Annotated in this window: 64 protein-coding genes and 2 pseudogenes (1 of these 66 running past the window's edge); 13 read left to right on the top strand and 53 right to left on the bottom strand. The window is 36.4% G+C overall.

The genetic code is table 11. The features are described 5' to 3' along the window. The 7 genes from JKP73_RS16050 to csaA form a co-directional block, all read right to left on the bottom strand. Positions 1–428 carry the beginning of a NupC/NupG family nucleoside CNT transporter gene (locus JKP73_RS16050; protein WP_021292033.1) on the bottom strand. It extends 784 nt beyond the left edge of the window, so 428 of the gene's 1,212 nt are visible here — the first part of the coding sequence; the start codon lies at positions 426–428; its stop codon lies off the left edge, out of view. Between the two features lie 29 nt (positions 429–457). After that, on the bottom strand, positions 458–1,405 hold the full coding sequence (locus JKP73_RS16045) for a nucleoside hydrolase (protein ID WP_200411547.1): 948 nt from the start codon (positions 1,403–1,405) through the stop codon (positions 458–460). 5 nt (positions 1,406–1,410) lie between these two features. Next, positions 1,411–2,358: a nucleoside hydrolase gene (locus JKP73_RS16040; protein ID WP_021292031.1), complete on the bottom strand. Its 948-nt coding sequence runs from the start codon at positions 2,356–2,358 to the stop codon at positions 1,411–1,413. 230 nt (positions 2,359–2,588) lie between these two features. Next, entirely contained in the window at positions 2,589–2,858 is a 270-nt protein-coding gene (locus tag JKP73_RS16035) for a hypothetical protein (protein WP_038245713.1), read from the bottom strand. A 226-nt stretch (positions 2,859–3,084) separates the two neighbouring features. After that, positions 3,085–4,464, bottom strand: a complete 1,380-nt coding sequence (locus tag JKP73_RS16030; protein ID WP_370457724.1) for an FAD-binding oxidoreductase — start codon at positions 4,462–4,464, stop codon at positions 3,085–3,087. 179 nt (positions 4,465–4,643) lie between these two features. Next, complete coding sequence (locus tag JKP73_RS16025) at positions 4,644–5,075, bottom strand: RDD family protein (RefSeq protein ID WP_021292028.1); 432 nt, start codon at positions 5,073–5,075, stop codon at positions 4,644–4,646. A 377-nt stretch (positions 5,076–5,452) separates the two neighbouring features. Then, a complete protein-coding gene (csaA, locus tag JKP73_RS16020) occupies positions 5,453–5,782 on the bottom strand; it encodes a chaperone CsaA (protein WP_021292027.1) in 330 nt (109 codons plus the stop codon). A gap of 216 nt (positions 5,783–5,998) precedes the next feature. On the opposite strand from csaA, the gene JKP73_RS16015 reads away from it, so the two are divergent. From JKP73_RS16015 to JKP73_RS16000, 4 genes and pseudogenes are all read left to right on the top strand, one after another. Then, on the top strand, positions 5,999–6,358 hold the full coding sequence (locus JKP73_RS16015; protein WP_021292026.1) for a CidA/LrgA family protein: 360 nt from the start codon (positions 5,999–6,001) through the stop codon (positions 6,356–6,358). Further along, a pseudogene (locus tag JKP73_RS16010) lies at positions 6,355–6,915 on the top strand (LrgB family protein). Before JKP73_RS16015 ends, JKP73_RS16010 begins: the two are co-directional and overlap by 4 nt. Positions 6,916–7,084: 169 nt before the next feature. Continuing rightward, on the top strand, positions 7,085–7,237 hold the full coding sequence (locus JKP73_RS16005; RefSeq protein WP_021292023.1) for a hypothetical protein: 153 nt from the start codon (positions 7,085–7,087) through the stop codon (positions 7,235–7,237). 138 nt (positions 7,238–7,375) lie between these two features. Beyond that, the gene (locus JKP73_RS16000; protein ID WP_021292022.1) at positions 7,376–7,681 is read left to right on the top strand and encodes a MerR family transcriptional regulator; all 306 of its coding nucleotides are present in this window, start codon (positions 7,376–7,378) and stop codon (positions 7,679–7,681) included. A 60-nt stretch (positions 7,682–7,741) separates the two neighbouring features. On the opposite strand, the gene JKP73_RS15995 is transcribed toward JKP73_RS16000, so the two are convergent. From JKP73_RS15995 to JKP73_RS15980, 5 genes are all read right to left on the bottom strand, one after another. Further along, positions 7,742–8,989, bottom strand: coding sequence for a glutamate-5-semialdehyde dehydrogenase (locus JKP73_RS15995; RefSeq protein ID WP_038245719.1), 1,248 nt, complete (start codon positions 8,987–8,989; stop codon positions 7,742–7,744). A 29-nt stretch (positions 8,990–9,018) separates the two neighbouring features. Then, a complete protein-coding gene (gene proB / locus JKP73_RS15990) occupies positions 9,019–10,110 on the bottom strand; it encodes a glutamate 5-kinase (protein ID WP_021292020.1) in 1,092 nt (363 codons plus the stop codon). A gap of 161 nt (positions 10,111–10,271) precedes the next feature. Further along, positions 10,272–10,394 carry a hypothetical protein gene (locus JKP73_RS23425; protein WP_267903272.1) on the bottom strand — a complete coding sequence of 41 codons (123 nt, stop codon included), beginning with the start codon at positions 10,392–10,394 and terminating at the stop codon, positions 10,272–10,274. 106 nt (positions 10,395–10,500) lie between these two features. Next, positions 10,501–11,922 (bottom strand): MDR family MFS transporter, encoded by a 1,422-nt coding sequence (locus JKP73_RS15985; RefSeq protein ID WP_021292018.1) that lies wholly within the window; start codon positions 11,920–11,922, stop codon positions 10,501–10,503. A 244-nt stretch (positions 11,923–12,166) separates the two neighbouring features. Further along, positions 12,167–12,898: a hypothetical protein gene (locus JKP73_RS15980; RefSeq protein WP_021292017.1), complete on the bottom strand. Its 732-nt coding sequence runs from the start codon at positions 12,896–12,898 to the stop codon at positions 12,167–12,169. A gap of 141 nt (positions 12,899–13,039) precedes the next feature. Here JKP73_RS15980 and JKP73_RS15975 point away from each other — a divergent pair, with 141 nt between their 5' ends. Continuing rightward, entirely contained in the window at positions 13,040–13,453 is a 414-nt protein-coding gene (locus tag JKP73_RS15975) for a DUF6376 family protein (protein WP_021292016.1), read from the top strand. Positions 13,454–13,587: 134 nt separating this feature from the next. Here JKP73_RS15975 and fosM read toward each other — a convergent pair whose 3' ends face one another. The 3 genes from fosM to yxzF form a co-directional block, all read right to left on the bottom strand. Beyond that, a complete protein-coding gene (gene fosM, locus JKP73_RS15970) occupies positions 13,588–14,010 on the bottom strand; it encodes a FosM family fosfomycin resistance protein (RefSeq protein ID WP_038245721.1) in 423 nt (140 codons plus the stop codon). 92 nt (positions 14,011–14,102) lie between these two features. Next, a complete protein-coding gene (locus JKP73_RS15965) occupies positions 14,103–14,651 on the bottom strand; it encodes an NADPH-dependent FMN reductase (protein ID WP_021292014.1) in 549 nt (182 codons plus the stop codon). A 238-nt stretch (positions 14,652–14,889) separates the two neighbouring features. Further along, a complete protein-coding gene (gene yxzF, locus JKP73_RS23770; protein ID WP_021292013.1) occupies positions 14,890–14,994 on the bottom strand; it encodes a small protein YxzF in 105 nt (34 codons plus the stop codon). A 338-nt stretch (positions 14,995–15,332) separates the two neighbouring features. Here yxzF and JKP73_RS15960 point away from each other — a divergent pair, with 338 nt between their 5' ends. Next, positions 15,333–16,850 carry a DHA2 family efflux MFS transporter permease subunit gene (locus JKP73_RS15960; RefSeq protein WP_051739273.1) on the top strand — a complete coding sequence of 506 codons (1,518 nt, stop codon included), beginning with the start codon at positions 15,333–15,335 and terminating at the stop codon, positions 16,848–16,850. Between the two features lie 55 nt (positions 16,851–16,905). On the opposite strand, the gene JKP73_RS15955 is transcribed toward JKP73_RS15960, so the two are convergent. From JKP73_RS15955 to JKP73_RS15885, 15 genes and pseudogenes are all read right to left on the bottom strand, one after another. Further along, positions 16,906–17,838: a phosphotransferase gene (locus JKP73_RS15955; RefSeq protein WP_200411546.1), complete on the bottom strand. Its 933-nt coding sequence runs from the start codon at positions 17,836–17,838 to the stop codon at positions 16,906–16,908. 108 nt (positions 17,839–17,946) lie between these two features. Then, positions 17,947–18,328: pseudogene (locus JKP73_RS15950) on the bottom strand (VOC family protein). Then, the gene (locus tag JKP73_RS15945) at positions 18,321–19,028 is read right to left on the bottom strand and encodes an aspartate/glutamate racemase family protein (RefSeq protein WP_200411545.1); all 708 of its coding nucleotides are present in this window, start codon (positions 19,026–19,028) and stop codon (positions 18,321–18,323) included. Before JKP73_RS15945 ends, JKP73_RS15950 begins: the two are co-directional and overlap by 8 nt. 39 nt (positions 19,029–19,067) lie before the next feature. Continuing rightward, entirely contained in the window at positions 19,068–19,706 is a 639-nt protein-coding gene (locus tag JKP73_RS15940; RefSeq protein WP_021292008.1) for a VC0807 family protein, read from the bottom strand. 25 nt (positions 19,707–19,731) lie between these two features. Then, positions 19,732–20,109, bottom strand: a complete 378-nt coding sequence (locus JKP73_RS15935; protein ID WP_200411544.1) for a cupin — start codon at positions 20,107–20,109, stop codon at positions 19,732–19,734. Positions 20,110–20,158: 49 nt separating this feature from the next. After that, positions 20,159–20,641 carry a GNAT family N-acetyltransferase gene (locus JKP73_RS15930; RefSeq protein ID WP_021292006.1) on the bottom strand — a complete coding sequence of 161 codons (483 nt, stop codon included), beginning with the start codon at positions 20,639–20,641 and terminating at the stop codon, positions 20,159–20,161. 123 nt (positions 20,642–20,764) lie between these two features. Further along, the gene (locus JKP73_RS15925; protein WP_234447128.1) at positions 20,765–21,145 is read right to left on the bottom strand and encodes a DnaJ family domain-containing protein; all 381 of its coding nucleotides are present in this window, start codon (positions 21,143–21,145) and stop codon (positions 20,765–20,767) included. A gap of 98 nt (positions 21,146–21,243) precedes the next feature. Continuing rightward, entirely contained in the window at positions 21,244–21,915 is a 672-nt protein-coding gene (locus JKP73_RS15920) for an SIMPL domain-containing protein (RefSeq protein ID WP_051739224.1), read from the bottom strand. A 192-nt stretch (positions 21,916–22,107) separates the two neighbouring features. After that, positions 22,108–22,662 (bottom strand): SLOG family protein, encoded by a 555-nt coding sequence (locus JKP73_RS15915; protein ID WP_021292002.1) that lies wholly within the window; start codon positions 22,660–22,662, stop codon positions 22,108–22,110. A 59-nt stretch (positions 22,663–22,721) separates the two neighbouring features. Beyond that, the gene (locus tag JKP73_RS15910; protein ID WP_021292001.1) at positions 22,722–23,108 is read right to left on the bottom strand and encodes a CotD family spore coat protein; all 387 of its coding nucleotides are present in this window, start codon (positions 23,106–23,108) and stop codon (positions 22,722–22,724) included. Between the two features lie 149 nt (positions 23,109–23,257). Then, entirely contained in the window at positions 23,258–23,608 is a 351-nt protein-coding gene (locus JKP73_RS15905; RefSeq protein ID WP_021292000.1) for a DUF4260 domain-containing protein, read from the bottom strand. A gap of 437 nt (positions 23,609–24,045) precedes the next feature. Then, positions 24,046–24,429 (bottom strand): large conductance mechanosensitive channel protein MscL, encoded by a 384-nt coding sequence (gene mscL / locus JKP73_RS15900; protein WP_021291999.1) that lies wholly within the window; start codon positions 24,427–24,429, stop codon positions 24,046–24,048. 107 nt (positions 24,430–24,536) lie between these two features. Then, the gene (locus JKP73_RS15895; RefSeq protein ID WP_021291998.1) at positions 24,537–24,689 is read right to left on the bottom strand and encodes a small acid-soluble spore protein P; all 153 of its coding nucleotides are present in this window, start codon (positions 24,687–24,689) and stop codon (positions 24,537–24,539) included. Between the two features lie 251 nt (positions 24,690–24,940). After that, positions 24,941–25,873 (bottom strand): manganese-dependent inorganic pyrophosphatase, encoded by a 933-nt coding sequence (locus JKP73_RS15890; protein WP_160807384.1) that lies wholly within the window; start codon positions 25,871–25,873, stop codon positions 24,941–24,943. A gap of 73 nt (positions 25,874–25,946) precedes the next feature. Then, positions 25,947–26,528, bottom strand: coding sequence for a hypothetical protein (locus tag JKP73_RS15885; RefSeq protein ID WP_160807385.1), 582 nt, complete (start codon positions 26,526–26,528; stop codon positions 25,947–25,949). Positions 26,529–27,014: 486 nt separating this feature from the next. Between JKP73_RS15885 and JKP73_RS15880 the strand changes: the two genes are divergently transcribed. After that, positions 27,015–27,467, top strand: a complete 453-nt coding sequence (locus JKP73_RS15880; RefSeq protein WP_160807386.1) for a DinB family protein — start codon at positions 27,015–27,017, stop codon at positions 27,465–27,467. Further along, positions 27,468–28,586: an NAD(P)/FAD-dependent oxidoreductase gene (locus tag JKP73_RS15875; RefSeq protein ID WP_200411543.1), complete on the top strand. Its 1,119-nt coding sequence runs from the start codon at positions 27,468–27,470 to the stop codon at positions 28,584–28,586. It abuts the gene before it with no gap. A gap of 59 nt (positions 28,587–28,645) precedes the next feature. Here the strand turns inward: JKP73_RS15875 and JKP73_RS15870 are convergent, their stop codons facing one another. Then, on the bottom strand, positions 28,646–29,071 hold the full coding sequence (locus JKP73_RS15870; RefSeq protein WP_306465041.1) for a universal stress protein: 426 nt from the start codon (positions 29,069–29,071) through the stop codon (positions 28,646–28,648). A 47-nt stretch (positions 29,072–29,118) separates the two neighbouring features. Then, complete coding sequence (locus JKP73_RS15865; protein WP_038245731.1) at positions 29,119–30,579, bottom strand: SulP family inorganic anion transporter; 1,461 nt, start codon at positions 30,577–30,579, stop codon at positions 29,119–29,121. A gap of 279 nt (positions 30,580–30,858) precedes the next feature. Here JKP73_RS15865 and JKP73_RS15860 point away from each other — a divergent pair, with 279 nt between their 5' ends. Then, positions 30,859–31,017 carry a hypothetical protein gene (locus JKP73_RS15860; RefSeq protein WP_021291990.1) on the top strand — a complete coding sequence of 53 codons (159 nt, stop codon included), beginning with the start codon at positions 30,859–30,861 and terminating at the stop codon, positions 31,015–31,017. Positions 31,018–31,115: 98 nt separating this feature from the next. Here JKP73_RS15860 and JKP73_RS15855 read toward each other — a convergent pair whose 3' ends face one another. The 12 genes from JKP73_RS15855 to JKP73_RS15800 form a co-directional block, all read right to left on the bottom strand. After that, positions 31,116–31,760 carry a hypothetical protein gene (locus JKP73_RS15855; protein ID WP_160807387.1) on the bottom strand — a complete coding sequence of 215 codons (645 nt, stop codon included), beginning with the start codon at positions 31,758–31,760 and terminating at the stop codon, positions 31,116–31,118. Positions 31,761–32,105: 345 nt separating this feature from the next. Beyond that, positions 32,106–32,753 carry a YczE/YyaS/YitT family protein gene (locus JKP73_RS15850; protein ID WP_474112414.1) on the bottom strand — a complete coding sequence of 216 codons (648 nt, stop codon included), beginning with the start codon at positions 32,751–32,753 and terminating at the stop codon, positions 32,106–32,108. Between the two features lie 19 nt (positions 32,754–32,772). Further along, positions 32,773–33,855 (bottom strand): ethanolamine utilization protein EutH, encoded by a 1,083-nt coding sequence (gene eutH, locus JKP73_RS15845; protein ID WP_160807389.1) that lies wholly within the window; start codon positions 33,853–33,855, stop codon positions 32,773–32,775. Positions 33,856–33,928: 73 nt separating this feature from the next. Further along, a complete protein-coding gene (locus JKP73_RS15840; RefSeq protein ID WP_160807390.1) occupies positions 33,929–34,447 on the bottom strand; it encodes a GrpB family protein in 519 nt (172 codons plus the stop codon). Between the two features lie 117 nt (positions 34,448–34,564). Beyond that, a complete protein-coding gene (locus tag JKP73_RS15835; protein ID WP_160807391.1) occupies positions 34,565–36,619 on the bottom strand; it encodes a peptidoglycan D,D-transpeptidase FtsI family protein in 2,055 nt (684 codons plus the stop codon). A gap of 306 nt (positions 36,620–36,925) precedes the next feature. After that, positions 36,926–38,299, bottom strand: a complete 1,374-nt coding sequence (locus JKP73_RS15830; protein ID WP_160807392.1) for an SLC13 family permease — start codon at positions 38,297–38,299, stop codon at positions 36,926–36,928. 90 nt (positions 38,300–38,389) lie between these two features. Further along, positions 38,390–39,886 (bottom strand): FAD-dependent tricarballylate dehydrogenase TcuA, encoded by a 1,497-nt coding sequence (gene tcuA / locus JKP73_RS15825; protein ID WP_160807393.1) that lies wholly within the window; start codon positions 39,884–39,886, stop codon positions 38,390–38,392. 3 nt (positions 39,887–39,889) lie between these two features. After that, positions 39,890–41,398, bottom strand: a complete 1,509-nt coding sequence (locus JKP73_RS15820) for a tripartite tricarboxylate transporter permease (RefSeq protein WP_038246067.1) — start codon at positions 41,396–41,398, stop codon at positions 39,890–39,892. Between the two features lie 19 nt (positions 41,399–41,417). Further along, positions 41,418–41,867: a tripartite tricarboxylate transporter TctB family protein gene (locus JKP73_RS15815; protein WP_021291981.1), complete on the bottom strand. Its 450-nt coding sequence runs from the start codon at positions 41,865–41,867 to the stop codon at positions 41,418–41,420. A 32-nt stretch (positions 41,868–41,899) separates the two neighbouring features. After that, positions 41,900–42,868: a tripartite tricarboxylate transporter substrate binding protein gene (locus tag JKP73_RS15810; RefSeq protein WP_021291980.1), complete on the bottom strand. Its 969-nt coding sequence runs from the start codon at positions 42,866–42,868 to the stop codon at positions 41,900–41,902. A 491-nt stretch (positions 42,869–43,359) separates the two neighbouring features. Beyond that, entirely contained in the window at positions 43,360–44,040 is a 681-nt protein-coding gene (locus JKP73_RS15805) for a response regulator (protein WP_021291979.1), read from the bottom strand. Between the two features lie 16 nt (positions 44,041–44,056). Then, entirely contained in the window at positions 44,057–45,682 is a 1,626-nt protein-coding gene (locus tag JKP73_RS15800; protein WP_188943888.1) for a sensor histidine kinase, read from the bottom strand. A gap of 459 nt (positions 45,683–46,141) precedes the next feature. Here JKP73_RS15800 and JKP73_RS15795 point away from each other — a divergent pair, with 459 nt between their 5' ends. Continuing rightward, complete coding sequence (locus tag JKP73_RS15795) at positions 46,142–46,567, top strand: hypothetical protein (protein ID WP_021291977.1); 426 nt, start codon at positions 46,142–46,144, stop codon at positions 46,565–46,567. 204 nt (positions 46,568–46,771) lie between these two features. On the opposite strand, the gene JKP73_RS15790 is transcribed toward JKP73_RS15795, so the two are convergent. From JKP73_RS15790 to JKP73_RS15765, 6 genes are all read right to left on the bottom strand, one after another. After that, positions 46,772–46,951: a hypothetical protein gene (locus JKP73_RS15790; RefSeq protein ID WP_038245740.1), complete on the bottom strand. Its 180-nt coding sequence runs from the start codon at positions 46,949–46,951 to the stop codon at positions 46,772–46,774. Positions 46,952–46,986: 35 nt separating this feature from the next. Beyond that, positions 46,987–47,697 carry a nucleotidyltransferase domain-containing protein gene (locus JKP73_RS15785; protein ID WP_232620920.1) on the bottom strand — a complete coding sequence of 237 codons (711 nt, stop codon included), beginning with the start codon at positions 47,695–47,697 and terminating at the stop codon, positions 46,987–46,989. A 398-nt stretch (positions 47,698–48,095) separates the two neighbouring features. Further along, the gene (locus JKP73_RS15780; protein WP_021291973.1) at positions 48,096–48,689 is read right to left on the bottom strand and encodes a YdeI/OmpD-associated family protein; all 594 of its coding nucleotides are present in this window, start codon (positions 48,687–48,689) and stop codon (positions 48,096–48,098) included. Between the two features lie 303 nt (positions 48,690–48,992). Next, a complete protein-coding gene (locus JKP73_RS15775) occupies positions 48,993–49,304 on the bottom strand; it encodes a hypothetical protein (protein ID WP_021291972.1) in 312 nt (103 codons plus the stop codon). Between the two features lie 292 nt (positions 49,305–49,596). Then, positions 49,597–49,881, bottom strand: coding sequence for a hypothetical protein (locus JKP73_RS15770; protein WP_021291971.1), 285 nt, complete (start codon positions 49,879–49,881; stop codon positions 49,597–49,599). Positions 49,882–50,152: 271 nt separating this feature from the next. Then, positions 50,153–51,583, bottom strand: coding sequence for an alanine/glycine:cation symporter family protein (locus JKP73_RS15765; RefSeq protein WP_188943896.1), 1,431 nt, complete (start codon positions 51,581–51,583; stop codon positions 50,153–50,155). A gap of 471 nt (positions 51,584–52,054) precedes the next feature. On the opposite strand from JKP73_RS15765, the gene JKP73_RS15760 reads away from it, so the two are divergent. Continuing rightward, positions 52,055–52,219, top strand: a complete 165-nt coding sequence (locus JKP73_RS15760; protein WP_200411542.1) for a hypothetical protein — start codon at positions 52,055–52,057, stop codon at positions 52,217–52,219. 179 nt (positions 52,220–52,398) lie between these two features. Here the strand turns inward: JKP73_RS15760 and JKP73_RS15755 are convergent, their stop codons facing one another. Further along, positions 52,399–53,619, bottom strand: a complete 1,221-nt coding sequence (locus tag JKP73_RS15755) for an amidohydrolase (protein ID WP_021291968.1) — start codon at positions 53,617–53,619, stop codon at positions 52,399–52,401. Between the two features lie 23 nt (positions 53,620–53,642). Further along, the gene (locus JKP73_RS15750; protein WP_021291967.1) at positions 53,643–54,866 is read right to left on the bottom strand and encodes an amidohydrolase; all 1,224 of its coding nucleotides are present in this window, start codon (positions 54,864–54,866) and stop codon (positions 53,643–53,645) included. 125 nt (positions 54,867–54,991) lie between these two features. On the opposite strand from JKP73_RS15750, the gene JKP73_RS15745 reads away from it, so the two are divergent. Both JKP73_RS15745 and JKP73_RS15740 read left to right on the top strand, forming a co-directional pair. Next, positions 54,992–55,876, top strand: coding sequence for a LysR family transcriptional regulator (locus tag JKP73_RS15745; RefSeq protein ID WP_200411541.1), 885 nt, complete (start codon positions 54,992–54,994; stop codon positions 55,874–55,876). Between the two features lie 139 nt (positions 55,877–56,015). Beyond that, positions 56,016–56,570 (top strand): GNAT family N-acetyltransferase, encoded by a 555-nt coding sequence (locus tag JKP73_RS15740; protein ID WP_021291965.1) that lies wholly within the window; start codon positions 56,016–56,018, stop codon positions 56,568–56,570. Positions 56,571–56,668: 98 nt separating this feature from the next. Here JKP73_RS15740 and JKP73_RS23545 read toward each other — a convergent pair whose 3' ends face one another. Beyond that, a complete protein-coding gene (locus JKP73_RS23545; protein ID WP_200411578.1) occupies positions 56,669–57,118 on the bottom strand; it encodes a helix-turn-helix domain-containing protein in 450 nt (149 codons plus the stop codon). Positions 57,119–57,671: the final 553 nt, after the last annotated feature.

Genomic DNA, 57,671 nt, shown 5'->3' with positions numbered 1-57,671 from the left:
TTGGCAGCAGCTGACAATGATTCTTGCTTTGTTGTTTTTAACATAAAAGCCAAAAATCCACCAATTGCTCTTGTCAAAATTTGCATCACACCGATATAGAATAAAACAGATATAAGTGAAGAAAAGAATATAATAACAGGTAACACTTGGAAAGCAAATACAGTACCAATACCTTCTAATCCGAGCACACCGCCAAATAAAAAATTAATTCCTTCATTGGAAGTATTGATTATCTGCTCAACAATGGAAGTGATTTTCCGAAAAAAACTTCTACCCAATTCCCATTTCAAAACAATAAATCCAAATAAAAATTGCAGCACCAGTGCACCAAATACAGTTCGATAATTAATATTTCTTTTGCTTTTTGATAATAGAAATGCAATGATTAATATCACCAATATTCCAGTAATTCCCCAAATAATTTCCATCATGTAAACCTCACTTCGTTGTTTTCTAATTACGAACCAGATGATAATACGTCGATTAATTTATCTTTAAACGCTCTCCTGTCCACTGCTTCGCAAACACGAACATTTGGCGCTTTTCCAGAACGGTTATTCATATCAACGAAGCAATATCCTCTCGTTAGCTCTCCTTTTATTTCAATATCTACGTAGTAACTACTTGCCTCCACCATTAATTCTTCGTGTGCAGCAACAGCAACTAATAAAGTATCTGGATGTGTAGTTCCATTAATTTTATGAATGGATGGATTAAAGCGCATAACAACTTGATTAATATCTATAAAAAAATCAGATCTAGAAGTTCCTAAAGATGCTATTTCTTGATGGTCTTCATCAGTCATCACCGAATATTTCGTACACATATCCCAGCCAACCATCGTGATGGGAATACCAGCATGCAAAACAATTCTTGCCGCTTCAGGATCAACCCAAAAATTATACTCTGCTGCAGCAGTAATATTTCCTAAAGAATTATTAGTTCCACCCATAATATAGATGTGCGGAATATCCTTTACGATAGATGGATCCTTTTTTATTGCCATAGCAATATTGGTCAATGGGGCAATTGCCAGTAATTCAATTTCACCAGGGGAGGCTTTTACCGTTCTAACAATAAAATCAACAGCATGCTCCGCTTCAGGTCGTTGACTTGCTTTTTCAAAAAACGAATCCCCCATCCCGTCTTTGCCATGAACATCCTCAACGGTGCGATGACTATCTTTTCCAGCAGACAAAATAGAGCGCTCATGGCCTTTATATACCGGTACCTTATAATTAGGTTGAAATACTTGAATGGTATATAATGCATTTTCTACCTCTTGTTGAAATTCTACATTTCCTCCAGTTATTGTGACTCCTTCTACTTTAAAGTGATGTAGAGCAGTAAGTAATGCGATCGTGTCATCACCAGCAGTATCTGTATCAATAATCACCCTTCTCATGTATATCAGCTCCTTTCATGTTGTCTTGATAAGCTTGTAATATAACCAAAGAATTGTTCGCGATCTACTTCATATACCAAATTAACTGCTCGCCCTTCTTCTGAAATCTCTGTTTTGCCTTGACTCGCACCTTGAGGGTGAACTGTACAGTTAACTTGTTTTTTCTTAACTAGATCACTTTTGCCAATGGTAGCCGTTGTAAGCACATCCCAAAGAAAATACGTAGAGTTCGTTTGGAAATGTACGAGAGGTGGGACCATTGCATAGCATTGTCCTAAGAAATCGATTCCGATGTCCTTTCGCTCTGCAGCCCATTGGTTTCTTACATCAACTGTAAGTGGCACCATATTCGTGCTTTCCAATGCAATTAAATCTATTTCAATATTGCTTTCCCACACTTTTTGCACAGCCTCTGGGTCCCAAAACGCATTCCATTCAGCTGAGCCATCATGTTCAGGCTCCTCCACATTCCCTACATCAAGAAAGGTACCACCCATCCATGCTAGTTTTTCAATATTTTCTTCAATTTCAGGTGCTTCCTCTAACGCTCGTGCTAGATCTGTTAGAGGTCCAACAAAAACAAGTGTTACTGGTTCATTACTTTGCTGAATTTGTTGAACCAAATGCTTATGTGCTGGAAGTTCCGCTTCTTTTGTACTTATTGGTAAGTTTTCATTGAGGATTGGTAAGGCATCGACAAAAAAAGCATGCATTCGCCAATCCTTTGGAAATGGATTTTTCCCACGTGAGGTAGATGCAGCAACTTCAATTTTGTCACCATTCCCAAAACGATCGATTATTTTTCGACTCGCATACATTGCCGGCTCTAAATAACAATCTGCAGGAATGACCCCCACTCCTAATAAATCAATATCTTCCATTTGCAATAATAAAAATAATGAAATTAAATCATCGACGCCACCATCATGATTTAAATAAACCTTCTTTTTCATAAAAAGTCCTCCCCAAAAATGGTTTGATTTTTTAGTGAACGTTCCTATTATAAAAAAGTCCAGTCATTAATACAAGTTTTTGTTCGTTTTTTACTGTTTTTTAATGCGATAACAAACGAATAAAACTTGTTATTTAAATTAAATCCAAACAATATAACATAGACAACTACCATAAATTATTTTTTTAACATATACCGAACAAAAAAGTAAAAAGCTCTTGAAAGAGCTTTTTACTTATGATTCTGCCTAAAATGCTCTATTTCTTGGCGAGCATCATGTAAATGTTCTTGAGTCTGTTGAAATTGGGGATTTTCTAACGCTTCATTTCCAAACCGATCCTGCGCAGCCTTTAAATGCTCTTCGGCTTGACGTAACTGCTGCTGAGCTTGTTCCAACTGATCCATATCCCCATTCGTTTTTGCCTGTTCAATCATTTGATATGCTTGTTTTACTTGAATGGTACACTTTTCAATCTCCTGATGTTGATTTTGCCCTGACATCGAAATTCCTCCTAGCATAAATACTGTTTCCCTATATATTTCCTTTATTTTCTAAAACTATGTATTTCAATTAGCTGCATTATTTTTACATCTATTTAAAGCAATCCTTACAGATATATCGTGGATCATATAATTTCACAAAAGTTTTAAACAACTTACTGGTAAGAATTCCAACCCAGAATAAGGATAATTACGAATAAAAAAGAACTGCCTCCTACGCAGTTCCTTAAGAATGGATTTTCTTATCATATAAGATTTTACCAGGATTTAAAATATCCGCCGGGTCTAATGTTTTCTTAATTTTTCGCATCACTTCTAATGCTTTTCCATGCTCTTTTTCTTGATATTTTGCTTTACCAACACCTACCCCATGTTCCCCCGTACAGGTTCCGCCTCTATCCAAAGCATAGGCTACGATTTTTTCATTTACTACATTAGCTTCATCTATATCAGCCGATTTATTTACATCAACCATTAATAAGATATGATAATTACCATCACCAACATGACCTACAATTCCGCCGTCAAGGCCAGAAGCTTCAATCGCTGCCCTTGCATCCTTAATTGCTCCAGCTAGTTCAGATATTGGGACACATACGTCAGTAACCATCTGTTTTTTTCCTGGGAAATTATGCAAATATGCGTATGCCGCATTATGTCGCGCCTCCCATAATTGCTGTCTAGCAGCTGTATCTGATTCAAAATCTAAGGATCGGCAGTTTAAATCATGCAGAATTTCTTTGGCAAACGCTACATCTTGTTGTAATCCGGCCTCATTTCCATGGAATTCAAGGAATACAGTTGGAATTTCCGGATAATCTGTCTCACTAAATAAATTAATTTGTTTCATTGATTGTTCGTCAACCAACTCTACTCTTGCTACTGGAATACCCGCTTGCAAAATACCAATGACAGCAGATACAGCTTCATCTAATGAATGAAAAGCGGCTCTTCCTGCCATTGTTTTTTCAGGAATTCCATGCACTTGAAGTGTAAGCTCTGTAAAACATCCTAAGGTGCCCTCTGAACCAACAAATAATCCATTTAAATGGTAACCTGACGAAGACTTAGCTGCCATCCCACCGGTATGGATAATCGTTCCATCTGCAAGCACTACTTCTAAGTCTCGAACTTGATCTCGCATAATTCCATATTTTACTGAGGTAGTTCCACTTGCATTTGTTGCAGCCATGCCCCCTAGGGTTGCGTCTGCTCCTGGATCAACCGAGAAAAATAACCCATGTGACTTTAATTCTTTTTCCAATTGTTTTCTGGTTACTCCTGGTTGGACTTTAACAAGAAAATCATCTGGTCGAATTTCCAATACTTTGTTCATCAATGAATAATCCATAACAATCCCTTTATCATAGGGAATCATACTTCCTTCTAAGCTCGTTCCCAAACCATACGAGACAACTGGCACCTCATATAACGCTGCAAGCTTAATAATATCACTGACTTCTTCCGTATTTTCAGGAAATACCACCACATCTGGCCGTGCTGGTGTATGGTACGATTCATCCGAGCTATGCTGGTCTAAAACGGTTTCATTATTCGTCACACGATCGTTTGGTAAAATCTGATGCAAAGCCTCTAATAGTTTCAACCCCATCTTCCTTTCAAATCGTCTCATTTATTTATAGTTTATCACATTTAATACCTATACGTTATTGAAGAGATTTATTTCTGGATGATATCATTTACTAATAAGAAAGGGGATTGGGATGCATTTTTCAGCATAAAAAAGCTTGCAGAGAACTACAATTAATTCCCTACAAGCAGTGATCACTTTCTATATACAACTCGTGTCTTACAAATGATATCATGGAGAGCTTTTTTCTCTTCATTCCAACCTGCCATCATAAAACCAATCAATAATGGAATTGCAGAAAGGAAATAACTTAAATACCGTCCAATTGATTTCAATATACTTATCTGCGACATATCCGTATTAACAACTTGAATATTACAGATAATTTTTCCTGGTGAGCCTTTCCATTTACTCGCCGTTAATATAATCATAAATAAAATGATATAAATCGCAGACGCCCATGAATCCGAAGTGGAAGTCTCCATTTCAGCTTGCGAATACAAAAATACAAAATCCTCATCGTTAATAATGAATGCAATAATAGCTGCCAATACAGACAATAATAACGAATCTACGATACTTGCTAATACCCGTATCCAGAATCCAGCTGGCTTTGTTTCAGCCATTTAATAACCTCCTTGATGCGTTACTTTGTTGTTCGTTTAACCTATTTTCTCTGCTACTCACCTGTGCAATCGATAGATGTACTTTAACCAAAATGGCTCATATGTACGCACGTACTTCATAAAGGGACATAAACAGATAAATACCATAGCATTATACCTACCAAGAAGAATAGGACATACGTAATCGTCCCTGATTGTCTTCTAGATGCCACACCCGTTTCCTATTGTTTATTATTTCAATACGGTCATCTTGTTAGATAGTAGAACGATATTACCTTCGTAAGCAGGCCTATTTTGTTGACAGTTTTTATCATTGTCATCTGTCCGTTCCCTTCCTAAGAACTTCATTTCTTTATTTTATATGTTTGATATGAAAATTAAGAAATTCGAGTACCGTTTTTCACTTCTTCTCCTGGATTCAACAGTACGACATCGCCTTTTTCCGGCACCCCACCTAATACGAGCACTTCTGATTTAAATCCAGCAATTCGCATAGGCGGGAAGTTAACAACTGCTGCTACTTGCCGACCAATCAAATCTTCTGGTGTATAACGTTTGGTTATTTGCGCAGACGATTGTTTCATACCAAGCTCTCCAAAATCAATAAATAATTTAATTGCGGGATGCTTAGCCTCTGGAAACAGTTCCGCCTTTCTTACGGTTCCAATTCTCATATCAATTTCCATAAAATCGTCAATAGTAGCCAAGTTTATTCCTCCATTCCATTTTCTATATAATTAATTCGCTAAACCCTCACCTAATCCCTGTTTATATAGGAAACTAATCATTTCTAACCTACGAAGTAAGATTTCCTATCCTATCATGTCAAAATATCCTGTTAGATAATCTAACAAATCGAATGACAAGACAAGAAAATTATTCTAATCTGTTACTATCATCATCTACAGATTGGAGGGAATAACATGATATTTCGCTGGTTCATACAGCTTGGGATAATAAATTTGTTTCTTCTTTTGGGTTATGGAATAGCAGCTGTCATGCAACTTCCACTACCAGGGAGTATTATTGGTATGATTCTATTATTCTTTTTCTTATTAACGGGGGTTATACGACTGGAATGGATTGAGAAGATATCTAACTTTCAATTAAAGCATCTGACACTTCTTTTCATTCCTCCGCTCGTCACCTTATTTCTTTCCACCGGTTTTATACAAATACTCCAATGGAACATCTTATTTATACTTCTAGCAAGTAGTATATGTTGTTTATTAGGTACAGGATTTGCTGTAGAGCTATATGAAAAAAGAAGAAATGTAGAATGAGCTTTTTCATTTTTAATATACTTCTTGCAATTACGATTACTATTAGCTGCTATTTACTTGGACTATTCTTATTTAAAAAATACAAAAAATCTTGGTTAAACCCATTATATACTGCTTCCGTTATGGTTGTCATCCTATTACTATTCACACCTATCAAAGGAGAGAGCTATCAGGAAGGAATTGAATTATTCAGCCTGTTATTATAGTTAACCATCGTCTCACTAGCTGTTCCATTATACAAACAGTGGGAATTCCTTAAACGAAATTATCAAAAAATCTGTCTTGGTGTGATATGCGGAACGGGACTAGGAGTTCTTGCAGTGATTGGTTTATCTCACTTCTTTCATTTACAAGATCAACTGCTAGCTTCACTAATTCCGCGCTCTGTCACATTACCAATTGCCCTCACCATATCTAGCGATCTTGGTGGTCTAGGTTCAGTTACTGTCCTGTTTGTAATTACTTCTGCCTTATTATCACTTATTATAGGTCCTGATTTATTAAAGAAAGCAGGTATTAGGAGTAAATCTGCCAAAGGATTGGCTATGGGTACTTAGGCACAAATGTTAGGAGCAAATCGATCTTTAATATGGGGAGAAGAAGAAGGTGCAATGGGGAAGTATCGCAATGACGATATCTGCCTTATTTCTTGCAATAATTGTACCGCTACTGGCTTTTATCTCATAAATTGAACGGTAAATGCAAAATGTTTATGGAGGTGGGTCAATGAGAAATCAGCTTCGTGAGGGAATTGAAGAAGCGAAATTGTATTATATTTTAAAACTTAAAGATGCGGGTGTCATTGAGGATAAAAATAAGAAGATGAATAATCTCACATTGAGTGAACTACAGCGATTGGTTAAATTTTATCAGTTATAAGTTATTCGGAAACTATCCAGGATAGTTTCCGTTTCTATTCACTTCCCAATCATTATGTTAGGAAACCTAACATAAAAGTGAGATAATGACTGTATTGTCCGAAAATTACGTCGATTAATTCTTCAGGAGGGAAACAAAATGATATCCTATAAAGATAAAAAAGTAATTACAATTGGTATTGTACACGAACTTACTGGCCTATCAGAAAGGAAAATTCGCTATTATGAAGAGCGCGGACTATTATTTCCAGAACGAAGTAAACGGGGAACCAGAAAATATTCTTTTTCAGATATAGAATTGTTAATGAAGATTGCTGATCTACGTGAAGACGGTGTTCAAACCACTGAAATTAAACGTGACATGATTCGAGAAAAAAGAAAGAAAGACATTCGAAGTGAAATGTTACAAGGCCAATTAAACGCTCACTTTAATCGGCGTCCATAAATTTTCGAATTCTCTCCTTATAAAAACGACTACATTTAATGCAGTCGTTTCAAATTAGATTTATGAACGGATTTGCCCTGTACCATGTATAAAGAATTTGCTAGATGTTAATGCTGGAAGCCCCATCGGTCCTCTTGCATGTAATTTCTGTGTGCTAATGCCAATTTCTGCACCATATCCAAATTCGAAACCATCTGTAAATCTTGTTGAAGCGTTATGATATACAACCGCAGCATCAACATGTGTTTGAAAGTAGATAGCGTGATTATCATTTGCTGTAATAATTGCTTCCGAATGCTTTGTTCCATAAGCATTAATATGATTAACAGCTGAATTGCAGTTTTTTACGACACGTACAGCAATTGCTAAATCAAGAAATTCTGTGTACCATATTTCTTCTGATGCTTGTTTAGCAAAAGGGAAAGCCTCACATACGATATCATCGCCATAAATTTCCACCTTATTTTCTCGTAATGTATCAAGAAGTTCTACACCATGATGATTAAACCAATCCTCATGAATCAAAACAGTTTCAATCGCATTACATACAGATGGTCGTTGTATTTTCGCATTAATTGCAATATCCTGAACCATCTTCACATCGGCTGTATCGTCAATATAAACGTGACAATTACCAGCACCTGTCTCTATTACTGGTACGGTAGATTCCTTAATCACCGTTTCAATCAAATTTTTCCCGCCTCTTGGAATTAATACATCCAAATATTCATTTAATGTAAATAATGCTTTTGCAGAATCTCTATTTGTATTTTCAATTAACTGTACTGCATCTACAGAAAGATTGCTAGTAGATAATGCTTGATGTATCGAATGGACTAAAGCTTGGTTAGAATATTTAGCAGAGGAGCTGCCTCGTAATATTACTGCATTCCCAGTTTTGACAGCAAGAGTTGCAGCATCGATGGTAACATTTGGTCTTGCTTCATAAATCATACCGATAACTCCGATTGGTACACGCTTCCTTTCAATTAGCAATCCATTATCCTTTTCAATCGACTCAAGCACGTCACCAATTGGATCGGCTAAATCAATTAATTGGTAAATGGCATTATACATTAATCGGATTCGATCTTTATCTAACATAATTCGATCTATTACAGATTCATTTAGGCCATTAGTACGGCCATCAACAATATCTTTTTGATTTTCGCTTAATATATAATCCAAATCCTGTATTAATTGATCTGCGATTAATTGCAAAGCCTTATTTTTATCTTCGGTAGTCACCCCATTTAATTGATAACTTGCGACTTTGGCTAACTTTCCTTTCTCCAGAACTTCTTCCATTATCTCTCCTCCTCTAAATGTTATCTTTATTATTTCAACCTTACCCAACGATCACGATGGATAACGCGTGATGATAAACAGCTATTATCTGTATTTCTTTCTTCCATTTCTTTGTTCACAATGGCAGCTGAACAACTGACTTCCCCTTTTCCAATAAGCCCCTTTATTCCATAAACTTCCACCACGTCTCCTTCTTGAAAGGTTCCTTTGATTTTTTTTATTCCTGCGGAAAGAAGACTTGCTCCTTGATATAAGATTGCTTTCTCTGCCCCTTCATCGACATAAATTTTCCCCATCGTCTCTGAATGAAGTGCTATCCACTGCCTATTTGTATTAACAGTTACTTTCGATTTATTAGAAATGTATGTACCATCCCCATCGCCACTAATAATTTCGAGGAGCTTTCTCTCCCCCTCACCTGTACCAATAAATACATTAACACCTAAAGATAAAGCCATTCGTGCTGCTTCCAATTTTGACTTCATCCCACCGGTACCTACAGAAGACCCGTTTGATTCAGCAGCGGCAATCATTTCCTCTGTGATCATCTCTAGATAATCATACTTAACAACATCTGGGTTGGTACGCGGATTACCATTATATAAACCATTTATGTCCGTTAACATCATTAATTGATCTGCATGAACAATACCACTTACTAATGCTGAAAGCATATCATTATCTCCAAATGTAAGCTCATTTATAGACACCGTATCATTTTCATTAATGATTGGAATGACGCGTCGTTCCAAAAGTTCCATCATCGTATTGAATACATTTTTGTATCTACTACGTGTAGTAAAATCTTCTCTAGTTAGTAGTAATTGGGCAGCAGTTAACCTAAACTCAGCAAACTTCTCCATATAGGTTTGAATTAATAATCCCTGCCCTACCGCTGCAGCTGCTTGCTTTCCTTTTACCGTTACCGGCTTTGAAGCATAGCCGATTTTAGAAAAACCGGAAGCAACTGCCCCAGAAGATACTAACACAACATCATGATTTTGTTGACGAAGTCTAGCAATTGCTTCCACATGCTCCGTCAATTTCCTTTTATCTAGCTCACCTTGTGGATTAGTTAACGAACTACTTCCAATTTTGACTACAATTCTCTGTTTACTCATACTGTATGCCCCTATCCTTCTGTCTTCTTTCTATAGATGTTTAACTAAGAACCAGCTATCTACTATAATTAAAATGAAAGTAATATATAAAAAAAGCCCTATTCGTCCTGCTACTCAGGACGAAAGAGCTTTTCTTCCGCGGTACCACCTAATTTGGATGATTACATCCCGTCTTGTTGCGTTAACGCCATGCAAAGCGCCTGCTTTATGCAGGACTCAGAAGGCGCGTTCTGTGACAATAAGTGAAGTGGGCTTCCAGCTAATAACCCACTCTCTCTGGCCACCTATTTCTACCACATACTATTCCTTCCTTACCGTTCAAGTATGTTTTTTTAATATTATGGATAGAAATAGCACTTATGTCAACTGTTTTTTCAAAATTAATGCAAATTACTTACTTATCTGTACTGATTTCGGTTGAGATCTTTTAATAAAGAATGACAAGATTAGGGCAATGATTGCAAACACGCCTGCAACAATAAAGGACACATTTACACCATGGATCATACCATTTAACCCTTCTTCAGGTATTGCACTATTTGTCATAACCGAAACTAACAGTGCTGTACCAACTGCACCAGCAACTTGTCGCATGGTATTATTCATAGCTGTACCATGTGGAATTAAATTCACTGGTAGCTGGTTTAATCCAGCTGTTGTAACAGGCATCATTACCATAGCAATTCCAAACATACGAATTGCATTAACGGTGGCAAGATAAGTAAACGTTGTATCTGCTGATAAATTTGAAAACATAAATGTAGTCACGGTAACAATCGTTAATCCAATAATGGAGAGCCACCGCGCCCCAAACTTATCAAATAAACGCCCCGTAATTGGGTTCATAACTCCCATAAGCACAGCACCAGGTAATAACATTAACCCTGATTCCAATGCAGTAAACCCAAGCATATTTTGAGCGAGTAATGGTAATACAACTGCTGCTCCAATCATCGCTATGAATGTAACCATACCTAAAACGGTTGTTAAAGTGAAAATACTATTTTTAAATACCCGGAATTCAAGGATTGGTTGTTCCAGCTTCATTTGTCTCCAAATAAAGAAGAAGAGCGTGATTGCACCTATAACTAGAGAAAGAATAACCTCGAAGCTTCCCCAGCCGTTATTACCAGCACTACTGAATCCAAATAATAGGCCTCCGAACCCTAACGTTGAAAGAACAATGGATATCATATCCAATTTTGGGAATGTACGATTTGTAATATTCTTTAATATAAAGTAAGCAATAATAATATCAACAATAATGATTGGCAATATAATATAGAACAGACTTCTCCACGGAAAATGCTCTACTAACCAGCCGGATAACGTTGGTCCAATGGCTGGAGCAAATGCGATAACCAACCCAAACATCCCCATTGCTGAACCGCGTTTTTCAACAGGAAATATTAGGAATAATATAGTCTGCATTAATGGCATAATAATACCAGCAGCGGCAGCTTGTGCAACACGTCCAGCCATCAAGATACTGAAATTCGGAGCGATTGCACAGATCACTGTTCCCACCGCAAATATCGTTAATGCAGTCAAGAACAATCCTCTTGTTGTAAAACGTTCAATTAAAAATGCAGTAATTGGAATCATTATTCCATTAACAAGCATAAAAATGGATTGCAACCATTGTGCTGTATTAGCGTCTAATTGCAAGTCTGCCATAATATGAGGCAAGGCTGTGGCTAATAATGTTTGATTTAAAATAGCAACAAAAGCACCAGATATAAGAACAATCATTAGCGGTACTTTATTTACAGAAGTTGGATTATTTGCTTCTGAAACATTGTTGTCCACCATAAAATCTTCCTTCTTTCTTTTAAAATTCTTTTTAATCTTATGGATGCCTCAGCGACAGCTTTTTATACATACGTATTACCTGTGGTAGAGCTATAAAGCACCCTAATTTAGACTCAAAGTTTAGTCATAAACATCATCATACCATATCGAAAATACATTACAAACTAAAATGTTTCAACCACTATGTAAAAAATTCAATCCATTTTCTCATTCATAAAAAAACGAGCATCCTTGCTCGTTTTTCCTATTTCCGAAGTTCTCTATGAGAAGCATGAAAATGAAGCTTGCCATTTTTAAATGGATAAAGGTTTAGTTCTGCCGCTTCCGTAGCATGATTTACAATGATTTCCTCCATTAACTCATTGGCACTTTTTCCGCTTGTAAGTATCCCAAGTTTTTCGGCTGTGGTATATAATTTTGCTTCATGAATAGCATGTACTAAAGCTTTTACTTCTTCCCCCTTCGTTTCAATCCCTAGCTCTTGCGCCTCTTTTTTTACCGAATGTGCAAGAACTTCTTTCTTCAGCTCCTTGATACTTTTGCCTTGTTGTTCAATTCCTAATTGTTGCGCTTTATTTTTAATCATTGCTTCATGAACTTCTTTCGCCAGATTCTCTTGCGACTTATTGTTTGTAGCTATTCCTAGTTCTTTCGCTTTGTTTATAACTTTTTGATGATGAACTTCTTCCTTCAGTTCTTTAAATGATTTTCCTTTTGTTTCTACTCCCATTTCTTTTGCATTTTTTAGAATGGTTGTTTTTATAATTTCCTTATGAATTTCTTTTGTTGACTTATCTTCTACCTTAATTCCTAATTCTTTCGCCTTTTGATGAAGTAACGCCTTATGAACATCGTTTGCTTGCTTGGAATGATGCATGTCCGATAATCGGATGTCTAAAAATTCTGCAGAGACCGAATTCCCACCTGCTACCAAAGCAAAAATCGCAATCATACTTAATAGTAATATTTTTTTCATCTTCTTACATCCTTTCTATATCCTCTCAAGAAAATAGCTTACCCATTTGTTACAAAATCATTTATTGATTTTATGAAACAAAAATGATGTTTCATCGTATGTAGATTATATAAAGTGTTATAAAAAAGAAAGGAGTAACAAATGAAAAAAGCGATTTTTATTCTACTGTCCGTTTTATTTATCGGGAGCTTAACTGGATGTTCTTTTCTAGAAGAAACAACGAATTCAGTCAATTATGTGAATGAAACATCAGATTATATAAATGATTTAAGTGAATTTGCAAACGAAGCAACACAACTTCCAGAAGAAGAGCTTGTCATAAAGCTAGAAGGTCTACAAGATACAATAAAGGATTTTCTTACGATAGAACCACCGAGCCTGGCTGAAGATATTCATCAGAAATTAGAATCTCAAAGCCAAGCATTATTGGATGCAACAAATGGTATCATTGATCAAGGAGAAATTGCCGTTGAACAATTTAAGGAGTCAGAAGTATATCAAACAATGGAGAATATTATCGAATTCCAATCACAAATTGAACAATTGGAATTATAAGACTGTAACGAAAACACCGTATCTTCATGGACCGAAATGAACATAATATCTACCAAGAGATAACTCGGGTAAGCAAAAATCTCATCGCGCCTACCCGAGTGCTTTTTCATTACAGAAACTCAAAGTACCTGAAATTAGTCATAGAATGTCATATGCTTTTTCGCCTGCTTATAATAGTCCAATCGATCTGCCAGGGTACCTGTATGAAACTCAAATTTATGCCCGTCCGGATCTGTAAAATAAATCGATTGCTTATCGCGAACATCGCGTTGTCTACCTTGCAATATAGAAACGTTTAAACTCCCTAACCGATCGTACATCTGCTGAAAATCTTTTTCTTCAATAGAAAAAGCAATGTGTGTATAAGACTCCTGAATTTCTTCTCGCGGAACATTCTTCTCCTCATTTAAAGCTAGCCATAGCCCATTCAAATCAAAATAAGCCGTACTTTTCCCTTTCACTAGAAGTTTTGCATCAAACACGTGCTGATAAAAATCAATAGAGACTTCCAAATCAGAAACTGAAAATAGCAAATGATTAATTCCTTTTATTCTCAAGTTTTGTCCCTCCTTTTCATTATGATACAAAAAAACTTACCTTCAAAAAATAAATTTTTGAAAGTAAGTGTTAAGCTTGCATGTTTAATTCATTAAAAAACTTTTGTTTTCTCTACCCAATCGATAAAGTTATCAACTACGGAATCTACAAATTCAATTGTTGGTTCATCGGTAAGCTTGCCTTGCTCATCCATTTTTTCATGAACAGAACCAATGAATACTTCATTGCCTGGCAATGTCAATGCACCAATCCCTGGAGCTTGTAAGATTTGACGAAGGTGCATTTGCGCACGGATCGTTCCCATTGCACCCATAGAAGCACCAACGATCATGACTGGTTTTTTCACTAATACTTGTTCTACTCTCGAGAACCAATCAAGCGCATTTTTTAACATGCCTGAAATAGAACCATTATATTCTGGTGTTGCAATAAGTACACCATCACTCATTAAGATTTTATTTCGAATTTCTTTCACAATTTCAGGTGGATTGTATTCCTCATCCTGATTATAAAAAGGAAGCTGATCAATAGGTAGAATCTCAACCTCTACTTTATTCGTATATCTTTTTTGTAAAAAGCGAGTCAGCTTCAAGTTGTATGAATCTTGGCGGTTACTTCCGACCATTGCTACAATTTTCATCTCGTATTCCTCCTGTTAGTTATTAAAAATAATCGCATAATATATTGTTACAAAAATCACAGGAAACATCAAGAGATCTGTTTCATTTATGAAACAGATTAGAAAAACCATAAATGCCCTATGCAGGATGTCCATGTACATCAAGTACATTACTGATTAGTTTCCTCTAGTCGAGCCCCTCCATATTGTTGATTTCAACCATTTTTAAAGGCGAAGCTCAGAAACGCTTCGCCTTTTATTAATCTCCTGGATATTTTTTGGATTTTCGTTTATTTAAATATTTTTTTATTACCGGATAGATAATGGGACCATATTTTATTAGTTTTCGAATTAACCTTTTCATCGTATTTCCTCCAATTTATTTATATTTCTATCATACCTTAATTCTCAAGAAGTTAAACCAAACCTTTATATTGATGCATTATTCTCTATTAACGAAAGTATTATAATAAGTGTACAAAACCAAAAAAACAGCGGAAGAAAAAAGCACCATTTTATAAATAAATCTGATCAGTAAAACGCTGCCAAATCAACTTTAATGTAAATTTTCAATAAAGATATTGATTTTATTATACTATGAGTATAAAATAGGTTAGTATTATATAAAAAATTACTCTTCAGAATGAAAGAAGGAATGAACAATTGGAAGCACATTCTATTGAAAAACGTCCACCCTATGGAATGATCGCTATTTTATTTATTGGAGCATTTGTTGCCATATTAAATGAAACGTTATTAAATATAGCATTGCCGTCAATTATGGCCGAATTTGATGTAAGTCCATCCGCCGTACAGTGGTTAACAAATGGATATATGCTGGTAAACGGAATTCTTATTCCAGCAAGCGCATTTTTTATTCAGCGGTTTACCAATAAAAGTTTATTTATAACTGCCATGGCTCTATTTACAGCTGGAACACTAACAGCTGCCCTTGCCTCTTCATTTGGAATACTACTTGTAGCTCGAATGATTCAAGCGGCCGGTTCAGCAGTGATGATGCCATTATTAATGAATGTCATGCTAACCGCATTTCCAGTCGAAAAACGAGGTACAGCAATGGGAACCTTTGGTTTGGTAATGATTGTTGCACCTGCAATTGGCCCAACATTATCTGGTTGGATTATTGAACATTATGATTGGAGAACGCTATTCTATATTGTACTCCCGTTTGCTGTATTTACACTAATCTATGCAATCGTTAAATTAAAAAATATTACCCCGCAACGAGCCATTAGACTTGATATCCTGTCCATTATTTTATCAAGTTTAGGTTTTGGTGGGTTACTTTATGGATTTAGTTCAGCAGGAGAAAGCGGATGGAATGATCCATCTGTTTATGGAACGATTATTGTTGGAGCCTTGTCTGTCATTGGCCTTATTCTTCGTCAATTACGAATGGATGATCCAATGTTAGAGTTTCGAATCTTTAAGCATTCGATGTTCGCATTATCATCCGCTATCTCCATTGTCCTTGCTGTAGCAATGTTCTCAGCAATGATTTTAATGCCTATTTACGTACAGACGATTCGTGGCATTTCTCCACTAGATTCTGGGTTATTAATGCTACCAGGAGCACTTGTGATGGGAATTATGTCACCAATTACAGGAAGATTATTTGACAAATACGGGCCAAAATTGTTAGCAATTACGGGTCTATTCATTACCATTGCAACAACCTATTTCTTTAGCCGTCTAGATATGGATACTGCTTATGGTACGATCATGCTTCTATACACGGTTCGTATGTTCGGAATGTCAATGGTCATGATGCCTGTTATGACAAATGGCTTAAACCAACTACCAATTAAAGATAACCCGCACGGAACTGCAATGAATAATACCCTACAACAAGTGTCAGGAGCAATTGGTTCTGCACTATTAATTACAGTAATGAATAATCGCACAGAAAGTAAGGCAACTGAGTTGGGTGAGCAAGCAATGGCAAATATGGATCCGAGTGCTGTTCCTTCTGACCAAGCGATGGCAGAAATGCAAGCCCAAATTATGAATGAGGCAATGTTAAGCGGAATTAACTTTACCTTCTTCATATCAACCATAATTGCAGTAGGAGCATTGATTTTAGCTCTATTTATGAAACGTGTTGATACAACAGAGAGTCAAAAACAGCAACAGGAGATGGCAATGCAACAAGCAGAAATGCAAGATAGTCAGCAAACTCCCGTTCCAAATCAGTCATAATGGAAAGACAAATACCTGGTGAGCAGATCACCAGGTATTTGTCCTTAGCATGAAATTAATTGAGGTGGTAGTTCTCTATGTGAAATAGTAAATGGACGATACTCTGAAATAAATTACGTTGCGAAGGGCTCTTCCAATCTTCTGGAACTTCAGCCATTAACCACATTACTTCATCTAAAAAAACATGTTCTACTGCTTTTTTCCAAAAATGTTTCTCCTCCATAGTTAATCTTACATACTCTGTATAACCATCCATAAATATGTACCATTCATCAGGAGTGAATGTACGATCGGGGGCTGTTTCTAATTCATTATGAAACAATAATAAAACGAGAGCTAAATCAAAAATACGTGGAATCCATGTAGCGTTATCTGGGTCAATTAAAAAAGGCTCAGGTGTATATACTAAATTATTTGCTTTATAATCATGGGGTGTTGCAACATGTGGTAATTTAGCATGTTTGATTTCATCTTGTTGTCCCACCACTTTTAATAATCGCTTTCTTAATTTAGGAACCTGAACATCCTCCTTATATGGCATTGCATATCTCCTAATTGCCGCCATACTTTCTTCCACTTCCTCTATTGTAAAATCATACACATTGTATTCTGGAAGCTGATAGGTATTCGTACTCTCCGATAGTCTATGAATGGAACCAAGTAATCTACCTGCTTCTTTAATCGACTTTTCCGAGGCAATGTAACCTTCACCTTCTATAAACGGATATGCCACATAACACGCATCCTCCGTCTCTATTGGATTCTCTCTGTCCAATACAACCGGGGTGACAATATCAATCTTGTTTTTCCTTAAATGCAATAAGTACTTCATTAACCTTTTCGCTTTTTCTAATGGTTGCTGTGTTCTCTTTATAATTATATTTCCTGTAGTATGTTGAACTTTATAAACTGGAGAGAACGGATAAATACTTATTGGTGCTTCATCCGTCTTAATTCCAAAATGCTTCATTATTTTACTACTATTCATTTGATAATCCCTCTACATTACCTGCAAATTGGGCTTAATCAGCCAAAACCTTGGTAATTCCTTTCGTAAGATTCATGTTTATTTCATACATTGTTTAAAATTATCTCATCACTCACTCCATACATCAAATTGCTTACCATTAGGATCAGAAAAGATAAAATTCCTACCAGCATGTCCTCTGTTTTCAATAGGACCTACTTTTATATGATGACTGGATAATTCGCTATGTAGCTTTAGTAAATCAGTTTATCCATTGAATTCAAACGACAAGTGAAAAGCATTCTTGACCACGTTGATCTAAAAAATTTTAGCTTTGACCGTCCGTCGCTTTCACTAGACAAAAACTTTGGCCTGCCATATTAAGAATCGTTTAATTTTTATCTTGATAGGTAAGCACAGCACCTAAATAATGAACATACCAAGTTATTGATAATTCTAACTCCTTTATAGGTAAATAAGTCGTGCCTGCTCGTAATAACCTGTTATTCAAGTTGGATGCCTCCTTTTAACGATTGGTTTACCGCCTCTAACGCATGTATAGTTGTCGTATCAAAAATAGGCAGTATGACATCTTCGCTTTTGAGTAACATGCCAATCTCTGTACAGCCTAAAATAACACCTTCGGCTTCCTGTTCGATCAGTTCATTTATCACCTTTTGAAAAACAGCCCTTGAAGATGTATGAGTATGACCCAGACATAATTCATTGAATATGATGTCATTTATGTTGCGTCTTTCTTCTTGATCAGGAATCACCACATGAATTCCATGTTCTTCAAGGCGTGACTTATAAAAATCTTGTTCCATCGTATAAGCCGTCCCAAGTAAACCAACATTCTTCATGCCTTTTTGTTTAATAGTTTTCGCTGTAGCATCCGCAATATGTAGGACCGGTATCGTGATAGCAGCTTGAATCATGTCAACGACTTTGTGCATCGTATTTGTACAAAGTATGATAAAAGAAGCTCCAGCTTGTTCTAACGACCTAGCTGCATTTGCAAGCAATTGACCTGCTTTTTCCCATTTACCTGTAGATTGATACCTCTCCATCTGATGAAAATCAACGCTATACATAATGCAAGAAGCTGAATGCAATCCACCCAGCCGTGTTTTCACTTCTTTATTAATTAATGCATAATATGTTGCCGAAGATTCCCAACTCATTCCCCCAAGTAAACCAATGGTTCTCACGTTATTCTCCTCATTCCTTTTATTTAACCTACTCCGAATTCAGTACGTCTTGAACTTACCTGTATAATTCGCCGTCTGCGTATGTAAAAGCTTCGATATATAAATAAATCCCAGTACACATAATGCAGTAATCCCCCAACTGAGGATATTTCGAATGATTAACCCTTTATCAAACGCCTCTATGCCATATGCTGATATTAGTCTAACTTTTATAATTCCTAAGATAACTTCCCTCATGGCAAATCCAAACGTAATTAAATTGAAGATCATATAAAATCTTTTCTCATAAAAAATTTTTTTCATTTTTTTACGACTTTGGCCTTGCAGCTCGGCAAAATCTAAGGTAAACAATAAAACCAATGGCCGTTTGATTAATATAGTAAATAAAAAGAATGCGGCCATGGCAAATGCATAATATACATTATTCCAAAGCATCTGTATTGCTGAGCCAGCAAGTACGTTTACCAAGGTACTGGCAATTAACGTAACAATCATAAATATACCAAACGTATTTATCTTCTTTACTGCAAAAAAACGGATGCAGGAATACACAATTCCGGGTATCGTTGATAGAAGCATTGCAGGATAATCACCGATGTAATCCCTTAAAACATTCCATACCAATAATGGAAAAGCCAGATAACAAATTAAATCCCAAATTACGATATTCTTTTGCATACGTACGCTCCTAAATTTAAATAATTCAATATGAATGCCCCTGTTTCATTGGCAAATAAGGTGCAGGATCAATGCTATTCCCTTCAATAACAATTGCTGTTAGTCCTGTTTCAGTTATTGTTTTATGCATTTCTGTTCTCTCCCAAAGTACAGCATCGTTACGAGTAACATCCTGAAATACATTTTCTTTTCCCTTTACCTGGCCTGAACCAGATACGATTAGTAATAATTGATCAGTTGAGGCAGCATGTTCGCCAATCTTTCCGTTAGCTTCTAAATGGGAATACATCCAATATGGATATCTACCTTTTCCAATTTGGATAATTCGTGACATTACCATATTAATTGAACCAAATAGAGTAATTGCATTCCCTGCATCTTTGGCAAAATTAAAAATTTTCATGAACTTACCTCCTGAACGCTCTTTTACTAATGATTATTAAATTTCTTGTTTAAAGGTTTAAAGCCATTCGAATGGTTTGTAATTGGTGACCATCAAAATCCTCATTAAACACTTCAACTTCTTTAAACCCTTTTGCATAATAAAAGGGTTTAGCAATTTCATTATCTCTTTCAACATTAATATAAATTACCTTTGCTTCCGGAAACATCTCTATCCCACGCGCTAATAAAGCTGTACCAATCCCTTTCCCCTGATAATCAGGCAGCAAATAAATGGCACCAAGTTCTACCTTCCCTTCAGTAACTGGTGAATAATTGACAAAGCCTATCACTTGGTTGTCTACTTCGACTACCAGAATATAGGAGAATTTCATACGTCGTTGTAGCATTTTCGCACTATATGCTTCTGTTAAAAAATGATCTTGTACAGCCTGTGGTATTAATCCTTTATATGTAGTATGCCAACTTGTTTCCGCTACACGTTGCACTTGAGTGATATCTTTTTCCGCCATTGGACGTATGTTATATTCCATATCAAAGCTCCTTTCCATTAAATTCATTATATTATGAATTTAATGATAACACAAAAAAAGACGGAGGACTTTTTGCTTATTCCTACGTCGCTATTCATGCATGTAACCACAAAAATATTGAAATCATTCCATTATTTTATTCCGTTGTAGTGACGGTGGACAAGCATAGTTATACGCTTTTATTTTTTTATTAATGATTTTGATTTTCTTTAGCCGCTCCTCTCCATCCAACGTTAAAAATTCTTTTTTTATATGATCAATTTCATTAGCTAATTCCACCCATTTTGGTAGAACATGATTATCCTTCATCGTTTTATACAGTTGTTTTTCATCTGGATTTAGATAATTCTTTCCCAAATAAAGAGGCTTTCCTTTACCAGGCAAGTTGTCAAATTGGCCATCATTTTCTGCTTTTTTTATCATTTCACCTATTGGGTCTGCATATTTAATTCGCTCATTTCCTTCATATTCTTTATCATCTTTATCCATCCATTCACCACTCATTTCAATTTTTAATTATTTTCCTATTTATATGTTATATTCGCCAATTTTCTTTAAATACCTGCTTTTTTGAGATGTTCAAAAAGTTGTCAAGTACGAAACTAATACTGATATTGCAGCTCTACTGAGGCTTCAATTTCGATCTGGCCTGGTTCAATAGGTGTTGCAAAACTCTCTGCTGATGCAGCAAATGTTTTGTAGGCTACAGGTGGTGCTTCTGTTTGCTCGATAATCTTTACTGGAACTGGGTCCAATTGAAGTTGCAGTGAATCAGCAATCGTTTGTGCTTTTTGGCCTCCATTTTCCAATGCAAACCGTAATGCTTCTTCATAATATACTTGTGGCTGATCAATGGTAAACGTAATATTAGAGACCCGATTTACACCTTGATCCACTGCTGTATCAATTATCCTGCCAATCTTACTAATATCTTTCACCCTAATTTGAACAGCATTTGTAACTTGGTAACCACGATCCATTTGTTTTCCATCTTCATATTCATACTTGGGAGAAATAGTATAGGCTGCCGTTTGAATCACTTCTTTAGGTACTCCCTCGTTATTTAGCGCTTGAATAACTTGATTCATTCGCATTGCATTTTCTTCCTGCGCTGTTTGTAGGGATTGATTTTCTGTAACAACAGCTAATTGAATGGTTACGACATTAGGTTCTACAGAAACTTTACCATCTCCATAAACCTCCATCGTTCTTCGATTTGACTCAACCTGATTAGGAGTGAACGGTTGTCTATAGTAAGGATAAGTATATTGCATCTGCACTCCTCCTTTCATGAATTAGTAAATTGTATGCATAAAGGGAGAAAATATTGACGGTTCAGATTGAAAGAAAACGAAATCAAGAAATTGCTTTCGTTTCATGCAGATTGGTTGTATATGGTGGACCTGGAGGGGGTTTTGTTACGTTTTATTTTTGTTGAACTTTAGGGGGATATTTGTGAATAACATTTACCCCCAATAATCCGGATCTGCCATTCTTATCTCCTCTACAACATCATCTAAATCCGCTGGGGTAATTATGAAAATAGCTTGTTCTTCCATTACCTGCTTTGCAATTTCATAGAAAAAGCGCGTACTTCCTGGATACTCACTATCCATTAATAAGAGGCATGCATCACTTTTATCAGCTAACCACATATTCTTTGCCTTAAACTGAAAAGCCCCCTGATAATCTCCTTTGTAGATTGGTTTATAAAAATCAGCTGTTGTTGTAATCATTTGATATTTTTCCTGAATTGTCTCTGGCCAGCGACTTTCTTGATTTTCAAAAGGAGGGAAAATTCCTAATTTCACATTGTATTCTTGTTGCAAATCAAGTACAACTTCTGCAGTCCACAACTCAATTCCCATTTGCCCTGAAATAAGTATCCATTCTAATCCTTCTTCGATTAATGGAATGAGTCGTTTCGTGATAGCTGCTTTAATATATGTAATCCTAGGATCATCCTCTTTAAAGATATTAATCTCCATTGGTTTATAACCAGTTACTGTTAGAATCTTCACATCTCACTCCTCCTTATAATAAAAGGCTGGCATATCGTATGCCAGCCTTTTACATTAAGTTAACACCATTTATGTGGTTTTTTCCAATGTTTAGGCTTGTGGCACCCATGACCCATTCCTTGGCCCATACCTGGGTACATTGCTCCCCCAACTTGCCCATTTCCGTTACCGTTTCCATTCCCATAACCCGGATCCATTGCTCCTCCTACTTGAGAAGGTACGTTATATGATCCTCCATAAACATCTACATTGTCACTCGTATTTTGTACGGAAGTTGAATGTGGAAATACGTGTTTGTTAACTGTTGTGTGATGATTGTGAACGGTTGTGTGCGACGGATGAACATGTTCTACTACATCTTCTGAGCATTGTTGTACATTATTATATTTAGTTGGATGAACGACTTGTTTTGGGCAACCACAGTTCCCATGATGATGACGTCTCATGAATAAAGACTCCCCTTTCCTGTATTTACTACACTAATAACGTATGGCAAGTAACTACGATTTGTATAAGACAATTACCCAGTCAGGAGAAATTATTTTCATGGTTTTCATCATCATATAACTGCAAAGCTAACAATCTCAATAAGCCACTAAACTCGTTGTATATGTGTATCTTTAAATGCAGTCTTGTATTTTAAACCAAACCCAAACATTCGGTCCATTCCAATATGCGCAAACCAGATGAGCGCAATTTTAAGAAACCATGTATGAACAAAGATAAAGCCAAGCATCACAATAATAATAGGCAGTGCATAGGTATGAAAGATGTTATACACCCAGGCTCCCGTTTGCTTACTTTTTAGATAACCAACCATGGAGAGATCTGGAGCAAACAAGAATAATCCAAATAATAGCCAATTAAATTCATATGCTGCATAAACATAGATACTTATTAACAAAACCGCTACGCCTTCTATACGAATGATTGTTTTCGGTTGCATCGACACGCCTCCCTTTATGCTTATTTATTGCTAATGTTAATTCGTCACGGTTTCATTTAAACGCTTTTCAAAATTGCTACATTTAGGTAACGATTGAAAGTAGAATGTATAGTTGACACGTCCTTTCTTGTGCAGTGTGCCCAAGCTTGAACTGGTTGTAATGGCTCCTAATTCTGTTTCTCCCTCCATGTAACTTATAAATAAGAGAATACATGGTTAAACCCATTTATTTCATGCTAACTCATATTCAACATCAATAATCCCCACTACTTGCTCATCTATAAGCATAACTCACATTCAATTTCCGGATTTTTGTATGTCTCTTTTTGATGTAAAGCATGATCAAAATAAGTAGTTTCGAAAAAAGAACCCTGCAACCTTAGCCAACTTTTCTCGAAATTGGCCCATAAGCTCTAATTTCCATATCTTACCTCCTTTTATTTATTTTTTTCTTTCAATATATCTCTAATTTCCTTAAGCAGTTTTTCTTGAGGGTTTGCTTTTGATGATAACTTAATCACCTCTACCTCTTTTTTGCGTTTAAATGCCATAAACAAGCGGATAATGAAAAAAATAGACAAAGCAATAATAAAGAAATCTACAACAGACTGAATAAACATGCCATATAAAATCTCTGCATTTCCAATCGTATAAGTTAAATCGGTAAAGTCCATCCCATTTAAGAGGATTTCAATCAATGGAGTAATGATATTATCCACTAGGGATGAAACGATACCACTAAATGCCGCGCCAATCACCACCGCTATAGCTAAATCAATTACATTACCCTTAAATGCAAATTCTTTAAAATCCTTCCACAACTAGATCATCCCCCTGTTCCATCCTATACATGAATTAATTTATATATGTAATTACAATGAGAATGATATAAAAGAAACAAGGTATCCTAAAACAGGATACCTTGATACTAAAGACCATGATGCGGGTTATGCTTTTGTCTCGAGTGATTTGCATTCTTTACTTTCTTAGAACCACTTAATGGTTCACCATATGGCTGTTTGGGGCTTTGTGGCAAATTAGGATGCTCTTGCTGCTTCGGTCCTTTTGGCTTACCTCCCATGGATAACTTCCTCCTTTCACACTACATAGCATTTGAGGTAGTATTCTCATTTATTCATCGACCGAACATTTGACTTGTCGCTTAATCATAAATGTATGGGATAAATAAAATCAGTGAATTCCATCCTACAACAGCTAAATAGAGCGCAGAAAGCCAAAATATTACTATGTTTAGTTAGCTGAAGTAACCCGTCGCTTAGCACAGTAAAAAAGTCGAATGCCTAAAAGCTCTCACTTTTTACGAAAAACATTCTATTTTGTGAATGCATCTGTTAAAGCAGTAACAATTTGTTTTTTACGTGAGACAACACCTTTAAGCAAGGCACGATTGTTATTATCTAAACGAACATGAAATGCTTCTTCCACTTTCGCTTTGCCATTTCCAAGTGCCAACACTTCTGAATCATTATTTAGAATATCTGTTACAACAAACAAGAATAAATCAAGATTTTTTTCGTTTATGATTTTTTCTATTTCTGGATTAATCTCATCTTGAAGCGCATAAATCTTCGCCGTATCCACCGCGTTGACTTGAGCAATTTCTACTTTTGCATCCTCCATAGAAAATTCTTTTGCATCCATCGTAAGTAATTCGGCTACAGATTTATCACTTAAGTCTGCACCAGCTTGAAGCATTTCTAAACCGTACGCTTCAAGGTTGATGCCAGCAATTTCAGCTAATTCATAAGCAGCATCTACATCTTCTTTTGTACATGTTGGTGATTTGAGTAATAATGAATCGGAAATAATTGCTGAAACTAAAAGACCAGCAATATCTTTTGTGACCTCTATTTTATTTTCTTTATACATTTTATTTAGAATAGTGGCTGTACAACCTACTGGTTCTGCACGAAAATAAAGTGGTTCACTTGTTTCAAAATTGGAAATTCGATGATGATCAACTACTTCTGCAATACGTACATCCTTAATATTATCTACACTTTGTTGGAATTCATTGTGATCGACAAGTATAACTTCGCTTACATCATTGTCCACTGTTTCAATGCGTTGTGGAGCTTCCGTTTTAAAATAATCTAATGCAAATTGGGTTTCCTTATTAACGGAACCTAATCTTGCTGGCTCTGCCGGAACTCCAAGTTTATTCTTTAAATCAGCATAAGCTAACGCCGAACAGATTGTATCAGTGTCTGGATTTTTATGGCCAAAAATTAACGTTTTTCCCATGATCATTCTCCTTCTATTAAGCTTCTACCAATAATAGCTTATCAAAATTCAAGGAAATTGAATAGCGTTTTATTTAGTCTGTTTCTGCTAATGTTTCGGTGACATTCCAAATTTTGTCATACCCGTTGTATTCATTTAAAGCGATGTCTAAATCATGAAAATATCGATGTAGACTCTGAACAGCTTCGACTGATTGGTCTTTGACGACACGTTTTGCAAAAACATTCACCTTCTCCAAATCATTCTTTAGTGATTCATTTTTCACGTCCCTTAATTGCAAATGGATTTGGGATTGTATCGTTTTTGCTTTTGATTGTTGTTCATCCCAATCCAAATTATTTATACCACCATAACCTGTCGTCTCATTATAAAATGCATGTGTCTCAGAAATAAATGTACCAATTACCTGATGTTGTTTTCCTACAGTTTCTTGTACATGCTCAATATTTTTAGATGTTTCATCATTATTTTGCTGTGAATTTTCTTCATTCACTTCCGAATTATTGGCTGCCTCGCTTTCCTGAAATAGAGAGGAGATATTGAATTGAAAGATGGTAAAGAAAAACACAGTTGAACCAATAATGGTGACTAACACAACACTCAATATTGTCCAGCCAAACCACCCCCAGCTTCTCTTTGTCTTTTTCCGCTTCATATTAAAACTCCCTTTATTTTGAACAACTGTTCAAAAGATCTAGATACGTCGATTATGATAGCATTCCATTAGTTAAAGCTTATGTTTTTGATACGTAAGTTCAATTGCTTGCTCAGTACTAATATTTACCACATGTAACTCTGGATTTAATGGATAGTCTCGACGATCTTGAAGATTAATCATAAAATATCCCTTTATGGACGTTTCAGTTATTTCTGGTATTGCTTGATCCTCATAAAAACCATAATCTTATAGACATTATTATTCCAATTCTGCTGCATTTATTTTCCATTATTATCCTCCACCATTGTATTTTCAGGAAGACATAAAATAGCGAGCTATATGATTTGTTCATTCCCATTCCTCGCTAGTCCTCTTGATAATTAATTCTTGATTCTTCTTGTAAACCCTTCAAATAGTTTACTTTTTCCGTAATTATTTTTATCATGATAGATAGAGTTATTTTTGAATTGGAGGCGAAGTTAAATGATTAATCAATTTTCATTTACACGGGGAAGTTTACTTTCATTTATTAAGAACTTAGACACTAAAGTGATTGATGTGCAGCCAAAAGAATTTAATAACAACATTCATTGGCATATCGGCCATATTCTTGTAACCGCAGAAAGTCTATTATTCGGCTTTCCAAAACAAACCAATCAGCTGCCAGAATACTATAATGACTTATTTGCGACTGGTACGAAACCGGCCGATTGGCCTGAGAGCGTACCTAGCCTAGCGAATCTGATTAAAGATTTGGAAACACAAGCACCACGTATTGAAGAATTGACAGAGGAATTCCTTGCAAAAGATTTACCCTATACATTACCGTTTGGTAACTTCAAAACATATGGTGATATTTATGCAATGATTATTCATCACGAAGCAGAACATCTTGGCCAAATTAAAGCAATAAAGCGTATAGTAGAAAACAAATAAATGAAAAAGAAGATCATTGTAGTAGGTGGAGGTATAGCTGGAGCTTCTGCTGCCTACTACCTTGCTAAAGCCAACCATGAAGTCACTATTATCGATCGTTCAGATAATGGCCAAGCTACAGATGCTGCGGCTGGTATTGTTTGCCCGTGGTTGTCTCAACGCAGAAATAAGGCTTGGTATCAGCTTGTAAAAGCAGGGGCTTGCATCTATCCAAGCCTTGTAGATGCTCTTGCCAAAGATGGTGAAGGTGACATAGGATATGATCAAGTGGGTGCACTTCATCTTCATAAAGATGAACAGAAATTGATTGCTATGAAAGAAAGAGCAGAAAAAAGAAAAATAGACGCACCAGAAATAGGACATATTGAAATACTAGATCCTGAACAAACAAAGCGTAAATTCAAATTATTGGATAACAACTATAGCTCTGTTTACGTAAGTGGTGCTGCTCGTGTAAATGGCCAAAAACTGCGAGATGCTTTATTAAACGGTGCACAAAAACATGGTGCTGTTTTTATCAATGGAAGTGCCGAATTAAACGTTGCTGGACATAAGGTGATTGGAGCGATCGTAGATAATCAAAAATTACCTGCTGATTCAGTTATTGCCGCTACTGGCGCTTGGATGCCTGAACTATTGAAACCATTAGGGATCAAATTTCAAGTCGAAGCACAGCGTGCACAAATATTACATGTAGCTCATCCATATGAAGAAACAGCTACATGGCCAGTTGTTAAACCACCTAATAATCAATACATGCTTAGCTTTCCAGACAATCGAATTGTTCTGGGTGCTACCCATGAACATAATGTAGGGTTCGATCCACGTATCACTGCTGGGGGACTTCATGAAATATTATCAAAAGCAATGGAATATGCTCCTGGCATTTCTGACAGTACGATAGTGGAAGCGAGGGTAGGTTTTCGCCCGGTAACGCCAAATTTCCTTCCAGTTATCGGTCCAATACCTAAGTTTAAAGGACTTTATTTAACGAATGGTTTAGGATCTACTGGTCTTACGATGGGTCCATATATAGGATCACAATTAGCAAAAATGGCAACAGATCAAGAGCATGAGATTGATTTAGACAACTATGATATTAATGGAGCAATTTACTAGCACATTGCCTTTATTACACACAAAGAGAAGGATGCCTTTAATCAGGCATCCTTCTAGCTTTATTTTACAATTAGAACCGGACAATTTACTCGCTTAGCTACCTTATGGCTAACACTTCCTAAAATAAATGTCTGTAGGTTATTTAATCCGCGGCTACCAATAACAACACAATCGAAGGCTTGTTCATTAGCATAAGCTACAATTGTTGGTCCAGGTTCTCCATGTAAAATAGTTATTTTGTACTTAATCCCTGCCGTTCTTACGATATCTTCAACCGCTTTTAACTTTTCTAATCTTTTTTGTTCTACCTCAAATTTATCCGCTGCATGTAAAACATCTGATTTCGCTGTTTGGCCATCTATTACATAAATCAGTTCAATTGTCCCAGAAAACTTTTTGGCAAGTTCAATTGCTTGTTTCGTTGAACGAATAGAATGCTCCGAACCATCGGTTGCTAATAAAATTTGTTGGAACAATAGCCTCACCTCTTTGATAACTCTAGAAAAATAGTTCTTATCCTAATCCTATCATATTAATGACCAGAGGCTTTGGAAATACCACCAATTCGTTGCATAAGCTGTTGACTATCAGCGTTCAACCCAGAATATGAAACAGCAATTTGATTCTGCTCGAATTTCATCTCAATTTTATCTAATGCCCCAATAGCAGAGTCATCCCAGAGATGGGCTTTTTCAAGGTTTATTTCTACCTCCGTAACTTGATCCATAAAGTAAAAGTTAACTGGCAGATCACTGATGGATGCAAAGAATAATTGACCTTCTAAATAGTAAATTCGTTTTTGTCCCTGATTTACAAGCTCATTGGTTACTTTCACTCGTGAAATTTTTGCCGCAAAGAAAATCGCACTTAATAGCACTCCGGCAAATACGCCTTTGGATAGGTCATGTGTATAAACCACAACAGCTACTGTAACCAGCATGACAGCTGCATCCGTACGCGGCAGTCTATTTATATTTCTAATCGAGGACCAATCAAATGTACCTATAGATACCATAATCATAACACCCACTAATGCTGCCATGGGAATCTGTACAACTAAGCCACCTAATACAATAATTAAAAACATCAAGAAAATACCGGCTACTAGTGTTGATAATCTTCCTCTTCCACCTGACTTCACATTGATCACAGATTGACCTATCATGGCACATCCTGCCATTCCTCCGAAACAACCAGCAATGATATTCCCAATTCCTTGGCCTCTACTTTCACGATGTTTATTACTTTCCGTATCCGTCATATCATCCACAATATTTGAGGTTAATAGCGATTCTAACAAACCTACAATGGCTAATGCGAAAGCATAAGGAAAGATAATCATCAATGTTTCCCAAGTAAATGGGATAGATGGGAGTAAAAATACTGGAAGCTGCTGTGTTAAAGCCCCCATATCTCCGACTGTTCCAACTTGAATATCCCCTAAGACTACAATTGCTGTAACCACTACAATTGCTACTAATGCGGATGGAACTGCTGTAGTAATGCGTGGTAAGAGATAAATAATTGCAAGTGTTAATCCAACCAATGCATACATTATCCATCCTTCTCCTTTAAAATGAGGAAGTTGGGCCGTGAATATTAAGATAGCTAATGCATTAACGAAACCGACCATCACCGAACGTGGTACGAATTTCATTGCTTTTGCTAACTTACAGATACCAAATATAATTTGAATCATACCAGTAAGAATAGTTGCCGCGAATAAATACTGCAACCCATGCTCGGCAACTAAATCAACCATGAGTAATGCCATTGCTCCTGTTGCCGCAGAGATCATTCCCGGTCGCCCTCCGACAAAAGCAATTACGACTGCAATGCAGAACGATGCATATAAACCGACCATCGGATCTACACCAGCGATAATGGAGAAAGCAATTGCCTCAGGAATCAATGCTAAAGCTACGACAATTCCTGCTAAAACATCACCCTTGACATTGCCAAACCATTCCTGTTTCCATTGTGCTACTTTCAAATGTTCAACCTCTTTCTATTTAAGATTTCCAAGCCTTCGTGTAGCTTGAGCCGCAGATAACCAATGAATCATACCATAAATCGCCCGACATTAAAAACCGAAAGAAAGCGTGTTCTTCTTTCGTTTTCTTTAATTTTCTTATGTATTTGCTTGATTTACTAGAAGTTAACAAAAAGTAATTGAATCAAGTCATCTATTATTTTCTAGTACTTTTTAAAAGAATATTTACATAAGATAAGCGGTTTGGTACGCTTATGTACATATGAAGGAGGATAGATCATGAAAGGAAGAACAATTGTATTTATATTAATTATTGTGACTTTAATAGCACTAGCCTTATGTTGGTTTTGGCTACAAGACGTTATTGTTGATTACGACCTGGAAAAAGCTTTACATCAATCACCTGAACGGATCAATTGTACTATCTTTCTCTCGTAAACAAGTTGGTTTTTCAAAAAATATAATCCTGATTTTTGTTTTAGCTAACGATTTTATAATGGAAGACGTATCATTTTTAGATGTCTTATAAGGTGCTTTCATATCGGGCTATCCACCAAACGTAAGATTGTTTTTAATAATATAGGATAATTCGAAGAACATTGAGAAGAAGTTGTAGGATGAATCACTGTTTGGATATCAGAAGCAAGTGGAGTTGATAGTTTTCTTCTAAGCTTACATAAACTACTAGGAGAGAAGTACATGCCGTCAGGAAAAGGAAGTAATAATCCTGTTACCAAGTCACCTATCTGGTAGTTGACTCTAGTACTAGCTAATTGAACAGGCTTAACTTGATTATCAACTAAATCTCTACACATAATATAATGAGGTCTATCATAGGAAGTTTCTATTATATAAAAACCAGCATCCACCTGTTTCCACTTACCCAATACTTGTCGAATTGGCTCCGGATAGTCACGAGTACTTGATCTTTCTAAGAATTGTTGATAAATAGTTCTAGAAGTAGAATTGCATTCTATACAAAAAATCGTCCACCATAACCATTGGACATATAGTTTATTATACCAAGTTTCAGATAAATGAATATCCTTTGCAAACCGTTCTGTTTCTTCCAATAATCGTTGCAGATGCTGTTCCATTGAATAGTAAAATATTTCATCAATCATCGCAATTAGATCCCGTTTATTACATAGGGATTTTGAAGCGCTCTTTTGATCTAACATAAGTTTCCCCCCAATCTATTTTCTTTATTGTAGCATTCATAAAGGGAACGTCTAATGTACAAAATAGAATGGAAAGCAGCAACGTTTCGCTAGGTTCTCGTTTTCCATTAGAACTTTTACCATTTTATCGTGCAAAGGCAAGCTTATTTATCAATTTTTAGTTATTGCACAATAACGTCAGCACCATTTATTAATGAAAGCCGCGAAATTCGGCCCATCGTAGGCCAACTTCAGCATGTCCTCTATCCTAAAGACCCTAGAGCCTTGATTACTTGGTTAGTTATCCATCATTATAGGAAACTTTTAATTATTGAAAAAAACAGCGATTACTAACTAATCGCTGCCTTACGCACGCATTTTTGAAATTTGTTTGTGGCGATATAACTCATCCAATTTACGGATCCATTTTTTTAGCCGTTCATACGTATATTGAAAAATTGGACTCTGTATAAAGGTGAAGAGGAAAGTAAATAAAAACACCGGCCCTCCTAGCATGAATCCAATTACAAGTACAATTGATTCCGTAATAATCCGTACTTTTCCAACAGAAGTGCTTGTTTTGTCAGAGATCGATAACATAAATCCGTCACGTGGTCCAGATCCAACACCTGCAGCATTATAGATGCCTCCACCTAATCCCATAATGACAATACCAATGATAATAATAAGATAGTCAATCCACGAGTGTGTTGCTTTTGGCAAAAAGTCTAAAAATAAATAAATGTCTACGAAAGCTCCAATAAGGACAGCATTTAGAAATGTACCTAATTTGATATAACGCTTATCTAAAAACCAAGAAATGATAATTAATAGAATGGAAATAAGAATAGCCCAGGTACCAATCGATAGACCAAACTTCTCATACAATGCAACATTTAATACATCCCAAGGATGGATACCAAGATACTGTACCTGTATAGAGATCGAAATTCCTAAACTAAATAACATCAACCCTAAAAAAAATACTAGCCAGCGCAATGCAATGATCAACAGCAATCCCTTCTCTCTACTTTTAAGCTTGTTTAGACGGTTTTATTACAAAAATCGCTAATACAACTGCACTAATTCCTCCAATAAATTTCCCCACAATCATCGGAAATACCATTTCCTTATCAATTCCTGCGACAAACCCTAGATGGCCACCGAATACAAAAGCACCACTGACGGCAAAAGCTACATTCAATACTTTGCCTTTGTCATCCATATGGTTTAACAGGGTTAACATCGGAATACTGTGCGCAAGCGAAGCAACTAATCCAGCAGTTGATGTATCACAAATACCTAGACGTGTACCTAGCATAAATAACGGTTTTTTGAAAGCTTTCGAAATAAAATGGACCATTGGAAATGCACCTGCTAAAAATACCGCAATTTGACCAACAATTTGTATTCCTTCATTAAGTGGTGTTAAATGAGGAATCACAACTATCCCTGTCAACGTCTCGATAATAATCGCTGTTAGCCCAATAATAGCGATTACCTCGATACATTTACCAAAAATAGAAAAGATATAAATCATTTTATCAGGTATTTTCCATAAACCAACAGAAATGATCACAGAGAATATGACAGTAGGAAGTAAATTTAATAGAATCATATGAATAGTAAATCCAGCAAGGAACCCACCAGCAAAACAACCAAGAGGAATCGTAATTATTCCTATGAGAATACCTTTAGCAAAAAACGGATGATCCTCCTTCTTAATAATTCCCAATGCGACTGGAATTGTAAAAACAATAGTAGGACCCATCATGGTTCCTAAAAAAACCCAAGCAAACAGCCCTGCATCTGGGGTTTCCGCCATTTCCTGCGCTAAAGCATATCCACCCATGTCAATGGCAAGGATGGTATTAGCAAAAACGGCAGGATCTGCTCCAATAACCCCATAAACAGGTGCGATTATCGGAGTCAGTAATTTAGCGAGTACTGGGGCCATGGAGATAATTCCAACCATTGCTATGGTAAGTGAACCCATTGTCATTAACCCATCTGTAAACTGCTTTCCATATCCAAGTTTATTGCCAAAGCATTTATCAATCGCCCCAAGACAAAGAAAACCAACCACAATAACAATAATAATATCATTTATGCCCATACCTTACCTCATTCTCCTAAGTAATACGATCTCCATTATAACAATGGATGTTCCATACATTAATAGGGATAAATTACTGCTTGCCTTCATACCACTTTAATGCCTGTTGTTCGATTTGTTTAACAAACATGTCTTTTTCTTTGATGTAGGATTCGATATCATAAGGATATTGTATTGCAAGCCATTCTTTTTTGTCGCCATATTCCTTAGCAGTTTGTGAATGGGCTCGTAAATAATCTCTAAACGCTAAATGTCGATCAATATGCGGATTGCCAGCTTGATATATATGCACATGATGGGTTCGTTGATCTACACCCTTCTTAAAAAACCTTCTTCCTGAAATTCCATATTCGCCTAATGGAGTATATCCTAATTCATACATTTTCTGATTATGGCTATCTACTTGATCAATTGCGTTTACGACAGGCAATATATCAATAATTGGCTTTGCCTTTAATTCTTTAACGGCTGTGCTCCCAATATGATGAATGGAAATAAGTATATCCTTAAACACTTTTTCTAGCTTAGCAGTTTCTTTTTTAAATCCTTCTTCCCATTGCTCCTGATAATTTGTAACAATTACTTTCCTCATCAAAATCCTCCATGTATGAAACAAAAAAATCCCAACTACTCTCCAAAAAATCCTTGTATACTCGGAAAGCGTTCGGATTTCTCTTATTTAAATTACTTTTTTCTCGCCTCTTCTTGTCTATGGTTTATATGTTTCAAAGTAAGCATCTAGTATTCCTTGACCTATGCGATGGTTAATGGGGTATTTATTATCTACAATTCCGGTATGCGGTACAATGATAGCAAAAGCCATTTCCGGATCATCGTACGGTGCGTAACCTACCAAAGATAAATTTTCTGTATCTCCTAATTTCTCGCCATCTCTATAAAATTCATTCTCTGCGGTACCAGTTTTCCCCGCTGCTTTATAGCCTCGATAATCTTTTGTTCCAAAATAGTCGGTTCCAGTTCCACCATTTGCATGAAATGCTTGTCGAAACCCTTCCTTTACTCGATTAATATACTGCTGACTCATATCAATACGATTCAAAACATCCGTGCCGTTTGTTCGATATACTGGACCAAGTTCGTCATTGTTGGAAGGATTACGAATTTCTTTGACGAAATGGGGACGAACTCGATAGCCATCATTAGCAATGGTCGATACATATTGAACCATCTGCATGGCGGTGAAATTATCGTACTGGCCAATAGCAAAGTCCATGAGTAGCCCGGGGTTAAATGGATTATCACCTGTTACACCAGTAGATTCATAGGGGAAATCAACCCCTGTATGCTTTCCTAATCCAAATTGTTGGAAATAACCACGCATTTCTGTCCAAGCAGCCATATTAAAACTAGCTTTACTTCCATCTGGAAATGGATGCCTCATCTCCCCCCCCATTTGTAAGGCAATATAGAACATATATACATTGGAAGATAATCGGAGTGCATCATAATCATTGACCGATCCCAATGTTCGATAGGAGCCTTTCGGTGGACTTCCAGCAATATTTATCGTACGGTCAACGAAAACTTGACCTGGCGTAATCGTTCCCGATTGATAACCAGCTAATACAGTAGCTCCTTTTACTGCGGAACCTGGCAAGTACGAATCATGCAATGCTTTATAAGAAGTATTGATATATTCATTCTTCTTCTTATCATGTGTTTGTGCACTAACTGCTAGCAACTCACCTGTTTTCGGATTCATAACAACAGCAATGGCATCAGAAAGGAATTGATGCTGGTAAGGATGTTTTTGAATGGTATTTTGTAATTCTTGTTTTACCACTTCGTCAACTTTTTTTTGAAATTCCATATCAATCGTTAAAACCAAGTCTTTTCCAGGTTTCCCCTCCACTACGGTTTCTGAATCAATCGTCGTCCCATCTTTTTTTGTTATATATTGAACCTGTTCTTTTCTGCCGCGTAGAACTTCTTCATAGTACTCTTCCAGTCCACTTGTACCGACTCGATCGTTGCGGCTATACCCTCTTGTTAGGAAATGTTCTTCTTGATCAGCAGGTATCCCTTGATCCTGGGAGGTAATGTTACCTGCTAAATTTTTAAACGTATTATTAAAAGGATAATCGCGATTCCAATCTGCAATGGCATTGATTCCTGGTAACTTATCAAGATTTTCAGACACCTTTGCATACTCTTCCATCGTCACATCTTCATTTTTGACAATTTGTGGCGTTAGCGCATAAGCCTTATCCAACTCTTTTTTAATAGCAATTACTTTCTTTTCTTGTTCCGATAAATCATTCATTTCTTTTTCCGTAATTCGCTCTAAAGCAAGATTGTATTCTTCTGTATCATCAAGATCCTTTTTTTCCTTATCCGTTAATCGCTCTACCGCTGCTTCTTTATTTTTTAAATACCAATATTCTTTTTTATTGCGTTCCGTAATGTCCTCCGTACTTAAATCGATGAATGCTGCAAGTTTTTCGGCAACTTCTAGACGGTCGTTCGCTTGTAACCCTTTCTGTGGAGTATATGTAATCGCGTATATCGGTTTATTCCCAACAACTAACCGATGATTGCTGTCATATATTTCCCCTCGAGGCACTGGTTCTTTCGTTGTTTCTCTAACTGTTCGATCAATTTCCTGCTGAAATTCTTCCCCATTAAGAATTTGTACAACTCCTAATTGCAGAACCAATGCGGAAAACATGAGAAACATAATAAAGAAAATAATATTTAATCGAAGCGGTAATTTTTCTTTTTTTGTCTTTTTCTTTTTTCCCATCCAACTCCCCCATTTACCAACCCTTTTTGTACTTTGTATGCGAATTGCCTAGAATGAAGAACGAAAATTGAGAATTATTGAATTGTAAGGAACTGCCCTTTCATTTACTCGTCTTCATACCAACGTTTTATCTAAGTCGATCATACCATTCATCTTCCATGCCCTTCAACCAATTATTTCCTTTTTGTTAGATATTTTGTCTTTCACAAAAGCAATCAGCAAGGACCATATTCCCCATTTATCAAAATACTATAAAAATAGCTTGTAGAAAACAGAAACCAGTCTCCACAAGCTATACCTACTGTTCTACCCTATGTATATCCAATAGGTCATCATCGTAGTTAGAATGATAACCAACCAGCAAACGATGGAAATCCCTCCTACTCGTAGTAAATCTCTTTCAGAATAGTACCCATATGGGAAGGTAAGTAAATGGACAGGCGATTGGGTAATGAGTAGAAATCCTGGAATACCAATCAAAAATACCCCCATCGTAAGCACAATGGATGAAAATCCTGGAAGTGTCTCTCCTAATGTCAATGCCAATGGTAAAACAATCGTCAAAAATCCGAGTACGTTAACAAAGATGATTCGTAATAATAAAATAAAAATGAGTAGAGCAACTACAATGAGCATGGATGATTCGAAAGGTAAAACATCCATTAGTGTCTTCGCAAGCAAATCAATGGTTCCTGTATCAATTAACATTCCAGATACCATGATTGTCGAAGCAAAGAATAGAATCATATCCCAATCAATGGCCTGTTTTGCTTCGTTCCAATTCCAAACACCAACCATAGGAGTAATGGTAAGCACCGCTCCTAATAGCCCTATTAATGGTATCGAGACGTGATGAAGTTGCTGTGTAGCCCATAAAGCAACGGTTATACTAATAATAACGATCATCTTTTTCTCTGAAAGGCTTATTTCTCCAAGTTCACGCAGCTTGGAATTAATTAATTGATTTAATAGCTCTTTATCAATATTTTCGGGTGGATAAACAAACAGAAAAATCCCCCATAGAACGAATGCAAATAGAATAATTGGTGGAGCAAAGTATAGAATCCAATTTAAATAATTTAAGTCAGGCGATAACCCACTCATAATCCCGTAGGCATATACAGTGGAACTAGCTCCTGTGGCAACAAATGCACCACACGTCGCTGTAAGATAAGATACACCAATAAACAAGGCTTTTCCTAAGTTTTTTGCTTTTATTATTTTTTGTACACTTTTTAATAAGCTATCAAATACAGAAGTTAATAAACTAGCTTTTCCAATATTAGAAGGCACCATAATCGATAAAATAAACATCAGAAGATATGCAATTAAGATGAGTAGCCTCCCAGATCCCCTGGAAAGCTTTAACATCATTAAGGAAATTCTACTTGCTAATCCCGTTTTAATAAATGCATGAGAGATGATAAAAATTGAAAACATTAGCCAGACAATATCCGTAGCGATAAAGTCAAGTGTTTCCTCGTATGTAAAAAAATGAAACGAAAGAATCAACATTAAAAGAATTGAACTATGGGCTAGAGGAAAAACTCTTCCCATCCAAAGAATTTGAATAATAACAAGTGTAGCGAATGCTTTTACCTTTATGTCAACATCCACATAGCTAGGTAGAAAAAGCAAATAGAGGATGATGGCAATACATAATAGGATTTTCTTTTTCATACCTTCCTACCCCTTTGAATAACGGTCTAGAAGTGAGAAATCAATGAAAAAGCCACCATCAAATAAGGTGGCTTTTCCTCCCATCGTTTCTTATTTCATCACGTTAACAGATTGAACATACTTTCCAGCTTCCGTTCCAGCAATTTTTCCATACACTGCTCCTGACATTAATCCAGAACCACCTGGATAATTTTCATAGAAAATTCCACCAACCATTTCTCCAGCAGCGAAGAGGCCATTAATTGGCTGTGCATCTTCATCTAATACCTTTCCATCAGTATTTACATGTAAACCTCCAAAAGCAAAGGTAATGCCACAGGTAACTGGAAAGGCATAGAATGGACCTTGCTCTATTTTAGCTGCCCAGTTTGTTTTCGGCGGTGTAATACCTTCCGTATGCTTACCATCTTTGATAGATGGATTGAATGTTCCTGCTTGAACAGCATCGTTATATTCATAAATGGTTTCGATAAAGGCTTTCTTATTTACTGGAAGCTGATCAACTAATTCCTCTAGTGTATCTGCTTGGAAGCTGGTTGCTTCTTCTAAATCATACTCTTCTCTTAATAATGGACGTAATGTGACGTCGTAGATTTGATAGGCTACGTGATCTTTCTGTTTTAATATCTCCTTGCCATATTTGGCATAGGTGTAGTTTCGGAAATCCGCACCTTCGTCTACGAAACGCTGCCCATCTTTGTTAAGCATAATACTTATTGGATACGAGTGCTTTTTAAAGATGTCCCCAGGCTTTTCAAAATCTCCAACCCGTGGTGCATTATAATCCGTACCTATCGAATGACAGCCAGACCATTCACCATATTTCTGTGCTCCGACGGCTAATGCCATTTCAATTCCATCTCCCGTGTTAAATTCTGTACCACGGACAATGGCTGCCTCCCATTCATCGCCAATATGCTGTTTTCGCATTTCTTTATCCGCTTCAAAACTGCCACAAGCTAAAACAACACTAGCTCCTTGTAACGCTTTAGCTTCTCCCTGATGTTCCACCACTACCCCATTAACACGGTCTGCTTCTTTTAAAAGTTTCATCGCTCGAGCTTCATAAAGCACATCAATTCCTAGTTCATCGATACGATGGAATAGTTGCCCCATTAAACCGATCCCTTTATTCTTTGTTTTTAATGGTAATCCTCCCCAGAAATGACGCTTTCCATCGTTGATAAAGGATTGATTTTTAGTATTTAATTCAAACGCGATTCCTTGTTGTCTCATCCATTTAATTGTCTCTAAAGAAGAACCAACTAATTGGTGTGCAAGATCGGTATCACTTTTGCCAGCTGTAACTCGCATGAGATCATCATAATAATCGTCTTTCGTATATACTGGCATCTCTATCTTATCTGCTTCTTCATCTGTAATATCAGGAATGATTTCTCTGATCTGATGAAAATCTTCATATGCAACACGAATTGCTCCATCGGTAAAAAATGAATTCCCACCACGTTTATGTTTTGGAGCTTTCTCTAAGACAACTACTTTTGCTCCTTGTTCGCTTGCTGCAATAGCTGAACATAATGCAGCATTTCCTGCTCCTACAACAATCACATCATAAGCTTGTTTCATCAATTACGCTCCCTTTCTTTGTTCCGACGCATGTTTTCTTTTTCTATTTCGAATTAATTTCATTATCAATGGATAGAACAGGGATAAAATAGTTAAAATGATCAACCCAATCGATATTGGAGACTGGAAGAAAACACCAAGGCTTCCATTAGAAGATAGAACTGCCATTCTAAAGTTTTGTTCCATATCTGATCCAACAATCACCGCTAATACTAATGGTGCAATTGGGAAGTCAAATAATTTAAAAAGTAAACCTAAATAACCAAAAATAATTAACAAGAAAAAGTCAATCGCACTGTAACTAAGTGTATAGGTTCCAATGAAGGCAAGTAGTAAAATGATTGGATAAAGCACTTTTGCTGGTGTATCTAGAATTTTTACTAACAGTCCAACAAGTGCAATATTAATAATAACTAGTACGATATTCCCAATAAACATACTGTTAACAAATGTCCAAACAAGGCCAGGGTCACTCTCAAATAACATCGGTCCTGGACGTATACCTAACATAATTAAAGCGCCAAGCATAACTGCTGTTGTACCTGAACCAGGAATTCCCATTGTCAGTAAGGGGATCATTGCACCAACAGAGGCAGAGTTATTTGCTGATTCCGGAGCAGCAAGTCCTTCAGGCGCACCTTCACCAAACTCTTCTGACTTTTTGGAAATCTGCTTCTCGGTTGTGTAGCTAATCATGGAAGCAATAGATCCGCCAGCACCTGGCAGAACTCCTACAATAAAACCAATCGGCCCACTACGTAATATCGGCCATTTCGAACGTTTCCATTGATCTTTATCAAACCATACCTTGCCAATCTTTTTCTTTTCCTTCTTCTGTTTATCAATTGTCAATAAGTTATAGAGAACTTCACCGACAGCATAAATTCCAATAATCACAATTAAGAAATCGATACCTTCACTTAAATGAGGAATATCAAACGTAAATCGATATACGCCAGTTTGCGTATCAATTCCAAACGTACTTAGCATTAATCCAATTAACATCGCGATAAATCCTTTAACCATTCTTCCAATGGATAAGGAAATGATTGCTGAAAGCGTTAGTAGCATTAATAAAAAATACTCTGCTGGTCCGAATTTCAGGGCAAAATTGGCTAATGGTTCTGCTAATAAAATAAACCCTGCTACAGCAATAAGTCCGCCAATAAATGAGGCAACTGCTGAAATTGCAAGCGCCTGTCCAGCCATTCCCTTTCTTGCCATGGGATAACCGTCAAATGTAGCAGCAATCGCAGAACCATCACCAGGCGTATTTAGCAAAATCGAGCTTCTCGACCCGCCATACATGGCTCCATAATAAATTGCTGCCATAAGAATTAATGCGCTTACTGGATCCATACCAAAGGTAACTGGAATTAATACAGCAACTGCCGTAGCTGGTCCTAAACCTGGAAGCATCCCAACAATGGTCCCTAAAAACCCACCAATAACAATCCAGAGGAGGTTCATTGGCTCTAAAGCTGTGGTTAGCCCTTGCATAAATGTACTCATATCCATGGTATTACACCTCCTACGGTAAACTTACTCCAAGCATCTCACTGAATGCATACCAAGAAATAAATGAAAAGATAACGGCCACAACAAGATTGGTGATCCATTTCTTCGGCCCATTAATCAGGAATAATAATGCCCCCAAAAAGACTATGGAAGAAAGGAGAAAGCCCGCCCTCTCAAATAGCAGCGAATATCCAATCGCAAACAAAATGGTAATTCCGATTAGCTTTGGAGTTCGACCGGAAAAAAGCTCTTTGATCGCTTCATTATCTTCCGTTAACTTTCTTAACTCTTGAATAAAGTAAATAATACTAAAGATAAGTAATAATAGACTTACACCAATTGGAAAATACAGTGGTCCATAAGGATTGCCCAAATTAGCTTTGGGCAATCTTAACGAACCAACTAGGAAAAAAACACTTAAAAGAATTAAAAATATCGGCATCCCTATCTTAAATGCTTTCAACAAATATCCCCCTTCCTATCATCCCGAGAGAGTTACTGGCCTAACCCAGAATCATTCACTAAGTCTTGATACAATTTTGTCTGTTCTTCTAGAAATTTCTTCGTTTCAGAGCTGTTCTTATAGAACCCTTCCCAATCATTATTCTTCATCACTTCTTGCCATTGATCGGTTTTCACCATTTCACTAAGTTTTTCATCCCAATAGGCGATTTCTTCTTCCGTCATATCTGGTGGTCCCATAATGCCTCGCCAATGCGGGAACACGATATCCAGTCCTTCTTCTTGATAGGTTGGAACATCTTCTAATCCTTCCACACGTTCTTCAGAAGAAATTGCAAGGATACGTACCTTTCCAGCAAGATGCTGTTCTTTTACTTCTGACAATGACGTAGTCACAACACCTACATGACCACCAAGCAGTGCAGTTACAACATCTCCACCACCTTCATAAACAAGGAAATCTACGTTCTTAGGATCTACATCGTATTCACGAACAGCTTGAACAAAAGACAAATGATCATCATTCCCTAAAGCTGGACCAACACCGACTTTCACCGATTTAGGATCTTTTTTGAATTGGTTCATTAAATCTTCCAAAGATTTAAATTCAGAATCTACAGGAACCGCTAATGCCTGCCATTCAGTAGCTAAGGTAGCTAAAGGCGTAAAATCTTTGTGCGTTAAATCACTTGTACCTAATAAATTATTGGTTATCAGCAAACTTGAATTAATTGCAAGATTGTGTGCATCCTTCGATTGAATGTATTGCCAACCTACTTCGCCACCGCCGCCTGGTTTATTTACGACGTTAATATTGGCATCCACGAGATTATTATCGTTCAACAATTTTTGCACCGAGCGTGCAGTTAAATCCCAGCCACCCCCTGGAGATGCTGGCGCAACGATTTCCACATTTTTTGTCGGAAAATCATTTCCACCGGAAGCTGAATTTGAACATGCTGCTAGAAATAAAATACAAATAAGTAAGATAATTTTTTTCATCTATATCCCCCTTTACATTTCTCATAAAAATATTGGAAAATTACAACTTATAAGTGTACTACTAGATTAAATCACAACAACGTTTAATGTAAACGTTTTCAAAATATTGTTTTTTAAAAACTTAAAATTAATTTTGTTCATAAAGTTCATGAAACAAATAGTGGAAGATAAAAAAAGACTGAGACAAAAGTATCTTATTCTAATAAAAATCCGAACGATTCCACTCGAAACCGTTCGGATTTTTTATTTGCAAAAGGTACTATCAAGGCTTCGACATATACTTCCTGGCTTCGGCTTCTTTGCCCCGGCAAGGGGTATGCCGACGTTGTCCGCAAAGAACGAGTTTCGCCGGCCCTTATCAGAACACTTTCCTTTGGGATCTTCAGCGCTCATGCTGTTCCCACAGGAGTCTACATATGTTGACTGCACATCGTATGATCGTTTAGTTCATTCTATTTTCAATCGGCTTTTGTGGTAACTATTTTAGTTGTTTATTCGTTCATAGCATAATATCTTCGCTCAGGTCTCCCCACAATACCATATACACTTTCTGCCTTTAAGTCCCCTGTTCCTACTAAGTACTCCAAATACCTTCGGGCGGTCGTACGAGATGCTCCCATTTTTTCACCAACTTTCTCTGATGTAAGCCCTTCGGAGGTTTGATGAATTAAAGTTTTTACCTTTTCGAGAGTTAGTGCATCAATGCCTAGTGGAAGATTATTCGTTTCATTCGAATCCGTAATACGTTTGCCAAATACTTGATTTAAGATATCCTGATTCACTTCCGCTGCCGTATTTAATACTTGCTTCTGTTTCTTGTATTGCTCCATCGTTTTGCTGAATAATTGCAAATCAACAGGTTTGATTAAATATTGAAACACACCATAACCCAATGATTTCTCCAAGAAAGCCTTATCCCTAGCCGCCGTAATAATGATAATATCCACTCCTGGATGGTGATAACGAATCTGATGAAGAAGTTCTGTTCCTAATTGATCTGGCATATATACATCCAGGAGGATTAGATCAATCCTTTTGTCTTTTAATAGATCCATCGTCTCTGTTGCATTCATCGCCTTACCCACGATCTGCATATCTTGCTCTTTCTCTAAATATCCTTCATGAATTTGTGCTACTCGGAAGTCGTCTTCGGCAATGGCTACATTAATCATCCATGATCCCCCTCATTCATTTCTGATTCTTCGGTAAGCTAACGGTAAAAACAGTTCCACTATCCACAGAGGTCTCGATCTCAATCGTTCCTCCCAGCTGTTCAACCTCATCCTTGACATTGGATAAACCATATCCCCGCTGTTTTCCTTTTTCAGATACTCCTTTTTGAAAAAGCATTGGTAATTTATCCTGATCTATTCCTCCACCGTTATCGGCAACTTCAAAAATAATATCTTTCCCAATATCTGTGACAAAAAATGTTACTTCCCCATTATTTACGTGTGACACCGCTTCGAATCCATTATCTATTAGGTTGCTTAGAATAATTAATAATGGGTGTAATCCATAGTACTCAGGAAGCGGTGATAAGGAAGAATTTGTATCTATTGTAAGTGACACCCTTGATTCCGAGGCTTTTGCTAACTTGCCTAGGAGTATCGCTTGGATTTTTTCATCTTCAATCTGATTAAATATAATATCCGTATTAAACTCTTGAATCTCTACTTCTTGTTTAATAAAAGAAATCGCTTCATCCAAGCGGCCAAGTTCAATTAATCCAAGTAAAACATACAGTTTATTGGAAAATTCATGTGTTTGTGCACGTAAATCATCCGAATAACGTTTGACTTCCGAAAGGGTATTGACCATATCTTTTATTTCCGTTTTATCTCTAAAACTAGCAACTGTCCCTACTTTTTTGTTCCCATCAATAATTGGCTGTGAGTTTAAAATAATCGTCTTACCATTAAATTCTAGTTCTACATCATGATTTTCATGTGCAGACGTTAACAATTCAATCACATTATTAGAGGAAAATACGGCATCCAAAGGTATGCCTTTCTTATAAAGATCAATGCTTAACATCTGTTTTGCCGACATATTTAACATGGTAATTTGATCATTTGAATCGATGGCTAGAATTCCTTCTTTTACAGATTGTAAAATTGCTCCTCGCTCTTTGTATAAAGCAGCAATTTCAGCCGGTTCCAATCCAAATGTATCTTTTCTAATACTTCTCGCTAGCATGACTCCCCCAAAGCAACCACCAGCAAGCACAATCAATGATATAATCAGGATATTGCGAATATCTGTAATAATATCCGCTTTAATCTCTTTCATTTGAAAAATAACGGAAATGGCACCTTCCACCTTTATATAGGATCCATAATCAACATAAATAGGAGCAATCCCTAAGAGTAGTTCCTCTTCTCCTTCACCTAGCATTTTCGTATAAGCGCTTCCAAACATAATTGCTTGATAGGTCTCGTCACTCTTTGAAAGCTGTGAAACAATCGAAGTAGAAACATTATGAAAAATCAACCCATTTCTATCTTCAATCATAATCCCCGTCGCATTGATTTCTTCCCGTACTTGATCCGCAATTCCTTTGAGCTTCGGCTTGGTATCCCTCTCTATTGCTGTCGCATAGTCTTGTATCACAGGCATATAGGATAATGTTTTTGCCGTCTGCTCCGCACTATTTTCTGCTTTTTCAATTTCTTCCCGAAGCTCCATTATACCAAATATCGTAGAAATTAATGCAATGATGAAAACAAGCAGGGAAATTATTAGTCCAAGTATCTTTGTTTGCATCGATACATGCAATCCTTGCTCAATGGTTTCTTTCAATTTTCGTAACATGGCTTTTACTATCCTTCTAGCTTTATTGTAATCACATATGATGATGTTTTTCTTATTATATCATAGACTATTTTATTGTTGCTTTATATTAAATAGCGATATAGATAATCACTAGAAATGCTGGAGAAGCCATAGGATATCTTTACGTTTATCTATCATCATAGTTATTCTTAGAACAAATTAGTTTACTAATTAGCCCTGATAATAACGATAATCCTACATACAGTGTTACCTAAAACCAAGGTAGATTGAAACATTGTGGACGAGATATAACCAGCTATTGCAACGATTAGTGGTGTGATATAACTATTTTTAAAGACATAGTATCCTGCCCTCCCTTTCGTAACTAATCTTTTAGCTTTTTAGTTTTTTCCTCGTCTTTACAATAAAAAAGCGAGTATGTTAGTGAAACGTAACAGAATCATACACGTCTATTCTAATATAAGGGGGCTTATTAGGATGGGGAAACATGTAATTCCATGTATTATATTGTTTTCATTTTTGATTCCAACTATAACATCCTTCGCAACATCATGGGCTTATCCATTTGTCGTGTGGGATGGATCGATTTATGTAGTTAGCGATGAATACATAACTCAAATACATAAAGAGATTGGGGAAGTTACAATGTATTCTGATATGGAACAATACTCCGGGAACTTTTCCAATGTGTATGAAAAAGGTACCAAATACTATTCTATTGAGGGTATTAGCACAGATAAGGCTATAGCTATTCAAGAAAATAATGGTAAATTTAAAAAGGCTATCCGAGAAGCTGCGTATCCATACGAGGAAATAAGTGCTGCTCCAACCATAGGTTTAATGATTTTGTCGCTAATAATATTGACTAGTATCTATTTTGTTAAAAACAGAATAAACAAGTGATTTTATTACTACTATCGAAAAAGATGATCCCCACTGATCATTGAGATAGAAAAGGTTTTACTATTATTTTACTACTAACGTAAAGTCATTTTCTCTCTTTGAAACTATCAACTCTTTGTTTTGCACCTCTTTTGTGCTACTTCCAATCTTCTCCAACAATTAAAATTGCTGTTGTTTTTCCATCCTCATTGGTAGGATCTAGATTCATTCCTTTTCCCCCTTGCTTGGTCTCACAAGACTTATTGCTGCGTCCCCCAACGGAATCTGATCCTCATTAACAACATAAAAAGTTACTTCAACTTCTGCATTTTCACTAGATTGTTCTTCTTGACAACCTATTAAAACGAAAATAGCAAAAGCAAAAAAAAAGAACAATCTCATCATTTATCCCTTCCAACTTGAAATAGTATCAATTTATTTTATAAATAAGGAATACGGGCTTCATATTCAAAGTTTTCAGTAACCCAGCTGCCCTCGCTCTGAAATAACTCTAGTACTGGTTCTCGGTTGGTTGGTGACTCTTCTATCCAGTTCTGCAAGGTGTGAATAATAGGTTCCTTATGTGGCAAGTAATTGATAATAACCTCAGACTGCTCATGAAGGCGTGTCGTCCAAATCTGAGATCGTTCCATCACCATAGAATAGTATGTTCGAATGAGCTTACGAGCAAAGTTTTGTATAAGTGTTTTAAATTCCTTGTTGGAAGCTACTTCTAACCGGTTTATAGTCCGAGCAAAAACATCGCGAATATCTCCATTAAAACTTACAGCTATTTCAGATGTGAGTTTGTAAGGGCCGAACCGTTCGCGAAGATCTTCTCCGTGGACACAAACACAGATTTCCTTTAGAAATGCTTGTTCATAGTAATTCTCCGGATTAATCACGTAATCGTAGTTTGCAACAGCTAAGCCAACTTCGCGAACCAAATAATTATATCGTAGAGACAACTCTTTAGAAAGGCTCTTTAATTCCATCGACGCTTCCGTTCGCAGCACACCATTGAATATAACTAAAAGGTCTAGATCTGACTTAATCGCCACAGCTTCGCCTCTTGCAACGCTGCCATATACATAGACACTATGTAGTAAATCGGGGAATACCCTTCCTAGTTTCTCAACAGCCTCTTTAATGCATGGAAAGTAGACATTATCAATTTTGTCTAGAGAGACGTCACTTATAATGTAACCATCTCTGTCTAACCCATATCCAGCTTGTCTAATTCTTTAGTCGTCAATGCCGACACATGTTTGGCGTTTCATCTCCCTTATAGTCGCTGCAACGATTTTTCCGATTCTCTTTAATCCTTCAACCTCTTTTTCACTTTCAACTGTCATATTCAAACCTCCCATTTTGTATTTTTTATTATCTATTAAATGGTCCAATAATTTTAATTTAGCAATATTCCTTATTCATACTATTCGTTAAGTAACTTATTGTTCAGTAAATTGCCCTATAATTAAATTATGATAAAAAAGAAAGGAAGTGATCCATTGAAAAGTCTGATTCATTTATGCTTTCACTGACACACTTAATCATGTAATCCCTTTCTATTGAGAATTTGCTGCATATATTTTTCAATCCTAGATGCTCGCGTTTTGGATTGCTTGGCCTGTGAGAAATAAATTATGTACGCTCTTTGCCTCCCAGGTGTCAATTCTTCAAAAGCATTTTTCAGGGCAGGGAATTCTTTGAATTTATTTTGAAGTTCTTCAGGAAATTTTAATTCTTTCTTTTGTTTAAAATTCACTTGCAAACCTGCTTTATCGATCTCAATGGCTTCATGAATATAGGATTTCAAAACGGGTTCCAGCTCAACTATTTCTCGAACATCTGTAAATCGAATTTGACGTTGCGCCTGCGAATTCTCCCCGGGTTTAATTAGAATTCCCTTGGCGTCATGTAACAAGCTGCCTTTGAAAAACATTAGCGCACAATAGTCTTTAAATCCTTGTATTATAACTATGTTACTATTCTGGAACGTATAACATGGTTTACGCCACTTCAGATCTTCGGTTAGCCCACAGTTGAGAATGATCATTCTCAGTTTTTCCGTTTCTGCCTGCCATTTTTTAACCTCACTTAAATACTCATCAACCTTAGGATTTGTTCTACTATTTGTCATTAAGGCACCTCTTTTTTACTTTTCTTGTAGCTAACAGTTAAGATTTATTATTTCAATTCCCTCCAAACCCTTTCTGTTTTTTTGATTTTAAACCATCATTCGTTTTGATCTCTAACTCTTTGTGACCAACCAGTTAAAAAGAAAATTGCTATGCCAATCAGTAAAAAATATAAATACTCTTTTTCTTACTCTACTTACAAGTATTTATGAAAGAAACAATTGTATTCCCTAAGAACCTTAACAGCAGGATAGCCCTACATAATAAGAAAAATAACTAATGACCTCCCTCAACGACTGTGTTTGTTATCCAGTACTGTTATTCTGTTTTCTTTTTTGCTTTAAAACTACGATACTGAATCCGATTACTATAAATGTGATGCAAACTAATATGCCCATATAATCTCTATATAGCTGCAATGAAATTTCTTGAATATAGCGATGATAATATTCCATCAATAACCAACCGGTCGGGAAAATAGGGATCGCATTCTCAGCTGCCTTCATTAGTATTTGTTTACCACTTTCATCTTTCGATTCTTTACTCCAGGAAAATTTAAAAAAGACATAGATAGCTACCAAAAAAATAGGTAATAAGAATCCAATAAATAAAGACATTCTATGCTTCTCCTCTCAAATAAATATAATAGGAAGTAACGAAATCAACCGCTTTTCCAGTCCATGAATTAAAGAAAAAACTTCCAACCCATAGCAAAAATGCAATTTAAATAACTATCATGCAAATTCTAGGATAAAAGTTTTCTCTCCCGACATAGATGTAGTATGGCTTTTAAAATTCATACACTCCTCAAAGGATTAATCAGAGGAAAAAATCCCCATGATGACAATGCTTCTTCAGAACATCCTTGATCAGTATTTAAAATAATAATATTAAAATATTGTCCCCGAATCAAAGGTTTTCTGCTTTCTCTTTTTTGAGAATACCAACCGCAAGCATCATCAATCCTATGATAAAGATAATGGAAAAAATATACCACATGATCAATCCAGCCCAACCATTTTTAACAATGGTCGCATAGGTTAACCCAATAGCAAAAGACAAGGATTCGGAAATAGGCACCATCAAAGCGATGCCCCAAATCTTATATTTGCTATTTCTAGACTTATCTCTGCTTAGAAGATAAGCTATCATAGCAGCTATACATGCAACTCCATATCCAACAACGAATACCATTTTACCATCTCCAAACGCTACTTGATGTTATAAAATCTACACATGTTATAGTTAATTGAACATGGAGCAAGAATAGCTATGTTCATCTGATTCATTTTTCTTCTTGGTTCGCAGTAACATGAACTTATTACCAAATTATGTAACAATTCTCTGGTTCATAATAACATATATATCACATTAATCATGATTTTTATTGAACAACCTTGTTGCAAGCAATATCTCCTCACATTAAAAACAAGACCGTCGTGATCGTCACAACGGTCTTATTTAACTAAACCACTTTCTTATGTTTTACATTTTCAAAATCGAGTCTTTCCCAGGTTACTGCTTCTTCAATGCCAAGCTTCCTTGGTTCAAATACTGGTTCAACGTTCGCTTTTCGTTGTTCCATATAATCTGCGAAAACCTTGTAGACCACTTTACTTAATCGTATTACCGCATACATATTAATCATTGTCATTAATCCCATAAACACATCAGCAAGGGCCCAGACCAGACTAAGACTTACTATCGAACCAAACATTACCATTCCTAAGGTAGCTACGCGATAGACTAAAATAGCGGTAGGATTTTCTCGAATAAACTCAATATTCTTTTCTCCATAATAATAACTTCCAGCAATCGAGCTAAATGCAAATAGAAAAATGGCTAATGTTACAAATACACTTGCCCAGCTACCAATTTGCTGTGTTAAGGAATCCTGAAGCAGCGTTATTCCCGCTTCACTTCCAAACTCAGCAAGATCCGATACTAAAATAATAAACGCTGTAGCGGTACAAACAACAAGGGTATCAAGGAATACCCCTGCCGCTTGAATAAACCCTTGTTTTACTGGATGAGACACATGCGAAGAGGCTGCTGCATTTGGCGCACTTCCCATGCCAGCCTCGTTGGAAAATAAACCACGGTTTACTCCTTGCATAATCGCAGCGCCTATTCCACCGCCAATAACCTGTTCAAAACCAAAGGCATTAGAAATAATAAAAGCCAAAATATCAGGTAGTGCAGTAATATTCATTGCCACAACTAAAAAAGCGATTAAACAGTAAATCCCTGCCATAATTGGGACAACGACACTAGAGAAATTAGCTACGCGATGGACGCCACCAAATATAATAAGTGCAGAAATAATAACGAGGCCAAGTCCCACTGCGAATGTTGGTATATTAAAGGTAGAACTGACTGCTGCAGCAATTGTATTACTTTGAACCGAATTAAAAATAAGACCGAATGTAACAGCGATTAGGATAGCAAAAACGATTCCTACCCTCCGTTGCTTAAGCCCCTTCTCGATATAGTAAGCTGGCCCACCCCTAAAGGCATCCTTACCATCACGTATCTTATACACTTGAGCTAACGTACACTCAAAAAAGGCAGTTGCACCACCAACAAGTGCAACAATCCACATCCAAAATACTGCTCCAGGACCACCCATGGTTATTGCCACAGCCACCCCTGCTAAATTACCAGTACCTATTCGAGTTGCAGAGCCAATGCAAAAAGATTTAAAAGCAGAAATCTCTTTCCCATTTTCACCAGGTGTCTTTTCAAATAAAACACGAAATGTTTCCTTCATATACCTAAACTGAACAAACTTCGAAAAGATTGTAAAAAATAATCCTGCTCCTAATAAAACAGGAATTGTTAAATATGTAGACAGTATACCGTTAACCTGTCCAATAAACTCCATGATCTGATCCATTCTTCCACCCCTTCTTTTTTATTCATTTTTCTGACTATTACTGTTTCAAGTTATCATGTCGTATATATCCTAACAACAAACTGGTTAGATTATCTGCCAATATAAAAAAGATCCCGATCCATCATCGAGATCACAATAAATCTATCTTCTCTTTTTAAAAATCATTCCAAAGTCAAGATCATCCTCACAAATAAAAACAAGAAAATTAATATCGATATAAGATTGATAAGCTTATTTGGGACCCTTACAAAAGTTAGGAACAAACCACTTATTATTGCGAAAATAAAAGGGATAAAAAGAATTTTAAATATGCCCCACCATATATAATCTAATGCAGGTTCTAAAGGACTAAAATCTATACTCAAACAATCAGCTCTCATTTATTTATCGGATGATTAGAATAAATATATAGTTTTACTGTTACATAGTCGGAACTATGTTATTATTAATAAATGATTGGAGCGTGAAATCTTGGAAATTCTTATTACTATCATTTTAATTATAACGATTTTTGCATCCATAGCCGCTTGGTTAAATACGAAAGTAATATTAAAGGAACTCGAACTAATAAAAGATAAACTTGAAATTACGGATAGGGAAGAATCTTCCTTTTTGAAAAATGACCTTGATATATAATTAAAAGACCCCAATAGTCTTGAAATAGAAGATATTTATTTTAATTGAATTTACTTAAAAATAATTTATGCGGTTTTCTGACCACCTAAATCCTCCTGAGTTCATTTTTTAGGGTTTTATTAGTATATGAACAAAAAACAAACAACAGGAGTAATTCCTACTGTTCTATCGACCCCTTATTAGAATGAACCCGAAACAAATTCACCTTTAAATACTGTAGCTTTTCGTTTTGCTCTTCTCGCAATAGCTTCTGCTGAACAGGACGCGTCTACCAAAACAAGACTAGCTTCATCTCCTACTTTTGGCCAAACCTGTTGACCCTCCCTGTTTAATGGGGTCACACCTCCTGTTATGAAGGAGAGTGTTTGAGCTAATGACCGTTCATCTACCCATTTAGAAATTTCTGCTAATCGACTTGCACGCTCTAATATATCGCCATTACCAAAGGGGGACCAAACATCAAAAATATTATCACAGCCAACAGCAACTTTTACGCCATGTTCATGTAATAGTTGAACTGGTGGGAATTTGCGGTTAATAGGCACACTGGTAATAATGGATATGCCCGCATCAGCTAATAGATCGGCCATTTCTTCTATTTGAGAAGTAGGTATTTCTCCAAGTCCAAAGGCATGACTAATCGCAACCTTCCCTTCTAAATTAGCTTCCTTTGTTAACGCAGCTAATCTTTTCATTGTAAATATTCCTAAATGGTCTGGATCATGCAAATGAAGATCGATTCCTACGTTCTCTTCTGCCGCGATCTTCACCATCTCTTGTAAAGATGTTTCTATGTCCTCATCCACTGTGGCAGGATCAACTCCACCTATTAGCGTTGCACCCTTGTGAACAGCTTCCCTAACTAAATGCTTGGCTTCTGATCGTAATAGCCCATGTTGAGGAAAGGCAACCAATTCATACGATAACTTTCCTTCATATGCTTGTAATGCCTTTTGCACTGCTTCTAAATTCTTTAGACCTACTTCCGGATAAATATCTACATGTGTTCGCACATGTGTCACACCAGACTGCATATATGTTTCAAGTAATTTTTCCGCCCGAGATTGTGTCGATGTTTCCAACGAGGGTAGGACCTGCTTCTCAATTTCAAATCGTTCAAAAATACTGGATGTTGGAATGACAGGACGCCAGTTTTCTCCCAGCAGCGTTTTATCTAAATGACAATGCTTTTCTATGAAAGATGGTAATACTAAAAATCCTTTTCCATCTTTCTTTGGGACATCATCTGTGAGCATCTCGTCTGCCGATAATACCTTGCTAATCTCTCCATCCTTTATAAATAAATGAAATACGCCCGTTTTCGTTCCGATCACATCTCCAGCACTAAATCGAAACTCTGTCTCTAGTCGAACATTTGTTAACCAAAAACCAGCATGCATCTAAACATCCTCCCTATATAAAATTATTTATCTTCGCTTACGATTTTTCCTTTGAAAAAGACCGCATTCCTTGGCGACCGCCTTGCCACTGCTTCAGCAGTACAGCTGGCATCAACTAGAACATAATCAGCAGCATCACCAGGTTGGGGCCACATGAACTCCCCTTGTTCATCTAAGGATGTTACCCCTCCTGTAATATATCCTAACGCTTGTCCAAGAGATCGTTCATCACTTAAACCAAAACGTTCAGCTAACCTCCCTGCTTTTGCCAAGCTATCTCCTTTTCCGAAGGGGGACCAATGGTCAATAATACTATCATCGCCTAGGGATACGCTTACTCCTTTTTCCTTCAATAATGGGATTGGAATGGTTTTCCCCATAGGAACCGTTGATGTAATAGAAATGCCATGGTGAGCGAGTAATACTGCCATTTCTTCAGCTTCCTGGCACGATATGTCAGCCAAAGCATAAGCATGACTGATATTAACTCTCCCCTGCCACCCTGCTTCTTCCGTAAGAGCGATTAATCGTTTCATCGTAAATATCCCCAGATGACCTGGTTCATGTAAATGAAGATCGATACCTTTATTATTTTCAACAGCTAATTCCATCGTTTGTTGTAAGGATTTTTCAATATTCCCATCAATGGAAGCTGGATCAACTCCACCTATTATTGAAGCACCGTTTTGTAAGGCCTCCCTTATATATGAATAAGAACCGCTACGTAGCAAGCCCTGTTGAGGGAAAGCAACAATTTCTAGATTAGCCTTTTCTTTATAAGCTTCCTTTGTTCGTACAGTAGCCTCCAGGTTCTTCATCCCTTCTATAGGACCGACATTACAATGTGTTCTTATGTTAGTTGTCCCTGCAGATAGGAGCAAATCGATAAGTTTCTTTGCCCTGTCTTCAGCAAAGGGCTGCATTTTTGGAAGCAATTCTTTTTCTTCCTCTAGTCTTGTAAAAATCCCTTGTGTTGGAACCGTTGGTGCTTTCCAAGGTCCACTATAGAAGGTTTTATCAAGATGAATATGCATGTCTCGAAATGACGGAAGTAGCAAGCAACCCTTTGCATCTTGCTTAGGGAGATGATCTTCTATAGGTTCATCAGCCAACACCATCTCTGCAATCTTTCCATCTTCCACACGAATATGAAATTGTTCGGTATTTGTTCCAGTGACGATATCATTATCATATTGGTAACCGACCTCTAATCGAACATTTATTAACCAGTATGGTTTGTGCTGCATGTGGATCCCCTTTCTCTTGATTTTTCATTCCTATGTAACTATGCTATCATGAGATTTCTTATATCAAAAATATAAATAAACTTAATTTTACTAAAGTTTTTCATATATTAAAGGAGTGAGTCATCTTGGATATAAGGCAATTACGCTATTTCATCGCGATCGTAGAAGAAAGAAAAATATCGGCAGCAGCAGAAAGGCTTCATATTTCTCAACCACCTTTAAGTCAGCATTTAAAAGCAATGGAAGATGAACTTGGTTGCAAATTAATAGAAAGAAGTGGAAGGTATTTAGAATTAACGGAGTCTGGTAAAGCCTTATATACGTATGCTTTGCAGGTGACACAGCTAATGGAAGAAGCAAAAGTGAATGTAAAAGAAGTCGGACATGGCGTAAATGGAAGATTAACACTTGGCATTAATACATTTTCAGTGGCCGAATTACCGGAAATACTACATCAATTTAGAAGCAGATATCCGAAAGTCACTTATAAGATCCAACAAAATGAATCGGCTCATCTTTGCCAATTAGTAAAGGATCGAATCGTTGAGCTAGCAATAATTCGATTACCATTAGATTTGGATGACTTTTCCGTTCTCCATCTTCATACAGAACCATTTTATTTTATTACATCCAACAAACATAAACCTTTTCAACATACCCATGAGGTAAGTCTTGAAGAGATTCATGATTTTCCGCTTGTTCTGCCTAGTACAAAAGGGTTGGGCGTACATTATTTAGTTCTTGAGGCATTTTCAAAAACAAAGCGAAAACCAAATATAATTGGGGAGTGTTCAGACATTACGCTATTAATGGACCTCATTTCATCTGAATTTTCTGCTTCCATCGTTCCAGAAACTTTGTTGAAACGACACAGTGGATACCCGATTCACATCTATAAGATTTCCGATCAAGCAAACGTAAAAGGATCTATAGGATTAATTTGGCTTAAAAATCATCACTTATCTGCCGCCGCAGAAAACTTTGTCGAATTATTAAAAAAGGCATATTAAATTGCTCTAGCTACATTCATATTTTACTATCCTCCAAGAACTTTGTATAATCAAATTAGCTTACAAACAGAAGGGATTGAATCATGCACGGATATCAATATTTAAAACCCATATTCATTTTATATTGGAGGAATAAGTATTGATTACAACTTTACGGACCAATAGACTTCTTTTAAGGAAAATCTCAGTTAATGATTCATCCATGCTATTTCGAATATGGTCTGATCCAGAAGTGACTAAATTCATGAATATAAGTAGTTTTACGGATGAAAACCAGGCAGTAGAAATGATTCAATTCTTGAATCAATTGTATAAAGATAACCAAGCTATACGTTATTCCATAATTGAATTATCTACAAATCATATTATTGGAACATGTGGCTTTAATTCCATCGATCAAGAAAACAACAAAGCAGAAATTGGGTACGAACTTGCAAAAGAATTTTGGGGGAAAGGTTACGCTAAAGAAGCCATTAGTAAATTGTTACAGCTCGCATTTCAATCTATCAATCTTAATCGAATTGAAGCTAAAATAGATCCTGATAACTTAAATTCCATTTCCCTTATAGAAAAACTTCAATTTACGTTTGAAGGCACCCTTAGACAGTATGAGAAAGATGACGGGAAATATATAGACCTAAATCTATATTCAAAACGTAGATCAGATCACCTTAAATCGCCTATATTTGAGTAAAGTATAGGCTTTTTTGTTATTAACTCACGGAATCCTTTTATATCTGCAAATAAGATTAGTAAAAAGGGCAAGATGAGATGATTCTTGCCCTTTGTTTGTTATTTATACTTTTTGCTTAATATACTTCCGCCAATCCAGCCTACAGTTGCCATACCAAGCGGCAGATAATTTGACACATTGGAGGGAACACCATGTATATAAATATCGGTATCCATATATGTATTTACTCCCAGCACAAACCATTTTATCATGATAAAGAAACCACCCAGAATCAATAATGCTTCAAATAACTTTTTTAAATTTGGATAGGCTAAATTTTTACTATCATCTATAATTTTATTCTCCAACCTCTCATCACTCCTTAAAAAATCATCAATCGTTATACCAAACAAATCACTTAATTGGATAATCAGCTCAATGTTTGGAAAGCTTTTTCCGGTTTCCCATTTAGATATAGATTGCCTCGAAACATGAATCTTGTCTGCTAATTCACTTTGAGACCAACCTTTTAACTCTCTTTCACTTTTTAAACGCTCTTTGAAGTACAATGATAAACACTCCTCCCTGACATCTATCTTTGTAGAAAATAGTCTAAATGTAAAGCGAATAAACAGAACCATCCATGCAACGAATGGTTGCACTCTATCCATATCAGGCATTTGGAAATATAGCATTCACTAAGGAACGCGGTGGTTTAAACAACAACCTCACTCGTGGAAGATAATTTGTTGCTCTTCTTATTAAGTGATTAAAAAACGTTTCCCACCAAGTGAGAAACGTTGATATTTCGGCATAGATAAGATTCAAAATAATCAAAGGAGTATACTGGCATATTCACACCACCCAATTAACCTCTAACTTTTCTTACCTCCAGTCAAGTGTTTTACACAATTTATTTGAATTATTTACCTTGATTTATTCAGGGGGGATAAACCTCCTGAGTAAGTCAAAATTTCCGCATGAATAATAGACCTAACGTTTTTCCATTTTTTTCGCAAGGTCTTTATGGTATAGTGAGATTAGCCTAGGTGATTATGAATGAGTAGAAGCAATTTCATAATCGTATGGTATGTTGTGTGAAATAAGGTGAAATGCCACTTT

It is taken from the genome of Virgibacillus salexigens (genome assembly GCF_014905415.1).
Classification (GTDB): Bacteria; Bacillota; Bacilli; order Bacillales; family Amphibacillaceae; genus Virgibacillus; species Virgibacillus salexigens.
The sequence above is the reverse complement of the archived record's forward strand: the minus strand, read 5'-3'. Positions and strand labels throughout refer to the sequence as shown.

Excerpts from the sequence above, each read along its gene's own strand:
- JKP73_RS16045 (WP_200411547.1), bottom strand. The coding sequence starts at position 1,405 with ATGAGAAGGGTGATTATTGATACAGATACTGCTGGTGATGACACGATC.
- JKP73_RS16040 (WP_021292031.1), bottom strand. The coding sequence starts at position 2,358 with ATGAAAAAGAAGGTTTATTTAAATCATGATGGTGGCGTCGATGATTTA.
- JKP73_RS16035 (WP_038245713.1), bottom strand. The coding sequence starts at position 2,858 with ATGTCAGGGCAAAATCAACATCAGGAGATTGAAAAGTGTACCATTCAA.
- JKP73_RS16025 (WP_021292028.1), bottom strand. The coding sequence starts at position 5,075 with ATGGCTGAAACAAAGCCAGCTGGATTCTGGATACGGGTATTAGCAAGT.
- JKP73_RS16015 (WP_021292026.1), top strand. The coding sequence starts at position 5,999 with ATGATATTTCGCTGGTTCATACAGCTTGGGATAATAAATTTGTTTCTT.
- JKP73_RS16005 (WP_021292023.1), top strand. The coding sequence starts at position 7,085 with ATGAGAAATCAGCTTCGTGAGGGAATTGAAGAAGCGAAATTGTATTAT.
- JKP73_RS16000 (WP_021292022.1), top strand. The coding sequence starts at position 7,376 with ATGATATCCTATAAAGATAAAAAAGTAATTACAATTGGTATTGTACAC.
- JKP73_RS15995 (WP_038245719.1), bottom strand. The coding sequence starts at position 8,989 with ATGGAAGAAGTTCTGGAGAAAGGAAAGTTAGCCAAAGTCGCAAGTTAT.
- proB (WP_021292020.1), bottom strand. The coding sequence starts at position 10,110 with ATGAGTAAACAGAGAATTGTAGTCAAAATTGGAAGTAGTTCGTTAACT.
- JKP73_RS15985 (WP_021292018.1), bottom strand. The coding sequence starts at position 11,922 with ATGGTGGACAACAATGTTTCAGAAGCAAATAATCCAACTTCTGTAAAT.
- JKP73_RS15980 (WP_021292017.1), bottom strand. The coding sequence starts at position 12,898 with ATGAAAAAAATATTACTATTAAGTATGATTGCGATTTTTGCTTTGGTA.
- JKP73_RS15975 (WP_021292016.1), top strand. The coding sequence starts at position 13,040 with ATGAAAAAAGCGATTTTTATTCTACTGTCCGTTTTATTTATCGGGAGC.
- JKP73_RS15965 (WP_021292014.1), bottom strand. The coding sequence starts at position 14,651 with ATGAAAATTGTAGCAATGGTCGGAAGTAACCGCCAAGATTCATACAAC.
- yxzF (WP_021292013.1), bottom strand. The coding sequence starts at position 14,994 with ATGAAAAGGTTAATTCGAAAACTAATAAAATATGGTCCCATTATCTAT.
- JKP73_RS15960 (WP_051739273.1), top strand. The coding sequence starts at position 15,333 with ATGATCGCTATTTTATTTATTGGAGCATTTGTTGCCATATTAAATGAA.
- JKP73_RS15955 (WP_200411546.1), bottom strand. The coding sequence starts at position 17,838 with ATGAATAGTAGTAAAATAATGAAGCATTTTGGAATTAAGACGGATGAA.
- JKP73_RS15940 (WP_021292008.1), bottom strand. The coding sequence starts at position 19,706 with ATGCAAAAGAATATCGTAATTTGGGATTTAATTTGTTATCTGGCTTTT.
- JKP73_RS15935 (WP_200411544.1), bottom strand. The coding sequence starts at position 20,109 with ATGAAAATTTTTAATTTTGCCAAAGATGCAGGGAATGCAATTACTCTA.
- JKP73_RS15930 (WP_021292006.1), bottom strand. The coding sequence starts at position 20,641 with ATGGAATATAACATACGTCCAATGGCGGAAAAAGATATCACTCAAGTG.
- JKP73_RS15925 (WP_234447128.1), bottom strand. The coding sequence starts at position 21,145 with ATGAGTGGTGAATGGATGGATAAAGATGATAAAGAATATGAAGGAAAT.
- JKP73_RS15920 (WP_051739224.1), bottom strand. The coding sequence starts at position 21,915 with ATGCAATATACTTATCCTTACTATAGACAACCGTTCACTCCTAATCAG.
- JKP73_RS15910 (WP_021292001.1), bottom strand. The coding sequence starts at position 23,108 with ATGAGACGTCATCATCATGGGAACTGTGGTTGCCCAAAACAAGTCGTT.
- JKP73_RS15905 (WP_021292000.1), bottom strand. The coding sequence starts at position 23,608 with ATGCAACCGAAAACAATCATTCGTATAGAAGGCGTAGCGGTTTTGTTA.
- JKP73_RS15895 (WP_021291998.1), bottom strand. The coding sequence starts at position 24,689 with ATGGGAGGTAAGCCAAAAGGACCGAAGCAGCAAGAGCATCCTAATTTG.
- JKP73_RS15890 (WP_160807384.1), bottom strand. The coding sequence starts at position 25,873 with ATGGGAAAAACGTTAATTTTTGGCCATAAAAATCCAGACACTGATACA.
- JKP73_RS15885 (WP_160807385.1), bottom strand. The coding sequence starts at position 26,528 with ATGAAGCGGAAAAAGACAAAGAGAAGCTGGGGGTGGTTTGGCTGGACA.
- JKP73_RS15880 (WP_160807386.1), top strand. The coding sequence starts at position 27,015 with ATGATTAATCAATTTTCATTTACACGGGGAAGTTTACTTTCATTTATT.
- JKP73_RS15875 (WP_200411543.1), top strand. The coding sequence starts at position 27,468 with ATGAAAAAGAAGATCATTGTAGTAGGTGGAGGTATAGCTGGAGCTTCT.
- JKP73_RS15860 (WP_021291990.1), top strand. The coding sequence starts at position 30,859 with ATGAAAGGAAGAACAATTGTATTTATATTAATTATTGTGACTTTAATA.
- JKP73_RS15855 (WP_160807387.1), bottom strand. The coding sequence starts at position 31,760 with ATGTTAGATCAAAAGAGCGCTTCAAAATCCCTATGTAATAAACGGGAT.
- eutH (WP_160807389.1), bottom strand. The coding sequence starts at position 33,855 with ATGGGCATAAATGATATTATTATTGTTATTGTGGTTGGTTTTCTTTGT.
- JKP73_RS15840 (WP_160807390.1), bottom strand. The coding sequence starts at position 34,447 with ATGAGGAAAGTAATTGTTACAAATTATCAGGAGCAATGGGAAGAAGGA.
- JKP73_RS15835 (WP_160807391.1), bottom strand. The coding sequence starts at position 36,619 with ATGGGAAAAAAGAAAAAGACAAAAAAAGAAAAATTACCGCTTCGATTA.
- JKP73_RS15830 (WP_160807392.1), bottom strand. The coding sequence starts at position 38,299 with ATGAAAAAGAAAATCCTATTATGTATTGCCATCATCCTCTATTTGCTT.
- tcuA (WP_160807393.1), bottom strand. The coding sequence starts at position 39,886 with ATGAAACAAGCTTATGATGTGATTGTTGTAGGAGCAGGAAATGCTGCA.
- JKP73_RS15820 (WP_038246067.1), bottom strand. The coding sequence starts at position 41,398 with ATGAGTACATTTATGCAAGGGCTAACCACAGCTTTAGAGCCAATGAAC.
- JKP73_RS15810 (WP_021291980.1), bottom strand. The coding sequence starts at position 42,868 with ATGAAAAAAATTATCTTACTTATTTGTATTTTATTTCTAGCAGCATGT.
- JKP73_RS15805 (WP_021291979.1), bottom strand. The coding sequence starts at position 44,040 with ATGATTAATGTAGCCATTGCCGAAGACGACTTCCGAGTAGCACAAATT.
- JKP73_RS15800 (WP_188943888.1), bottom strand. The coding sequence starts at position 45,682 with ATGTTACGAAAATTGAAAGAAACCATTGAGCAAGGATTGCATGTATCG.
- JKP73_RS15795 (WP_021291977.1), top strand. The coding sequence starts at position 46,142 with ATGGGGAAACATGTAATTCCATGTATTATATTGTTTTCATTTTTGATT.
- JKP73_RS15790 (WP_038245740.1), bottom strand. The coding sequence starts at position 46,951 with ATGATGAGATTGTTCTTTTTTTTTGCTTTTGCTATTTTCGTTTTAATA.
- JKP73_RS15780 (WP_021291973.1), bottom strand. The coding sequence starts at position 48,689 with ATGACAAATAGTAGAACAAATCCTAAGGTTGATGAGTATTTAAGTGAG.
- JKP73_RS15775 (WP_021291972.1), bottom strand. The coding sequence starts at position 49,304 with ATGTCTTTATTTATTGGATTCTTATTACCTATTTTTTTGGTAGCTATC.
- JKP73_RS15770 (WP_021291971.1), bottom strand. The coding sequence starts at position 49,881 with ATGGTATTCGTTGTTGGATATGGAGTTGCATGTATAGCTGCTATGATA.
- JKP73_RS15765 (WP_188943896.1), bottom strand. The coding sequence starts at position 51,583 with ATGGATCAGATCATGGAGTTTATTGGACAGGTTAACGGTATACTGTCT.
- JKP73_RS15755 (WP_021291968.1), bottom strand. The coding sequence starts at position 53,619 with ATGCATGCTGGTTTTTGGTTAACAAATGTTCGACTAGAGACAGAGTTT.
- JKP73_RS15750 (WP_021291967.1), bottom strand. The coding sequence starts at position 54,866 with ATGCAGCACAAACCATACTGGTTAATAAATGTTCGATTAGAGGTCGGT.